Origin of the sequence: Streptomyces violens, assembly GCF_000717745.1 — a bacterium.
In the GTDB taxonomy this organism is placed as follows: Bacteria; Actinomycetota; Actinomycetes; order Streptomycetales; family Streptomycetaceae; genus Streptomyces; species Streptomyces violens.
Genome location: NZ_JOBH01000003.1, coordinates 342,285 through 398,610 on the forward strand (window position 1 = coordinate 342,285; position 56,326 = coordinate 398,610).

The following is a 56,326-nucleotide window of genomic DNA, read 5'->3' on the forward strand; positions in this document are numbered from 1 at the left end:
GCACCTCCGTGATCTGCAAGGGTGGTCGGGGCCCGACGCCGTGCGGGCCCCGACCGCCTGCCGTGGACAGTGGAGGTACGGATGCAGCCGAGCGCCCTGGAGCCGCACCCGGATCCGGATCCGCCCATGGGCCTGCCCATCCTCCCGGAGCTGGCCGCGCACCTGGCCGCTGCGGCCGACCGCACCGACCCCGAACCGCCCGGCGGCGCCCTGACCCTGCGCGCCACCGCCTGCGGCTACTTCGAGCGCCGGGGCCTTGCGACCGCCGCCGAACGCGTGCTGGCCGGACCCGGCGCGCCCGCTCTGCTGCTCGCGCTGCTCGCCGCGACCGGCGGCGACGTCGTACTGCCCCGCCCGTGCGCCGCGTGGTACGCCCCGCAGGCCCGGCTGCTGGGCCGCGCCGTGCACCCGGCGCCGGCACCGGCCGAGTCCGGGGGAGTACCGGACCCCTTCACGCTCCTGGAGGCCGTGCACCGCGCCCGGGACACCGGCGGCGACCCGCGGGTGCTGCTGGTGTCCGTCGCCGACGACCCCACCGGCACCTGCCCGGCGCCCGAGCAGCTGCACGAGGTGTGCGAGGTGGCGGCCGACGAGGGACTGTGGATCATCAGCGACGAGACCCGCCGCGACCTGCTGCACGACCCGCACGACACGGTGGTGCTCAGCCCCGCCGAGATGCTGCCCGGCAGCGTCGTCGTCCTCGCCGACCTGCGGGCCACGCTCGTACCGGCCTCCTGGCCCGCCGCGCTCGCCCGCTTCCCCGCCACCGACCCCGGCGAGGTACTGCGCGCCGCCGCGCTCGACGCGCTGACCGGCCTCGCCACTCCGCTGCCGGGTCCGCTCGCCGCCGCCGTCGGCCATGCGCTGGGCGAGCCCGCCACCGTACGGGAGCGGATCACCGCGGCGGCGCGGCTGCACGGCCGGCTCGCCGCCGGGCTGCACCACACGCTCACCGACGCCGGCGCGGTCTGCCGCCCGCCGCACGCCGGCAGCCACCTCTACGCCGACCTCGAACCGCTCCGCCCCGCCTTCGCCGCCCGCGGCGTCACGGGACCGGCCGCGCTGGAACGGGCACTGGCCCGCTGGGCCGCCCGCGGCGGCCACCGCTTCGGCGACGACCCCAAGGCGCTGCGCGTCCGCCTGAGTACGGAGGCCCTGTTCGACCCGGACGCCGACCGCCGCAGACGCTTGCTGGCCGCTCCTGACCCTCTCGAAATCCCCGCGGTGAAGGAGGAACTCCGGGCGCTGGGCGAGGCGTTGGGAATGGAAAGGAGGACGGCCGACTGACGACACGTCAGGCCGGTCGGGTCGGTCGGGTCGGTCGGGGGCGCGTCAGGCCGAGTGGTCGTGCGGGCGGCGGATCCGGCGCCAGGCCGCCGGGGCCGCGCTGAGCAGGACCGTCAGGCCGACCGCCGCGGCCACGCCCTGCCACGGCTCGCTGAAGAGCGAGCCGCCCAGAATGCCGATGAGCTGGTACGTCGCAGCCCAGGCCAGGCACGCAGGCAGATCACCGCGAGCGAACCACCGCACCGGCAGCTTCGCCAGCAGGCACGCCAGCATGATCGGAATGCGCCCGGCCGGCATCAGCCGGGACAGCACGAGCACCTGCACTCCGTGCTCGTCCAGCCGCGTCCGGGCCTGCGCCAGCCGCTCCGGCGCCGACCGCTCGCGCAGCCGCTCCAGCCACCGCGAGCCGTTCTTGGACCGCACCCCGCGCGCGCCCAGCCAGTACAGCGCCATGTCGCCGAGGAACGCGGCGGCCGACGCCACGAGGAAGACCAGCAGCAGCGAGAACGGCGCGGTGTGGTGGAACGCCACGGCCGCCGCCGAGCTGACCAGCGCCCCGGTCGGCACGACCGGCACCAGCGAGCCGAGCACCACCAGGACGAAGAGCGACGGATAACCGGCCGCCTGCTGCGTGGACTCCGGCGGGACCACGGCAGCCAGCGCGACGACCGGTGTCCAGGAAGCGCTCACCGGCCCGCCGCCAGCCGCACCGAGTCACCGTGCTCCAGCCGGTGCACGGTCACCTCGGGCGCCACCAGCGCCGACTGCCGTACGAACTCCTGCCCCGGCGCGTGGAATTCGTGCGGCCGCACGAATTCCATACCGATCGGCCAGTACGTGCCGTAGTGCACCGGCACGGCATCGCGCGGCGCGAGCCGGGCCGCCGCGACCGCCGCTTGACGCGCGTCCAGGTGCTCGTGCCCGAGGCGCGGGCCCCAGCCGCCGACCGGCAGCAGCGCCACGTCGCACGCTCCGACCTCGTCCGCCATTTCGTCGAACAGCCCGGTGTCACCCGCGAAGTACGTCGTTGCCGCGCCCTGCATCACATAGCCGAGCGCCGGCACGCGGTGCCGCCCGAACGGCAGCCGCCGCCCGTCGTGCGCCGCGCGCACCGCCCGTACGGTGACCGCACCGACCTCGGTCTTGTCGCCGGCCGCGAGCTCCGTCACGGGCAGGCCGTGGGCGGCCGCGGTGCGACGCAGCCCGGGCAGTGCGGCGGGCGCGCCACGCGGCACGATCAGCCGCGTACCGGGCGCGAGACGCGCGAGCGAGGGCAGGTGGAGATGGTCGGCGTGCAGATGCGAGATCAGCACCGCGTCCGCGATGGTGGCGCTGCCACCGGGCAGGGCGCCCCGGCGCCGCCGCAGGTGCGCCAGGCGCCGTACGAACAGCGGGTCGGTCAGCAGCCGCGTCCCGGAGTCCTCGACCGTAGCGGTGGCATGCCCCCACCACGTGACCTCCACCGACACGGTCTGACCTCCGTACGCGCGCCTTACACCCCGCCCCTCGAGCCTACGCCCGAGCCGCGAAGGTTATGAAAGCGGCAAACGTGTCAGGCCGCACGTCGAGGACCGGCCCGTCGGGGTCCTTGGAATCCCGGATGTGGACGAGAGTCAGGCTGGGAGCGACCTCGACGCACTCACCGCCCGTGGAATCGCTGTAGCTGCTCTTGAACCATTTCAGGTCGCTCATAGCTCATCCCTCAACTGCTCGATCAGCTTCACGGAGTCCTCCGGCCGGAGGGCCTGGCGTCCGATCATGGCATAGCGCCGAGTCAGTACTCCGACTTCTTCCGGACGCGATACCAGAGTGCTCTGCCCCTCTACTTCCGTGTAGACCAGGCTCGTCAATTCCGGAGTTTCGATTACCGTCATGGGACCCGGGATCCCCGCGTGTTCGCCCTTGCTCATCGGCATCACCTGGAGCGCGACGTTGGGACGCTGAGCGCACTCGATGAGGTGCTCGTACTGGCGCCGCATGACGTCCAGGCCGCCGAGCCGCCGCCGCAGCGCGGCCTCTTCGTGGATGACGTTGATGCAGCACACCGGTTTGCGGTCGAGGAGCGCCCGGCGCTCCATCCGGGCCTTCGCCAGCCCCTCGATCTCCTCCGCTTCCAGCGGCGGGAAGGCGCAGCCCAGCGTCGCCCGCGTGTACTCCTCGGTCTGCAACAGGCCGTGGATCAGCTGCGTGCAGTACGAGGACACGCTCAGCGCCGCCTGCTCCAACTGCACCACGCCCCGGAAGTGCTCCGGATACCGCTCCAACCTCACATACTTCGCCGCCGCTGCGATCACCCCGCCCGCCTCCAGCGCCCCCTCCGCGCTCTCCAGGAACTCGTCCGTCGCCGGTTTCGCGCAGGTCTCCACCGCGCTCACCGCCGCGCCCGTGTAGTTCATCAGCGAACCCAGCTCGGTCTGCGACAGGCCGCGGGCCGTGCGCAGAAGGCGCAGTACCTCCGCCAAGTACTGCTGGGCCGGGCTCAGGGCCTTCTTCTTCGGCTGCGCCATTGCAGCCCCCCTCAACGTGGTTCAACGGTCGGTCAACGGTCCACCCGCAACCACTACCGAGCGTAGCCACCACCACTGACAGTGGACCCATGAACGCAGAAAGTCACCCCTGGTGCCAGCGGTTCACTTCCGTCCCCCAGTCCGTCGGCCGGGCCCGGCGGGCCGTCCGCGCGGTACTGCTCGCGCACGGCGTCGCGCCGGACACGGTCGACACCGTCGAGCTCGTCGTGTCCGAACTCGCCGCGAACGCGGCCCGGCACGGCCGCGTCCCCGGGCGGCTCTTCGAGGTCCGCATCGACCTGGGAGAGGAGGGCGAGGACAAGGAGATCACCGTGGAGGTGTCGGACGCGGGTGACGCCCGCCCCGCGCTACAACGGCCCACCGCGAACGCGGAAACTGGCCGCGGGCTCGTACTCGTCGCGGCGCTGGCCACCGCCTGGGGCGTGCGGGACCGGCAGATCGGCAAGACCGTGTGGGCGCGGGTCAGCCGCTAGTGCAGCCCGGCGCGTCGATGACGTACACCCGGACCGTGCGGCCGCATGTCGGGTCCACCGTCTCGCGGTCCAGCCGCATCCCCAGCTTGCGCATGATGCGTTCGGAGGCGTCGTTGCCGCGTTGCGCGATGCTGATGATCCGCTCCAGGCCGCGCTCGCGGAATCCGTAGTCCAGCGCGGCCCGTGCTGCCTCCGTGGCGATGCCCCGTCCCCAGTACGGCCGGCCCAGCCGCCAGCCGATCTCCACGGCGGGCAGTACCTCCGGCAGGAAGTGCGGTACGGACAGTCCGACGAACCCGGCCAGCTCCCGCGAGGCGCGCAGCTCCACCGCGAACAGTCCGAAGCCCTCGATGTCCCACTCCTGTTCCCAGGAGGAAATGCCGGAGGCGGTCTGCGTCAGACTGCGCGTCGCGCCGCTCCCGATCCAGCGCATCACTTCGGGATCGGCGTTCACAGCCGCCATCGGCTGAAGGTCTCCGGGGAGCCAGCGGCGCAATGTGAGCCGCTGCGTGTGCAAAGTGATCACGCTTCATCCTGCCAAATCCGGCTACCGGGGCACCGCGCGGGAAGCTGTTTCCCGCCGACCGGTGCCCCTGCCATTGCCATGGCCATTGTCGGGGTTGTCCACAGGGGCCCGACCCGTCCCGGCTCGTGTGGCACGCTGAAGCGCGGACCGGTGACACGTACCGGACATGTCAGTGACATGTCCGAGGAAAGGTGAGTGCGGAGTGCGGCGACCCCGATGGCGGAGCGCGGGCGGTGCCCTGCTGCGAGTGATCGCGGTCTGGGCGGTCTCGACCGTCGCCATGCTCGTGCTGGCCGGTGCGCTGCCCGACTTCCGGCTGCAGTCCGCGGACGGCGACAGCGCCACCCAGATCGCGGTGGCAGCGGCGCTCGGCGCCGGCGCCTTCGGCCTGCTCGGCGCCCTGGTGTGGCCGCTGCTCGTACGGACCCTGCTGCTGGTGCCCGCGCTCGTGCTCGGCCTGCTGGTCTTCGCGCTCAACGGCTCGCTGCTGCTGGTCGCGCTCTGGCTGATCCCCGACGGGCGCGGCGCGGCCTCCCCGGAGACGGCCGTGGTGGTCGCCGCCGTGATGTCCGCGGTGTCCTCCGCCACCGGTGCGGCGCTCGCGGTCGGGGACGACGACGCGTACCGCAGGCGGCTGGCCCGGCTGGCCCTCCGGCGACGCACCTCCGTGGTGCAGGACCCGGCCGGCGCCCCGCCCGGCACGGTCTTCCTCCAGCTCGACGGCGTCGGGCACGACGTGCTCGCGGACGCGCTGGCGGGCCCCGACCCGCTCATGCCCACCGTCGCGGGCTGGGCCGGCGCGACCCACACGCTCACCCCCTGGCGCACCGACTGGTCCAGCCAGACCGGCGCCAGCCAGCTCGGCATCCTGCACGGCACCAACCACGACGTGCCCGCCTTCCGCTGGTACGAGAAGGAGACCGGCGAGGTCATCGTCAGCAACCGCCCGACCAGCGCCGCCGAGCTGCAGCGCCGCGCGATGGTCAGGACCGGCAGCGGCGGCCTGCTCTCCGTGGACGGCGCGAGCCGCGGCAATCTTTTCAGCGGCGGCGCGGCACAGCTCGCGCTGGTGCTCTCGGTGGCCGCCCGGCGCGGCCGCTACAACCGCTCCCGGGCCGGGTACTTCGCGTACTTCTCCGACCCGGCGAACGCCACCCGCACCGCCGCCTCCTTCGTGGTGGAGGTGTGCCGCGAGATCAAGCAGTCGCTGCGGGCGCGCTTCCGGGAGGACGGGCCGCGGGTCAAGCGCGGCGGGCTGTACCCCTTCGTGCGGGCGTTCGCGACGGTCGTCGAGCGGGACGTGGTGGTCGCCGCGGTGATCGGCGACATGCTGGTCGGCCGGACCGCGATCTACGCCGACCTGGTCGCGTACGACGAGGTCGCGCACCACTCGGGGCCGGAGAGCCGGGACGCGCGGCTGGTGCTGCGGCGGCTGGACCGTTCGCTCGCGCTGATCGCCAAGATCGCCCCGCATGCGCCGCGCCCGTACCGCATCGTGCTCCTCTCCGACCACGGGCAGAGCCCGGGGGAGACCTTCGCCGGGCGGTACGGGCTGACGCTGGAGGACCTGGTCCGGGCCGGCTGCGGGCTGCCGGTGTCCCGGCGGGCGCGCCGCAGCCCCACGGGCGCCGAGGCGAGAAACACCGCGCGCGCCGCGCTGCACCGCCCCGAGGAGGAGCCGGAGGAGACCACGCGGCGGGCCCGCCGGGCCGCCGAGCCGATCGTGCTGGCCTCCGGGAACCTCGGCCTGGTGTCGCTGCCCTCGATACCGGGCCGGGCGACGCGCGAGCAGATCGACCGCCGCAATCCGGCACTGCTGAGCACCCTCGCCGAGCATCCGGGCATCGGCTTCGTGCTCGTACGGTCCGAGGAGCACGGCGCGGTCGTCCTCGGCCCGCGCGGGGGCGCGCACCACCTCGACACGGGGCGGATCGTCGGCGAGGACCCGCTGGCGCCGTTCGGGCCGGGCGCGGCGGATGCGGTACGCCGTACTGACGGCTTCCCGCATGCCGCCGACATCATGATCAATTCCTCCTGCGACCCGGAGACGGGCGAGGTACACGCCTTCGAGGAACAGATCGGCTCACACGGCGGCCTCGGCGGCAAGCAGTCCCACCCGTTCCTGCTCTGGCCGGAAGAGCTCACGCCGCCGGTGCCGGAGGGCACGGAGCTCGTCGGCGCCGAACACGTCCACCGGGTGTTCCGCCGCTGGCTGGGGGAGGGCGGGGGACCGGCGGTACCGGTGGGCGGCGAGCCCCGGTCCAGTACGGATACGGCACCGGGCGCGGGCGAGATACGGTCCGGTGTGGACGAAATGCGGTCGCAGGGTGCCACTTCCGAAGCTTTTTCGCCCGCCGATGGCGCCGCACAGGACAAAAAGCGCTGATTTGGAGGCGGCCTCCGGGGTCGCGGACCATGGTGGGGCGCCCGCTGCCACCCGGCCGGGCGCGGCGCGTGCCGGGAGCCTGACACAGGCCCGGTGCGCAGGGCGTCCGGCGACCTCGGACGCAGAGCACAAGAGAGAGCCACCACCCGCCATGCACGACCGGCACACCCGCCGCTTCGGTCTGGGGACCGCCACCGCCCTGGTGATGGGCAACATCATCGGCGGCGGGATCTTCCTGCTCCCCGCCTCGGTCGCCCCCTACGGCACCGTCAGCCTCGTCGCCTTCGGCGTCCTGACCCTCGGCGCGCTCGCGCTCGCCCTGGTCTTCGGCCGCCTCGCGCAGCGCCACCCGGACACCGGAGGCCCGTACGTCTACGCGCGCGAGGCGTTCGGCGACTTCGCCGGCTTCCTCTCCGCCTGGTCGTACTGGACCATGTCCTGGGTCAGCAACGCGGCCCTCGCCGTGGCCGCCGTGGGCTATGTCCACGTGCTCTTCCCCGGCCATGACTCCAAGGGCATGGACCTGGCCGTCGCGCTGATCGCCCTCTGGCTCCCGGCGATCTCGAACTTCGCCGGCACCCGCTACGTCGGTGCCGTGCAGCTCATCGCCACCGTCCTGAAGTTCCTGCCGCTGCTGTTCATCGCGATCGCCGGGCTGTTCTTCTTCGACCCGGACAACCTCGGCTCCTTCCACGAGGGCAGCGGCAGCTCGCTCGGCGGGCTCTCGGCCGCCGCCGCGATCCTGCTGTACAGCTACGTCGGCGTGGAGTCCGCCGCGATGAGCGCGGGCGAGGTGCGCAACCCGCGGCGCAACGTCGGCCGGGCCACCGTCCTCGGAGTCCTCGGCGCCGCCGTCGTCTACCTCCTCGGCACCCTCTCGGTCTTCGGCACCGTCCCGCACGACAAGCTGGTCGACTCCCAGGCCCCGTTCTCCGACGCGATGAACTCGATGTTCGGCGGCACCTGGGGCGGCACGCTGATCGCCGCGGCCGCCGTGATCTCCATCCTCGGCGCGCTGAACGGCTGGACGCTGATGAGCGCCCAGTCCCCGTACGTCGCCGCCGGGGACGGCCTGTTCCCGGCCGCCTTCCGGAGGAAGCGGCGCGGCGTGCCGACCTTCGGCGTCCTGGCCTCCGTCGTACTGGCCTCGGCGCTCACCGTGTGCAATTACGTCTCCGGCGCCGGCGGCGTCTTCGAGATCCTCGTCCTGATCACGACGTTCTCGGCCACCGTGCCCTACCTCCTCGCCGCCGGCGCGCAGGTGTACTTCCTGCTCACCGGGCGCCGCGACGAGGTGCGCCCCGGCCGCTTCGCCCGGGACCTGGTCCTCGCGCTGGTCGCCTTCGGCTTCACCTTCTGGCTGGTGGCGGGCGCCGGATACGCGGCGATCTACCAGGGCGTGCTGTTCCTCTTCGCGGGCATCCTGGTGTACGCCTGGATGCGGGCCCGACGGACCGTACGCGAGCGGGAGACGACCGAGGGGCCCACGGCGGCCGAGGGACCCACGGCGGCCGACGGCCTCACACCGGCCGACGGCCCCGCGACCGCCGAGGCCCCCGCAACGGCAGAGGACTCGCCGAAGGAGATACTGGCGCCCTGACAGCGCGCCTCACCGAACGGAGAGTTGAGAGCCATGCCCCGCACCCTCGCCACCGCCCCGATCCTCGTCCTCAACGGCCCGAACCTGAACCTCCTGGGCCAGCGGCAGCCGGAGATCTACGGCTCCGACACGCTCGCCGACGTCGAGGCGCTGTGTGCCAAGGCCGCGGCCGCGCACGGGGGCACGGTCGACTGCAGGCAGTCGAACCACGAGGGGCAGCTCGTCGACTGGATCCACGAGGCCCGGCTCACCCATGCGGGCATCGTGATCAACCCGGCCGCGTACTCCCACACCTCCGTCGCGATCCTCGACGCGCTCAACGCCTGCGACGGGATGCCGGTCCTGGAGGTACACATCTCCAACATCCACCACCGCGAGGAGTTCCGGCACCACTCCTACGTCTCGCACCGCGCCGACGGCGTCATCGCGGGCTGCGGCGTCCAGGGCTACGCCTTCGCGATCGACCGGGTGGCCGCGCTGGTGGCCGCGGCGCAGGACTGAGCCACCGGCCAGTACCGCGGTACAGGACCGACCCGCGGCACGCCCGTCCGCACATTGGCGCGAAAGCGGGTTCGGCGTGCGAAGGTGGGTGGAAATCTGGAACGCAGATACCCACGCGGCACGCGACGGCTGAGAGGCGGACGGCATGAACGGTCAGGTGGATCCGCTCACCGACAAGGAGATCGAGGACCGGCTGGCGGAGCTGCCCGGCTGGACGGTCGCCGACGACAAGCTGACCCGTACGTACGGCTTCGACAGCCACCTCCCGGCGGCCGCGATGGTCATCCACGTGGCCCAGATCCAGGAGGAGCTGGGCCACCACTCCGACCAGACGCTGAGCTACAACAAGCTGACCATCGCGGTGAACACCCACAGCGCCGGCGGCCGCATCACCGAACGGGACTTCGCCCTCGCACAGCGGATCGAAGCCGTCGCAGCGGGCCACGGGGCCCGCTGACCCGCTCCCGGCCCCGCTCCCGCCCGGCGCGCGGTGCCGCCCGCGTCAGCTCCGCGTTGAACTGCGCGCCGGTCAGCAGGGACAGGTGGGAGAACCACAGCCAGATCAGAAAGACCACAGGGCCCGCGAGCGACCCGTACAGCCGGTTGAAGGTCCCGACGTACGACGCGTACAGCGCGAAGCCCGCCGAGGAGACCAGCCACAGCAGCACCGCGAGGACGCCGCCGGGCACCCCGCGCCGCACCCCGCGCGAGGCCGGCGGCCCCGAGCGGAAGAGGACCAGTACCAGCACGGTCACCAGGCACAGCAGCAGCGGCCACTTGACCACGCTCCAGGTCACCTCGGCGGCCCGGCCCAGCCCCACGGCGCGCCCCATCGCACGCGCCAGCGGCCCGCTGGCCAGCAGGGCCACCGCGCTGCCGATGAGCGAGGCGAGCAGCACCAGCGCCGTACCGAGAATGCGCGGCGCCTTGCGCCACGGCGGCCGGTCGTCCTTGACCCGGTGCATGGCGTGCAGCGCCCGCCGGAACACCGCGAGATAGCTGCACGAGGACCACACCGCGCTGACCGTCGCACCGCCCACCACCAGCCAGGCCGCGGTCCGCTGATGCGACATGGAGATGAGCGCGCGGTGCAGCGTGGCGCCGGACTGGGCCGGGGCGAGCGCGCTGATGTGCTCGATGAGCTGCCCGGTCGCGGGCGGATCGGCCAGCCCGATCAGCGACACCGTCACAATCATCGCGGGCAGCAGCGCCAGCACCGAGTAATACGTCAGGCTGGCCGCCCAGTCCGTCAGATCGTCACGCCACACGGACAGCGGCGTACGGCACAGCGCGGTCCGCCACTGCCGCCAGTCCGGCAGCGAGCGCACGACATCCTGTACCGCTCCGCGCACCGGACCGGCCCGCTCCGGCGTCTGCTGTTCCGGTACCCGGCGCCCATCGCCGACCTCCATCGTGCTGGTCTTCCTTTCCGTACGGACCGTTCCGCTTACCGGCCCGCGCCCCATCCTGCCCCGTGCGACGGCCCTTTCCGTACCGGGCCCGTGCCCAGTGGGCCCGGCGAATGATCGGAAAGCGGGAAAATCACCGTGCTTTGCGCGTGCCGTACCGGGACATCGGGACCGGAGCGTGCCCCAATGGGTACCGGGGCAGTGATGCCTGGCACGCATGTTCCGCGGTGCCGACCGAGAGGAGCGGACGGGTGCCCGAACCCGGCGATGCCCTCCTGGCCGTGCGGGCCGGAGAGGGAGACGAGGGCGCGTTCGAGGTGCTCGTGCGCCGGCACGGCCCGCCGCTGCTGCGCCTGGCGACCCGGCTGCTGGGCAGCAGGACGGACGCGGAGGACGCCGTGCAGGACGCGTTCGTCAACGCCTGGCGCCGGATCCCGGAGTTCCGCGGCGACGCCTCGTTCTCGACGTGGATGTACCGCATCGTCACCAACCGCTGCCTGAACATCCTGCGGACCCGCCGCCCCACCCAGGACCTCGGCTCGGTCCCCGAACCGCCCGCGCCCGAACACGCCTCGTCACCGGTCCGCGCGGCCGAGTCGCAGGCGGCGGTGCGCGCGCTGAGCGACGCCATGCAGGGGCTCACCCCCGAACAGCGCGCCTGCTGGGTCCTGCGCGAACTGCAGGGGCTGCCCTACGAGGAGATCGCCGAGATCGTGGGCAGCACGCACCAGGCGGTGCGCGGCCGGGTCTTCCGGGCACGCCGCTATCTGACGGAGGCGATGAGCTCATGGCGCTAGGCGACGCGTACGAGGGCGAGGACCCGGCACTGCCCTGCGGCCGCACGCTCTCGGAGGTCTGGGAGGCGGCGGAGGAGTCCCCGGACGATCCGCATACAGTCGGCTGTCCGCACTGCCAGGAAGCGCTGGCGCAGCTCGGGATACTGGACGACTACGTACGCGAGGCCCGGGACCGCGACGTGGACGAGGCGGCCGAGGCGGCGGCCGCCGACCGGATCACGGCACGGGTGATGGACCTGGTCAGGACCGATCTGCGGCCCGGCCGCACACTGCCGCTGGGCGAGCCGGCGGACGACGCCTGGATCACCGAGGCGGCGGCCGCGAAGGCGTTCCGCGCGGCGGCCGAGGCGCTGCCCACGGTATTCGCGGGCAGCTGCAAGGTCGTCCTGCAGGCACCCGGCGGACCGGCGACGGTGACCATGGAGGTCGCGGCGGGCCTGGAGTGGCCGCTGCCGGAACTGGCGGAGCGGATCCGGGACCGGGTGCTCGCGGCGGCGGACGAGGCGGTCGGCATGACCGTCTCCGAAGTCGACGTCGCGGTCGTGGACATCGTCGAGGCGGATGCGGATGCGGGTTCGGGGGAGGAGCGGGCATGAGCGGCGCACACCGGGCCGAGGACCTCGGCAGGACGGAACGCGAGCTCCGGACACTGCTGCAACGCACCGCGGCCGAGGCCGCACGAGCCACATCCGGCGTCGCATACCTCCGTCCCGGCCTCGGCGACCTCGTACGCGGCGCGGTCCCGCTGCTCGCACCCGCCGACGGACAGCCACGCGTCACGGGCGTCCGCGCGGAGCCGGGCGACGCACCGGGCCTGTGGCGACTGCGCATCCACCTCGCGGTGCGCCGCGGCCACCGAGCGCTGGACGTGGTCCGCGAGGTACGCACGGAAGTGAAGTCCGCGGTCCAACGGGCGCTGCCACCAGCGGACTTGGAACAGCACGGCGTCGCGACACTCACCGTCACGGTGACGGTGACGGACCTGGCGTGACCGGAGGCCACCCGATGGAGAGGGGCCCCATGGAGATGGACTGGGAAGAACTGGCCCCGGTGCTGGTACGCGAAGCCGAACTCGCCACGCCCCTGTACGAACAGGCCGCCGACTGGCTGCGCACGCTGCTCGGCGGCTCCGAGGAACGGGCCGCGGGACAGGCATCCGTACGCCGCGTCTGGGACGTCGGCTCCGGCCCCGGCGTCGTCACCTGCCTGCTGGCGCGGGCCTTCCCGCACGCGGAGGTGGTGGCGGTGGACCCGACCCCGGAACTGCTGGCCCGCGCCCGGGACCGCGCCGCGCGACTCGGCCTCGCCGACCGGTTCCGCACCCACGAGGCCGAACTGCCCGACGACGACCTCGAAGCGCTCGGCACGGCCGACCTCATCTGGACGAGCAAGGTACTGCACCACGTCGGCGACCAACGGGCCGCGGTGGCACTACTCGCCGCGCGGCTACGGCCCGGCGGTGTACTGGCCGTGGCCGAGGGCGGCCTGCCCGACCGCGTACTGCCACGCGACATCGGCATCGGCCGCCCCGGCCTGCAGGCCAGACTGGACGCGGCCCAGGAGGAGTGGTTCGCACAGATGCGAGCGGAACTCCCGGGCTACCGGGATACCACCGAGGACTGGCCCGCCCTACTGGCGGCCGCGGGCCTCGCCGACACCACCAGCCGCACCTTCCTCCTCGACCTGCCGGCCCCCCTGGACAGCACCGCCCGCGACCACATCGCCGCCCGGCTGTCCCGCGCCGCCGAACAGTACGCCGACCTGCTGGACGAAGCAGACCGCGCAACACTCACCCGCCTCACCGACCCAACCGACGAGGCATCCATCGCCCACCGCCCGGACGCCTTCCTCCTCACGGCGCGCACGGTGCACGCGGGACGCGCGGAGTGACCAACAGTGCTGCGTCATGTCTGCGTCGCGTTTGCGGGAGGGCGGAAATGCGGAGACCCTGGGGACGTCAGGCACCCCATACAGGGAGGCAACCATGTCCATGCTCGACAAGCTGAAGAGCATGATGAAGGGCCACCCCGACCAGACCCGGAAAGGCGTTGAGAAGGCCGGCGACGCCTTCGACGCGCGGACGGGGAACAAGTACCAGAGCCAGGTGGACAAGGCTCAGGACAAGCTGAACGATCAGACCGGCACCGGCCGGCAGCAGCGGCCCGAGGACCGGTAACCCTCAGCACCGCCGCCGCCCACCCCAAGGCGGACGGCGGCGCCGTGCTGGTGAGCCGTTGACTCAGGCCACGTCGAACGTGGCCGGGTCCGGACCCAGGCGCTTGTCCGCGTCCAGGCCGGCGATCGTGCTCAGGTCCTCCGCGTCCAGCTCGAAGCCGAAGACGTCGAAGTTCTCCTTGATCCGGGACGGGGTCGCGGACTTGGGGATGACGACGTTGCCGAGCTGGAGGTGCCAGCGCAGCACGACCTGAGCCGGCGTCTTGCCGTGCTTCTCGGCGAGCTTGCCGACCGTGGCGTTCTCCAGGAGGCCCTTGCCCTGGCCCAGCGGCGACCACGCCTCGGTGGCGATGTCGTGCTCGGCGTGGAAGGCGCGGGTCTCGGCCTGCTGGAGCTCGGGGTGGAGCTCGATCTGGTTGACCGCGGGGACGACCGAGGTCTCGTTCAGCAGCCGCTGGAGGTGCGGCGGCTGGAAGTTGGAGACGCCGATGGCCTTGGCGCGGCCGTCCGCCTGGATCTTCTCGAACGCCTTGTAGGTGTCGACGTAGGTGTCACGGGCCGGCAGCGGCCAGTGGATCAGGTACAGGTCGACGTAGTCCAGCCCCAGCTTGGCGAGCGAAGCGTCGAACGCGCGCAGGGTGGAGTCATAACCCTGTTCCGTATTCCACAGCTTCGTCGTCACGAACAGCTCGTCACGGGCGATGCCGGATGCGGCGAGGGCCTTCCCCGTGCCCTCCTCGTTGCCGTAGATCGCGGCGGTGTCGATGCTGCGGTACCCGGCCTCCAGGGCGTGGCCGACAGCGGTGAACGCCTCGTCGTCCGGGATCTGCCAGACACCGAAGCCGAGCTGCGGCATCGTGACGCCGTTGTTGAGGGTGATGTGGGGAACCTTGCTCACGAGCGAATCGGTCCTTTGGTTCGGCGTACAGGTGCTACGAGACTCAACGATCATCCGGCGGCACACATTCCCATGCACGCCGACGGACTGAGATGGACTGAGCCGTCACCCGTTCCGTCGCTGCCGCGTCCCCGGCCATCCGTACGCCCGTTCGAGTGGCGATGCCGAGCTACCGCTCGTACAGCGCCGCCACCTCCGCCTCGTACGCCGTCTCGATCGCCTTCCGCTTCAGCTTCAGCGACGGCGTCAGCAGCCCGTGCTCCTCGGTGAACTGGTGGGCCAGGATGCGGAACGTACGGATCGACTCGGCCTGCGAGACGAGTGTGTTCGCGGCGACCACGGCCCGCCGGATCTCGGTCTCCAGGTCGGGGTCGCGCACCAGGTCGGTGGCCGGCAGGGACGGCTTGCCGCGCATCTGCAGCCAGTGCGTCACGGCCTCCGAGTCCAGCGTGACCAGCGCGGCGACGTACGGCCGGTCGTTGCCGATCACAATGCACTGGGCGACCAACGGATGCGCCCGCACCCGCTCCTCCAGCGGTACTGGCGATATCGTCTTGCCGCCGGAGGTCACCAGGATCTCCTTCTTGCGGCCGATGATCGTGAGGTATCCGTCCTCGTCGAGCTGTCCGAGGTCGCCGGTGGCCAGCCAGCCGTCGTGCAGTACGGCATCGGTGGCCTTGGTGTCGTTGAGGTAGCCCTGGAAGACCTGGCCGCCGTGCACCCACACCTCGTTGTCGTCCGCGATGTGCACGGTCGTACCGGGGATGGGCAGCCCGACCGTGCCGAACCGGGTCTGCTCGGGCGGGTTGGCGGTGACCGCGGCGGTGGACTCCGTCAGGCCGTATCCCTCGTAGATCGTGACGCCCGCGCCCTCCCAGAAGAGGCCGAGCCGGCGCTCCATGGCCGAGCCGCCCGACATCGCGTGCCGGACCCGGCCGCCCATCGCCGCGCGGACCTTGCTGTAGACGAGCTTGTCGAACAGCTGGTGCTGCATGCGCAGGCCCGGACCGGGCCCGGAGCCGGTACCGAACGCCTTGTGCTCCATCGCCTCGGCATACCGCCGCGCCACGTCGACGGCCTTGTCGAAGGGGCCGACCTTGCCGTCCGCCTCGGCCTTCCGCCGCGCCGCCGCGAACACCTTCTCGAAGATGTAGGGCACCGCGAGAATGAAGCTCGGCTGGAAGGACTGCAGGTCGGGGAGGAGCGCGGTGGCCGAGAGGTTCGGCTGGTGGCCGAGTTTGACCCGGCCGCGGATCGCGGCGACCTGCACCATCCGCCCGAAGACGTGTGCCAGCGGCAGGAAGAGCAGGGTGGACGCCTCGTCGCCGGGCTTGGAGTGGAAGACCTTCTCGTACCGTGCGACGACGTTGTCGGCCTCGGCCATGAAGTTGGCGTGGCTGATCACGCAGCCCTTGGGGCGGCCGGTGGTGCCGGAGGTGTAGATGACGGTCGCGGGCGCGTCCGGGGTGACCGCCATCCGGTGCCGGTGCACGACGTCGTCCTCGATGTGCGCGCCCGCCTCGGTCAGCTCGGCGACCGGGTCGGCGTCCAACTGCCACAGCCGCCGCAGGTGCGGCAGCCGGTCGATGACCGAGCCGACGGTCATGGCATGGTCCTCGTGCTCGACGACGCACGACGAGACGGCCGAGTCGTGCAGCATCCAGAAGACCTGCTCGGCGGAGGAGGTCGGGTACAGCGGTACCGGCTGCGCGCCCACCGACCACAGGGCGAAGTCGAACAGCGTCCACTCGTACCGTGTCCGCGACATGATCCCGACGCGGTCGCCGAACCGGACGCCCTGGGCCAGCAGTCCCTTGGCGAGCGCCATGACCTCGTCGCGGAACCGCGCGGCGCTGACGTCCTCCCAGCGTCCCGCGTCATCCTTACGGCAGAGCGCGACCCTGTCAGGGGCGGACTCGGCATTCTCGAAGACGGCGTCCGCCAGACCGCCGACCCGGGGCGCCGTCGCCAGTGGGGGGACGGAGTACTCGCGCAATGACCCGCTCCTCGTGGTGCTCCATGCAGCGCCGCGACCGTACCCCACAAGAGCGCCCGAACGGCAGCGACTGCCAAACGTCCGAACCGTGGCCATAGGCCCAGGTCATCCGGCGAAAACGGGCTACTCTCGGAGAACCCCGGACATGAACCCGCGAGTAACATGCCGAACGATCACGCCACAGGGACCGTTTCTGCACCAAATCTTTCCGATCGGAATCAGCCAGGGCAAGGGCGGGGGTGGCCGAGTCGCCTCTTGAGTCACCCGCGGCGGGGCGCGTAAAGCACCCGGTGGGCGCCACCCCTGATGAATCGAGCAGAAGCCTGGGAAACCTTGCAGGTCAGAAGGGGATCGGCTGCTGATGCGCGGACGCGGAGGGGAAACGACGATGGCTACGGCGTGGTTCCTGAAGCCGCTGAACGGGGGACAGGAGAGACGCTGCGCGGTGCGCCCGAGGAACCCAACTCAGCACGAACTCAGCACGCCCCCAGCACCAGGTGCCGCCGGATTCGCTGGCTGAACGGGAACGTGCTGAGCGAAGCTCGACGTGATGATCTGGCGACAGCGCTCGCGACCGTCCTGAGTGAGGTGGCCGTAGAGGTCTGCGGTCACGTTGACGGAACGGTGGCCTAGCCACCGGGAGACCTCGTGGAGGGCAGCCCCGTTGCTCAGCGTGATCGTCGCCCACTTGTGTCGGAGGTCGTGCGGCTTATAAGGGGGAAGGCCGAGCCGGGCGATCGCTGCGTCCCAGGATTTACGAACCAAGCCAGGGTGCGTCATCCCGCCACGGGCGCTACGTACGGGCAAGGACCTATGGAAGGGATCCAGAATGGCTGGGGCAGGGATATCACGCCATTCTCCCTCTGAGCGATGCTTGAGAGGTGCGTACTGAGCGACGTATTTTCCGCATGTGTCTTTGACGAGGGTGACTTGGCGACGCAGCCGAAGCGTTCCGTCGCGAATGTCTTCGGGGAATACGCCGAGGGACTCGCCGATCCGAAGGCCGCAGCAGGCCATGAGCCAGACGCACGGCTCGAGTCGCGGCCCAATTTTCTCGGCTAGGGCAGATATCTCTTCGAAGCTGGGCAACGCCCGCTCGTCGACGGAGACGACAGGGGCCTGGGGCGCCTGTGCTTCCCTTACGGGGTTCGTCGCGATCCGTTTGTGGCGTGCGGCATGAGAGAAGAGGCCCGAGAGCGCGATCCGACGGCAGGCGATGGTGTTGGGTTTCGCGCCGTCGTGGCGCCAACGAGCGAAGAGCGCTTCGACGTCAGCTGCGGTCACCTTGGCCATCGGCTTGTTCCCCAAGTGGGGCAATACGTGCAGCCGCATGATCTGTTCGTACCCGACGAGGGTGCCGGGTGCACCCACCTTCGACGCGAGCCAGCTCTCCGCGTACTGGCTGACGGAAACGCGGCCGGCTGTCGGATCGACATACGTGTTCTCACGCTTGTCGTTCTCGACTTTCGTGGCGAAGTCGAGAGCGTCCCGCTTGCGGTCGAAGGACTTCTCACGCTGCCGCGCGGTACGCCCGCCCGGCTCCCGGTAACGAACCACCCACCGCTTTCCAGTCGCGGTGGCGCCCTTGTCTATGAGCTTGGCCAATGTTCATCCCAATCCCCTGAGAGGCTTCATTTTCCCGTCTCAGGACTTCGACTGGGTGATGTTGTAGCTCAGAATTCCGGCCACACCAAATGGAGTGCACTCGCTTGGGGTTTGGTGCCGCTTGGGCATCAGTCGGTCTGCCGCTGGACTTCGGGTGTGTGCCAAATGAATCTAGCTAACACGCTGCTGCGCGCTTTGCGGTCATCGTTAGCGAGGTATGTACCGCCAGCAGGCTCCCGGGCCGTCACCGCCCGGGAGTAGGCGCGGTTCATGGGGCCCGGGGCTGGGTTTCCGGGGCCGCCGAGTTCCCTCCGGCGCAGCTGGATCCGTGACAGTGCCATGGCGGCTTGCCAGGTGTCGTGGAGTGGCGAATGCCGAGCAGGCGGCTGCCGGTAACGGCAGGCAGCTCGGAGGCCCCCCTGCCGGTCAGATGACTTCGGCTTGCCCCTGATGTGGCTGTTCCAACTGTTGTTCCCGCTTGCGCTGCTCCATCCGAAGCGTCTCCACGTTCTCCGCGAACCTCTCCAGGTTCACCGCCGCGTCCGCATCCGCGTACGGCGCAATCCCCAAATCGAAGGCCGTGGCGTGCTGCTCTACCTGGTCCGCGGTCTGCTGAAGGTTGTACGCCCGCTCACGGAATTTGAAATAGCCCGTCACTGCGGTGGCGAACGCAAGGAATGACCCCAGCGCGATCAGGATCGTCTTACCCGGCTGCGGGGTCTCCCAGAAAGCCGTAGTCGCCGTGGTTCCCACGGACGCGAAGAACACCCCCCACTGAAACCAGTTGTGAATACGCCGGTAGAATCGTGTGTCGCGCCGCAAGCGATCTATCACCCGAGGTATGTGCTCCCGGTAGCCGTCCCTCCGCTCCGTCGTCGGGCGCGTCTTTGAGGCGTTGAGGATCCATCGGTCATGGATGATCTCCAGATCCCTGCGTAGCAGGAACACCGACCTGACACCGTGTTCCTCGTCCTTCACCCGCAAGAAGAAGCCGACCAGGAACACCACCACCAGGACCAGCATCACCGCGAAGGCCACACTGTTGAACGTGCGCAGGTCCGGCACGTTGTCCGGCCACAGGTTTCCCCATGCGACCACTGTCAGAACCAGCGGCATCACCACAAGCGGCACCAGCCGGAGCCACCGCGACAGCAGAGCCCTCCGTACGCGGCGTTCCGCCGTCGCGACGTCCCGCCGGTAGGTGATAACGCTGTTCGCGTACTCGTACTGTTTAGTGGGCTCTAGGCGCCACCCGTACTCTTGTTTTGGGTCATTGAGGTATTCAATGACCTCTTCAACGAGGTCGCCCCAGGTGGAACCCGAGCCTGCGGTGAACAAATTCTTAAGTAGTACGTGAGGTTTGTATCGGTCAGGTGACCCATACTCATGGTGGAATACGTATGCGCCGTCACTGGCGTATCTGACCTGTCTAGCTATTCGGACATGTATGGTCCACTTGAGTTCTTCCCTATCGGTCTTCCAGGCGGCGGAGAGGATCGCGTCTACGCCCTCCCAAGTCAACACGAAGCCCTCGGGGAGGGGGGTGAGTATGTCGGCCTCCGACAGCCGCTGGCCTTCGTATGCGAGGTGATGCAGGACATCACCCACCCACGGTTGGTAACTGTCGGCGGTCTCGGGTTCAGGTTCGCGCGGCACGTCGGTAAGGCCAGACATCGCGGAGTGGCTCCCGGTCAAGGGTCGTGGTGTGTGGTCGACGGCACGCTACCGCCGCCCTGCCTTCCACCAGTCGGTAACCCGCCTGCTTGGGGGTGGAGTTGACCACACCCGCTCCTAAGACGTCATTTCATTTCGAGTCGTCGATGGCAGATGAGAGTCGAAGCGATGGCGGTGAAGGCGAGGAAGTGCTCGGGCTTGCGCTCGTAGCGGCGATGGAGGCATCGGCAGCCCAGCAGCCAGGACACCGTGCGCTCAACGACCAGGCGGTGCCGGCCCAGCCGCCGCGAGGACTCGGTGCCCTTGCGGGCCAGGCGATGGCGAATCCCGCGGCCGGCTAACCATCGCCACAGGTGCGGGTAGTCGTAGCCCTTGTCGCCATGGAGCTTGCCGGACCTACGACGCCGCGGTCCACGGCGGGAGCGGATCGGCGGTATGCCCCACACCAGCGGGATCAGTGCCTGACTGTCGTGGAGGCTGGCCGCGGAGATGCCGATCGAGACCGGGAGGCCGTTGCCGTCCACGATGAGGTGGATTTTCGATCCGCTCTTGCCGCGGTCGGTCGGATTCGGTCCCGTCAACTGCCCCCTTTGAGGGCGCGAACGCTGACGGAGTCGATCGCGCACCGCGACTAGTCCAGCTCGCCGCGGGCACGAAGCTCGTCCAGGACCGGGCGGTGCAACTTGGCCCACACCCGGGCCTCGGACCACTCGGTGAAGCGGCGGAACGCGGTCACCCCCGGTAGTCCGAAGCCCGGCGGCAGTTGATTCCACGTGCACCCCGAGGTGGCCACAAAGATGATCGCGGGCAGTACCTCACGGTCCCCGCGCCGACGCCGGCCACCGCCCTGCGGTCGTTCCGGCGCCGGCGGCACCACGCGCGCGAACAGCTCCCACAGGCTGTCCGGCACCATCCGCTCGACAAGAGGGGCAGTCACCACCCCAGACTGCCGCAAGATCACACCAAACGAAATGACGTCTAAGTGGTCAGGGTGAGCGAAGTCCTCTCCCGCGCACTCCATGCCGAGTCGCTCGTCGACAGTTGCGGGGCGGGGAGGCGCACTGACGTCAGGGGGTCCACCTGCGGTCCCGAGTCTGGTGGGAGCGCAGATAGGTAGCGGGGGCAGCCTGAGCGCATACAGCTTCTGGGTTGTCAGTGGTGTGTGTGACGATGGCTGCTGTTGGAGGCGTCCCAACTGAGCGGCTTGGGGGATTGGCATGACGGGGTGGGACATCTCGCCTGCGGGGGTGCGGTCGGTGATCTCTGAGGTGAGGGAGGCCGCCGACGGCATGAACGCGGGCCTCAGGCTGTACGGGAGCAGTGTGCAGGGCGCCATGGAGTCGGCAGGCACGCTGGCCTTCGGTGGTGAGGGGGCCGGTGGCGGCCAGGCGTCGGGGTTGGTGCCGGTGGCGCTGGCCACGTTCGCCAAGGAGTCCGAGAGGGATGTGGCGTTCCTGCCGCTGCGAGCCAGTAATTCGGCCAACGGGGCGGTGGAGGCGACCAACGCCTATGTCACCGGGAGCCTGGAGCAGGCGTGGAATGCCCAGCATCAGGCGACGCTGGCCCCGGATGTGTCCGCGGTGTTGGAGGCCGCCCGTAAGAAGGCGGACGAGAAGTGATCAGTCCGGAGAAGATACCGACCTTCACCGGGGACCTGGCCGAACTGCAGGGCGAGATCATCTCCATGCGGCGGGCAGCGCAGGAGATTCGGGGACACGGCGGAGCCGTGCACTCCCGGTTCCAGCGCTTGGACGCCTTCTACCAGGCGCCCGAGGCTGAGCAGCTGTTCGCGACCACGCAGGCAGTGCGGGAGAAGTCGGGGGACTTTGCCGACCATCTGGAGACGGTGGCCGACGCGTTGGCAGGCTATGCGGACGAGGTCGCCGAGATCGTCCAGCGGCTGGAGGAGTTACGCCACCGGGCGACGGCGTTCGTTGCCTCGATCACGGGTGAGCACGGCGTCTTCTTCGACTGGGAGCGCGACCAGGACAAGGCCGATGAGCACCAGGCACTGTGGAACGGGGTGAATGCAGCCGTCGCGGCCTTCCAGCAGGCCGAGGTAACGGCCGCGGACAAGATCACAGCCACCGTCGGCGGTACACAGTGGCACATCAACGACGGCAGCCCGAAGCAGAAGAACGCCTACGGGTTCAGTACCGATCAGCTCGCCGAGGCCGAGTCCTTGCCCTGGGGAAGCCCCGCGCACTATCACGCCCTGCCGTTCGGGATCGACTACCACCTGCAGGAGTTCGGGGTGGGGCTGTACGACAACGTCGTCGGCTCGGTGGAGGGACTGGTCAACCTCTTCAGCTCCGGCGAGGAGGGCGACGCTACGCGTGAAAGCGCGGGCAAGATGTTCTTGGGCATGGAGTCTTACCTCTTGGACCCATCGGGCGACCGCAAGAACATCGATCCCAACTGGCGTCGGCTCCACGCCCCTTACAGGAAGGACGCCAAGGAGTTCGCAAAGTCATTTGTCGCCTGGGACGACTGGTCCACTAACCCCGCCAAGGCATTCAGTACCGTCATCTACAACGGCCTCACCATGGGCGCGGGGCCGCTGGGGGTGGCCTCCAAGGTGGGCGCGGTGGGCAAGGCCGGCAGCGCCGCACGCGTGGCCGGCGCCCTGTCGAAGGTTGGCGAAGTCCTCGACCCGATCGGCGCGGCATCCAAGGCGGTGGGGACTGCGGCCCGCGCCCTGCCCAAACTCTCGGAAGTGACCGCCGGCGTCCGTGCGGCTACGAGTGCAGCGGCCGCCGCGGACATTCCGCACAGCGTCATCGAGCTGTCCGACGGCGCCAAGGTCCGCATCGAAGACGGCAAGTTCATTCCCAGCGGGAAAGGCGCTCCCGACACCAGCCTGGCTCCGCACGAGCCGTCGGCCGCCCAGCGCACCCCACCGGTCGAGACGCCCCGCGAGCACGAACTGGTCGGCGCTGGCGCCCGCAGCCCCGAAGCCTCAGCCCACCTGGGCGAGAACTTGCCGCCCCAAGCCAGCCACGATCCGCCCGGCGGAGGCGAGCGCAGTGCCTCGGGAGGGGAAGCCGGCACTGCACACCATGCGCACTCCGGTGCGTTCGCTTCTGCCGACGGACCGGACGCTAACGGCGCAGGCCGCGCGGGTGACAGTGGTCACCACGCTCCCGATCGGCACGGAAGTAGCGGGGGCGGCGACGGCGTACCTGACCGAAGTGCGATGTCGGACGAGGAAATCCTCCGAGAGCAGGTCGACCGCGCGAACAACGACCCGGACTGGCGCAAGCAGCACTACTACAAAGACGGCCGACGCCGGTCGGTCGAAGGCGTGGACGAGTACGGGAACGACCTGCCCCAGCTGAGAGCCACGGGCGACCCGGACAGGCCGTTCACCGCGGACAAGACTCCGCCGCTACGGGCCATTCACCACCCCGGGAAAATCATGGGCGACCCGGCAACGGTCGAACCCCAGCATGTCGATACGCTGAAGCGCGACGCGGAAGTACGTCGACATCTGATCGACCACGACATGGCCACCGAGAAGAAGAAACTTGCCGCCATCGCGGAATATAACTCACATAAGACGCCCGAGAACGAACTGGCGGTGAATGACGCCATACGCGAATACAAGGACAGCCACTCGGCTGCGCGTGACGCGAGTGAAGATCTTGGTGAGGACGCGGCGGAACTCCACGCCATTCGGGACCATTATCCACAAGCTCAGAGACTGGACGATGGCGCTCGTGGTAGATACAGATTCGATCAGATTTGGCGTGCGCAAAACGGCCGCTATGTGGTAGTGGAAGCCAAGGGGTCACTCCGGGCCAAACTGGGGGTGCGCAACCTTGGAACGGGAAGAGATGTCCAGCAAGGGACGCCGGAATACTTCGAAGCGACTCTCCTAGCTATGGAGGCTCGCGGAGAGATTGACTTGGCGGACGAGCTGGCCCAAGCTTGGGCGGACGGTAACCTTGATTACATCGAGGTGCGAGCGAACCCTGTCGGGCCTGAGTATCATGGATACGAAATGACGTACTTCAACATCGGTAGAGGGCGTTAAGGATGGCCATTATCGTGCCGCGCCACGCGTTTCCGCTTGAGGGTGCAGAAACCCGTGCTGAAAAACTTGACAATAGCGCCCGCCGTAAGATCGGCTCCCTCGAGCGGTCACCGGCCAACTTCAACATGGCGCTCGGAACCTCGCTGCTCGCCGCCCAGACGCACTGTGCCCATGACCCCAGAGCTGCCATGCTGCCCACCTGGGAAGCATGGGTAACCGCCATGCAAGTGGGCTCCGCCCTGTTCGCCGCGGCCACCACCTCGGACGAGACGGTGCAGTGCCGGATTGCCGACGAGATGCGGACGATCCCGGCCACAGGCCCTCAGCATTACACCGATGCGGGAAACTGGCTGACTTCCTTCTGGCTCGCGGTCATCTGCCGAGAGCAGGAGCGGATGACCCAGCTGGCCAACGTCCCGATCTCTCTCTTGCGCGCTTCCGGCGCGGTATTCGACGAGTATGTCTACTCGTGGGTGGAAGCTTTGCAGGTGACGTGGCGGGAAGGAGGGGACTTGGGAGAATTGCTTACGGCCGCAATGAACGGCACTCATCCCGATTCGCTGCGCGTGGCCGACCCGGACTTGGTACTGAAGACCCTGTACCCGCCCATCAACTTGTTCACCCGGTACATCATGCGCGAGCCCGGGCAGTTCAACGAGGCCCTGTCCGACGCAGTGCGATGGCACAAGGAGTACTGGTCTGAGGACGAAGAGCGGAGCAACAGCAGCGCGGGACTTGTCGCCCTCGCCCCACTCGCCCTCGCGTGCCTTGCCTACGACGCCGGTTTCCCGATCGAGGTCGAATCCGAGTATCTGCCTAAGCACCTGCTGCACCGCACCTGGCTGAACGAGTTCGACACGTGATCATCGCTGAGGATTTGAGCAGCCTCCGCACCGATTGATTACTGCGGCACCGGGTTAGCTTGCCCCGGCCCTATTGACTTGGATTTTTGTGACACAGGACGTCATTGCCCTGACGCCAAAGATGCCCGACGTCCACACGATTCTTGCCGGGCTGTACGCGGGCGGGCCTGGCATGCGCGTGGGAAGTGCTTCCGAGGGAGCCGCCGTCCAGTTGCATGCAAGCGACGGCCGCCCCATCGTGTCCGTCGAGGCTCCTCTGTTCATCCAAACGCCGGGTGAGGCCGCCCGGTTGCTTGGCGAGGACGTACGCGTGAACGCCCCGATGTGGTGGACCGAGGTGCGAGCCAGTACAGCGGTCGAGGAGGCCGGACACCTGGCCGGGGCCGTTGCCGGGCGGCTTACCGCCGTGCTGGGCGGCACCACCTGGCCACCTGACGCCGCACATACCGACATCGTGACCGTCCCCGCCGCAGACGCCGAAGCGCCTTCGATCGTGGCCGGCGAGGATCCGCTGTCCGTCGACGTGGTCACCGATCGGGCAGCTGTGGTCATCCAAAACCGCCCCATAATGGCTGCCACCAGCTGGTTCACCGACGTCTTGCGCGCCGCGGCTGCCTCCGGGCGCGAGCTGCAGGTTGTTACCCCGCCCGACACCCGACTGACCCTGCCTGCCCGGTCGCTGCTGGACGGCCTGCCGGCCCGCTGGGTCGTCCGCGCCCCCGATGGTGGCTATTACGACGGGCGCTCCGGCGCGGTACTCCATTGGCACGAGGGTCACTTCACGCCGCTGCACACCTCCGGCAACGCCGCGGTCGCGGATGCCTACGCCGCTTGCCCAGATCCTAATCCCCAGGGCGAGCGGCAGCTGCTCCTCTCCCTGCGCACCACGCACCGCGCCGACGAGCGCCTCCTTCTCGGCGGAGCTTTGGAGGTCGCCTGGGAGGCCCTCACCGGCGCACCGCCCGCCGGATGGTCCACCGCCGAGCCCGTTAACCTGCCCTGGGCACCCCGACAGCTGACTGAGCTGGCCCGCACCCGAGCCCAGAAGTCCGCCCCCACCTGGCTGGTCACCGTCGGCGCTGCCGACCACCCGGCCATCGCCACCCTCCGAATCACCCGCACCCCCGCGGGAGTCGAAGAGCACGTCACCCTCGCCGTCGGCTACACCGCAGGCCGTGCCCCATCCTTGGACGTCCTACCCGAGCTCGCCGAGACCCTCACGACTCAGCACGGGCTGGCCTCGATGCTCATCCACCTGCACACCGCCCGCGCGGACCTGACCACCCCGCCCCGCCGTGAAGCGCTCCCGATCCCAGTTTCCTTCACACTGGGCTCCCACGCGGTGCGTGCCGTCGGCCGCACGGTCGCCGAGTACGCCCCGGCCGTGCACACCACCTCGCTCGGACCCACCACACATCCCACGCTGCACTACTTCCTGGGCGACGGCACCGACCCGGCCGCATGGAAGCGTCTCGATGAGCTGAACGAGTATTTGAAGGGCAAGGGCACGCCTGTTAGGCAGGCAGACGATGGTGAAGCGATTCAGCGGTCGTGATGCCCGCACAGCACAGCCGTCCCCGACTGGCAGTTTGCAGGGCATCTAAACGGCATCTGCGCTGAGTTGGACCATGTAGGACACGGGCTACTGGGGCAGGCGGGGTGCTGATGAGAAGGGAAACAGGCGGAGCGGGGACACTACAGGTTTGTGCGTCATCCCTGATGGTTCCCGAGGTAGCGGTCGTTCCTCGCAGAAGCCTGTCATGCTGGGGGCTCACAGCGAGGGAGCAGAGCGCATGCAGTGGCAGGTCCATGGCGAGCGACAGGTTTACACGAATCCATGGGTGAACCTGTGTCTTGTTGATGTTCAGCAGCCAGATGGTCAGCGCTTGGAGTATCACGTGGTGCGCCTGCGGCACCTCGCTGTCACGGCGATCGTCGATGATCAAAGACGTGTGCTCATGATGTGGCGCCACCGCTTCATCACGGACACTTGGGGCTGGGAGCTGCCAATGGGACTCATAGAGGAAGGCGAGACCCCAGAGCAGGCGGCAATGCGTGAGGCTGAGGAAGAAACTGGGTGGAGGGTCGAGGAGGTGAAACCGCTCATCTACGCGCAGCCGGCAAATGGCATCACCGACTCCGAGCACCACGTCTTCCGGGCCCGCGCTGGTGAGTACATCGGGCCGCCCACCGAACTCAACGAGTCAGATCGGGTCGAGTGGATCCCGATCTCGAATCTGAAGGCGATGATCGATCGACGAGAGATCGTTAGCAGCGGCTCGTTGATCGGTGTGCTCTACCTCCTGCTCGACGAGGCCTTGACCTGAGCAGGTGCTTCACAGCACGCCGGTGATCTGCCCGCTCTCTGCGCTGAGGTCCACGCCCCACGAGCGCGGAGCGCACCGTGGGCCAAAAGGGACTATTTAGGTAGTGCTGCGAGAGTATGTGCGTGATACATCGGCGGAATCTGACGGAGTCGACGAGACGGGCTTCTCGGATGATGGTCGCTCGTCCGTGAGGCAGGTGGGTGGGAAGAGCGAGCCATTGGCGCTGCTGAGATCGATCAATGGCAGCGAGGCGAGCACGGTGCTGGTAGTCGCGGAGGGGCGAACTGTACGTCGTCCAAGACGATCCAGCAGTTCGCCGGCGAACGGCTTGGCCAGCGTGCTCAGGCGCCACAGTGATTCGGTTGGTGAATGGCTCAGCGCCCGCCCGATGCGGGCAGGTCATGAGGAGAGGAGTCTGCTGGTGAAACCTTCGTTGGTGAGAGACGCGTACGCGGCATGCACGTCCTCCGGGACGTCCTGCTCGATGGCGAATCCGAGCGATGGGTACTCGATTACCCGTTGGAGGTCGCCGACGAGCATGTCAACGACGAGCTTTTCGTCCCCGATGCTCTTGAGATAATCGTCGAATTCCAAGGGTTCCGAAGCGCAGATCACCTCCACCTCGGGCCACACCTTGCGTGCGGTGGCGTATGAGCGTCGTTCCATGTACGGCTTGGACACGAGCAGCACTGACTTCGGCGTGATGCCAGCGGCGGCCAGTACCTCGCGAGAGAGCGCGATGTTCTGGCCGGTGTTGCCGGCGTTGGGCTCCAGCAGGATGGCACTGTCCGGGACACCGAGTTCGAGGGCGTGTTCGCGGTAGTGGACGGCTTCGCCATGTGGGAAGCGGGCCGCTGTGGTGGGGCTGTTGCCGCCGGTGAACACCAGGGTGGTGTAAAGGCCGGCGTGGTACAGCTCAGCGGAGAAGGCGGCCACCCCGAGGTCGTGACTGCCAAGACCGATGGCGGCGTCGGTCGGGCGCACCTCGTGGTACATCTGGTGGTAGTCCCAGATCAGCTTGGCTTCGCGCCACTGTTGTTCGCTGATGGCCTGCTGGTAGTCCGACACTCGCTCGTCTCCCTGGTTACGGTCGCAGGGGACCTGGCGCCCCCGGCTCGTCTTCTGGATGTCCTCTATGTAGGAGGGCGGCGCAACGCTCAGCGGATGCGCCGGATCATCACCGTGAGGCGCATGTGCGGACTGAGCGTGGCGCGGTAGCGATCTGCGTCGTACTCAGCAGTAGACCAGTCACCGAGGGCGAGATAGGCCGTGAGTGCCAGAGACTGCAGCTCGGCCTCGTCGTAAAAGGCCAGCAGCCAGATGAGGCGAGAGGCGCCCGGCTCGGCGCGACTGCTCTGTTTCGTCCCGTGTCCCGGAGCCCCGCGTCGGCTCCGGGACACAAGACCTGTCGCTTAGCTCAGGCTCTTCTCGATGGCCTCGAAAATGTCCGAGTCAGTTTCCTGCTGCCACTGCGGCAGGTCCGGCCAGTCCGCCACGTAGCCCGGCTTAGGGTCTTCAAAGTGCTTGTACATCTGAGCCGTCCAGCACGTCGCCACGAAGCGCCCTTTCTGCTCGCGCGTCAGTCGCGAGGCGTGGCCGCCGCTCAGCTCGAGGAACTGGCGTACCTGCTCGTACACGGCGCCAGCCGCCGCACGTTCCCAGTCAGGGGTGCCTTCCCAAGGCGTCACGTAGCCGGGCTTCGGCTCGCCAGGGAAGTGCTCACGAACGCCTGCGATCCACGCCTCACGGAACAGTCGCGCGCCCTCGGTCTGCGACATGCTGGCCCCTCTCGTCACGTCGTACTCAGTGCGCTGATCTCCGCTCCCAGCTCGGCGATCCTCCGATCCCGGGCCAGCGGGCCGATCACAGCTCGTAGGCCCTGGAGTCTACGGGCGACGTAGCCGGAGGAAGATTCCCGAGCCAGGGTCAGCGCCTCCCGCCCGTACGTGATCACTTGGTCAGCGTCACGCCTCTTCGCCCCGATCGCCGCGAGGTCGGTGAGCACAGCGCCGCGGCGGCGGAAGGACTGCCCCTGGGCGAGAGCGCCCTGCTTCAGCGCGGTCGTCAGCGCTGTTTCCGCGAGGTCCAGCCGGCCGAGTTGCACGTACCGGGCACCACGCTCCTCCGCCAGACGGGAGCCGTCGAACCGCAGCCAGCCTCCGTTGTGCGCAGGTGTGGCGAGGTTCTGCACCTTCTCGGCTTCGTCGAGAGCCCGTTCACAGGCGGTTAGGTCCCCCATGCCGGCGAAAGCTTCTGCCTGAACGGCCGCTACCCAGTGACGTGTGGACAAGGAGCTGTCCCCGCGCTTTGCCACCCTCTCAGCAGCTGCCAGCACGCCTGCGGCCTCTCGATACCGCTCTTCGTACACGTCCACGTATGCCTGGCGGGTCAGAGCGCACGCCCACAGGTCGAAGGCTTGGGCGTCCTTGCTGGCAGACGCAGCCAGCATGTAGGAAGCCGCCGCATCGGTGTAGCGGTTGCTGTCGAAGGACAGCTCCCCTGCAAGCTGGAACAGATCGCCGGCTGCGTTGCACAGTGCTGGCACTTCCGCATCCGAGCGGTTGGCCAGAGCGCCGTTGAGTGACGACATCTGATCGCGCACGATCGGGTACACCGAGCCTTTGGAACGGGCCAGTTGGTAGACCTGCCAAAGATGAGTGTTCATCCGCGTGAAGTCTGACGAGGCTCCGCGACGTGCCCCTTCGGCCAGGGCCTCGGCTTCATCGACCGGCAAGGCGGTCAGAGCGCCGGTTACGGCAATCGCGCGCAGAAATTCGCGTCGGATCATGTCGTCGATGTCCCCAGAGCCGTGGTGATCGCTTGGTGGCGACCCTGCGGCTTCCTCAGGAGGCGGTGGCGAGGCCACCAGAACGTCCAGCTCGTCAAGGTCGATGTTCAGCAGCTCCGCCAGCTTCGGCCGAATGGGCGGCTGTGGCGAAGCCTTGTGCTTCTCCCAGCGCTGAACCGTTGTGCGGTCGACGCCGAGCGCGTGGGCAAGTCCTTCCTGACTGTAACCCAAAGCTTTCCGCCGCTTGGCCAACCCCACTGCGGTTCCCTTCCCCGGCCTACCCGGGCGTCCCCACATTGCGCACCCGTGCATCAGAACTGCCTCAAGAGTGCCGCATTGATGCCGTGGAGCGCTGTGCCTTGGAGCGGTTTCCTGAACGTGTCAGCCAAACCGTGGCTCACAAGAAAGGAGGCCGGCACGTGATGGGAACCCAGGAGAGCGCGGTCGAGCCGCCCACTTCGCAGATCAGGTTGGATGCGCGCCAGGAGATTGACATCGACCTGATCAACGCGACCATCGAACTCGCCCTTGCCCCAGGCGTGTCCATGCCGTCTCGGGACACCATCGACGGCCGGACAGCAGAGCTCCACAAGCACCTCCGGCACCTGATGGAAGCCATGGACTTCCGTGCCAAGGAGCGCCCCGCGGTGCGAGCTCTCTACCGGATCGCCCACGGCCTCCTCGACTTGCAGAAGCGCCCCACCGCGGAGACCACGCACTACCAGGCGTGGGATCACATGCGGAACCTGGCCACCATCACCGCGGCCTTCCGCGACCTGTACCTGAAACGCACCACCGCCCTGTGATCGGCTGATGTACACGATTCCCTCTCGGGACAGCACCAACAGCTCTCTGCGGCAGGCTCAGGGGGGCGCTTCAGCGCTCCTTGGCGTCGCGCCAGTAGTTCTCGAGCATTTCGCTCGGCCAGGACGGCTGCGTGACGGGTCCGCGCGGCAGCATCTCCTGGAAGACGGCCACGAGGTCGATGATCGGGGTGCCGTCGTCAGCGTCAAGGTCAGTGACGTGCAGGTCGCGCCCCTCCACGCTGAGGAGCCTCGGGAACGAGGTGGCGATGCGGGCCGGACGCCTGTGGTTGTGGTGGACGAACGTTCCCGTAGCGGGCCAGTCGGGGTTGTCCCTGGGCGACCGGGCATGGAGGGCGACGTCGTCGGGCGAGCCCTCGCTGAAGAACCAGGTGACCTGGAGGTGGCTGAACTCCTCGATGCCCTGGAGCGTTTCCACCGGGTACTCGGGAGCGAGCCGGATGATCGACTCCACACCGCCCTTGAAGTCATCCAGACGGCCTGTGTGGCCGCCGACCACCGTGGCGATGATGGGAACCTCGATGTGCTCGGACACGCGCATCTCCTCGATCCGATCGCAGGGGGCCCGTACGGCCTCGTCCTGGCGGGCACCCCACTGGGCATGATCCGGTCAGGTTACTCGTCCGAGCAGCTCCCGGGCCCGCTCGTCGATCTCGGCTGCGGCGCTGATCCCCCGGTTCCGGTAGGGCGAGAGCATCCGCCGCATGGTGATCACGCTCTCTCGGGCCCGGCCGGACTGGACGCCCTGCATGACGTCCAGCGCCTGGCCCCAGACCGCGCAGGCTGCCTCGACACCACCCTGTTGTGCCTCCAGTGCACCGAGGTAGCCCAGTGTCACCGCGTGGGTCCGGCTGAACGTATCCGCCTTGCGGGTACGGACGCTGCGCCAGAACTCGGTTTCGGCTCCCTGGAGGTCACCGAGCGCCCACAACGTTCGTGCGGTCTCGTGGGCGAGGGACGCTTCAGAGAAGAACCAGACCCGGCTCGGTTCCTCGTCACCGGGCTTGGCTGCAGCCAGGTCGTCCTCAGCCCGGAGAAGAGCGCTTCGCGCCTCGCGCCGCTGCCCGTCCGTTGCCAGGCTGCGGGCCCGGACCACACCGAGCAGGGCACGCTCGCGCCGCGAGGCAAGGGCGTAGCGTCGGCGGTCGACGGAGGCACCGGCGAGGTCGACGGCCTGCTTCGGGTATCCGAGGTCGGTGGCCTGATGCGCCATGGCGCGGAGGATGTGGCCAGCCAGGGGGCCATCGTCGGCCTCGGCCGCCAGCTTGATCGCGAGCGTGAAGTAGCGACGCGCAGCCTCATGCTGGGAGGCGTCGAAGGACATCCAGCCGGCGAGGTAGACCGCTTCTGCAGCGGCGGCGTGCATGCGGCTTCGTGTCGTGTCGCTGGCGAACGTGCCGCCCAGGTAGGCCGCGACATCGTCGTAGATGTACTGGTGCAAGGCTGTCCGGCCGTCCATGCCGCCCTGTCGCTGATCACGGCGGGAGAAGAACTCGGTCATCTCGCGCACAGCGTGGATTTCCGATGCTCCGACCCGGCGGCCGGTGGTCGCGGGGCGGGACTGAGCGTGGCGCGGGGCATCGTCCCACCACTGCTGAGGGGGCAGAGCCAGCCCGCCTATCGAGTAGGCGGCCCCGGCCAACAGCCGGCGTCGGTCCACGTTGGTACTCCCGAGATCTACGAGGGCGGTCAGCGTATCGACGTGCCATTCGGAGGCACCTGGGTCATCCGGTGCGTCCAGCCCGATCTCGGCCGGGGTGATGGGGCGTTGGAGACGGCGGGACAGCGTCTCGCACAAGATACGCGGCGCCCGGCCCGAAGGCCGCGTGCCCGCGATCCACATGGCGATGTGGGAACGGGTGACGGCGAGCAGTTCCTCCGCGCCGGCCTCGGCAGCCACCCGGACTATCGCCGCCGCCATTTTGGGCTGCGACCAGCCGGTTTCCGCGATGGCAGCGGCCAACTTCTCGTTCCGTTCACGCGCCATGGTGCGTTCCTGCTCCGAAGATGATCTTTGACGGGTTTGACGGCATCGGAAGCCGTTCGGGGATGCCTACTCGCCCTTCCTAACGGTTCGCTAGGTGACAACGAAACCACCAAGTGCCGCCGTTGCATGAGGAGTCCGGCCAAAAACTGCCCCTGTGTCTACTGCTGCCGCCACGCCCGCTCCATGCCCTGCTAACGCCTCTCTGGAGAACGCCGATGACTCCCCTCACCGCCATCGTCGCCCCGGCCGCCACAGCCGCAGGCCAGGGCCTCCTGGGCGGCTTCGACGTGGCCTTGCCCCCGGAGGTCCGCCGTGTGGCACACATGCGCCGGGTCACCGCGGCCCACCTGCGTTACTGGGACTTGGATGCCCTCGTGGACAGCGCCACCGTCATCGTCTCCGAACTGGTTACCAACGCGATCCAGCACGGGTTGGGACAGCAGCCCATTGGGCTCCGGGTGACGCGCTCTGCGCACGAATTGCGCATCGAGGTCACTGACGGGACGCCGCAGCCAGCCCGGGTTCGGCGCGCGAATGACGACGACGAGCACGGCCGCGGGCTCCCACTCGTCGCTGGCCTTGCCGACGGCTGGGGCGTCAGCCGCGACGGTGCAATGACGTGGGCCACCTTCGTGCTTCCCGCAGGGAGAACCTGATGGTTGGGATCAATCGTGAAGCCACTCCTTCAGCAAGTGGTGTCGGCCAGCGCTCCTCGCGAGGCGAGATTATGACCTTCACACGCTCCACGGCCCGTCCGACCGCTGTCCCGCACGTCGTAGCGTGGAGCAGCGAGCGCCCGGGATACGAGTCCGACCTGGCCGTCCAGCTCACGCCCGGTCCACGTCTTGCCTACCGAGGCATCCCCCGCCCTACGGACCGTGATCGCGCCGGGGTGCTCAGAGCGAGGATGACCCACTCTCCCGGAGTCGGCCGGCCCATCTACAACAGCATGCACCCCGCACGGCAGCACCTCTGTATGACCTACATGAAATGCCAACACTGTGGCCTGCCGGCCAGTAGGAACCAGGACGGTTGGCTGTTCCTCGACTGGCGTAAGCCGTGGGATCCGCCGACATGGCCGGAGGGCTCCCTGACGGAGATGCCGCCCCTCTGTGAGCGTCACGCTCGCATGGCCATCGAGCGTTGCCCCCATCTCAGCAGGGAGGACTTCGTGGTGCTGAGGGCCAGGACGCCGAAGCTGTGGGGAGTCTTTGGCACTGCCTATGAGCTCACGGTCGACGGGTGGCGGACACAGGCTGTCGATGTGATGCGGCCTTATGGAGACGAGGGCCTGAAGGCCGTGCTCGCCTCCCGGACGGTCCGCGAACTTCGAGCAGTTGCTGTCGTCGATCTGCGGGAGGTCCTCTGATGGCATCGCTCAGCACTCGCATCAGGCGTTCCTCGAAGCGTCCGCTCCCGATCGAGGAGATCAACCGGCAGCGGATACTCAACCCGTCGCGGCCCACGCTCGCAGAGCGAGCGCGTTCAGTCCTCTGGGCGGTGGAAGAGTGGTGGCGTCGGCATGTCACTCATCGCGAGCTGTACCGCCGCCTCGACACAGCGGGCCGAGTTTTCCAAGCGATGCTCCCACCTGAGTGGGACTGCCCCGAGCACGCCAAGGAACGGTTGCGGCGCCTCAGGGAAAGGGCGGCCCACGAGCGCATCTGCGGAGCCGTGCCTTTCGCGGTCCCGCCGGAGGACTACCTGCTCGACCATCCGCCCGAGTAGACGGCCCGACCGGCCATAGACCGCCCGCCCCAGTTGCGTTGGAAGGACAGCAGCAGCTCGGGCGGGCCTCCAACCCCGTCCCGGTCGCTCATCTCACCCCGTGGTGTCACCCCGATGAGCGCCCGGGGCGGGTCAACAGACGCCGCGTTCCACAGCAGACCCACCGAACAGGAGGCACGGACCGATGCCCGGCTCTGCCGCTTCCGACCACATGCACGGAGTTCTTGATGATCCTCGGCCGCTACCCGTGGCTGCTCCGATTCGGCGTCACCCCGCGCCCGGAGACATTGCAGGGACGTCCCATCGACATCGTCGAGGCCAGTCTGCGGCTGGCAGTGGACGCCGCCGAGAGCCTGCTCGATACGAGCACGCCGGTGGGGCCGATGCTGTGCTGCCTGCAGCATGCGAAAGCGCTCATTCCGGTGCCAGCCGGCACCGTGGACTGGTGGTACGCAGCGCACTCGCAATGCCATGCCTCGCAGCACGCGTGCTCGGCCGGTCTTGGCGAACCTCTGCAGCCGCAGTGCTGGGGCTCTGGCTCATTCCGCCCGGCGCTCCGTGCCTGACCTCCCCACGGGCGCTGCACGACCAGCTAGGACGGTGCCGTGGCAGACGTTCTTCCGCCGCAATGTGCGCGGCGTGACCCACGGACGTCGTCATCGTGGTGAATCTCCCGCTCGTCGGCGTGCTGGCATTGATCGTTTGCCTGCTCGTGAAGCGATCCGGGCTGAAGGCCGGCCACACAGTTACGTGCCTGCTGCTCGGCTTCTACCTGGCTTCGTCCTCCGTTGCGCCCACCATCAACGACGCGGTGGTGGCCGTTCTCGATGAGCTCGGCTGCGTCCGGTTCTAGACCGGCTGTCGAGGCGCGGTCGCGTTGTGGTCCGTACGCATTCCCCCTTGCGCGGCGGCCCGCACCGCGCCTCGGCAGCCCTCCCCCCTTCCTCCCACTTCGTCCGACCACTCTGAGGCCCCATGACGACGAACAAACATCGCCCCCCACACCGCGCCCCGAGAGCCTGGCACCGGCTGCTGACCGTACGGGCCCGGCTCACGCTGGTCGCGACCGTGGCGATCACGGCTCTGCTCGGCTTCGTGCTGGTCGACGCGTGGGGGGACTGGCAGCAGCAGACCCAGTTGCGCAACGACAGTGCCACCGGAGAGCTCGGCGGGGAGGCAAGCCTGCCGTTGTTCGTTGGCGCTCAGCAGGAACGTCGGCTCACCGCCGCGTACCTGGCCCGGCGCACGGCTGCCGCGAAGGCGCGGTTGGATAAGCAACGTGCCGCCACGGACAAGGGGGTCAGCTCCTTCCGCCACCTTTCCGGGACGAAGCTGGAGACGGAGCGGCGCCACAAGTGGGCGTACGTGGAGCGGGTCTACGAGAAGATCGACGGGCTGCAGGCGACCCGCCGCGCCGTCGATGCCCGCACCGGTGATCCGGATGAGGCGACCGGGTACTACACCGAGCTGCTCTCCACGATGGTGCAGTTCTACCAGGCGCTGAGCGCGATGGACGATGCGCAGCTTACCCAGGAAACCCGTCCGTTGGTCGGTTTGTTCTGGGCGAGCGAGGGCGCGAGCCAGGAGGATGCGCTGCTGGGCCAGGCCCAGGCCGCGGGCGGGATGAGCGCCGAGCATCGTCGGGCGTTCGCCGAGGCGTACGGATCCCAGCGTGTGATGTACCGGCGGTGGATTGCCCCCTATCTGCCGGAGGAGGACAAGCGGACCTACGACCGCATCGTCTCTTCCCGCTCCTGGCGCACGGTCGAGCAGATTGAGGGCGACCTGATCAGCGCCCCCACCACCAACGGCGCCATCGAGACCCTGCCGTCCTCCGTCCAGCAGTGGGACCGCGCGTATGGGGAGGTGGCCCAGCAGGTTGCCGGCCTCAATCTGAACCGCACGCAGGGACTGCTGGCCCACGGCTACGAGCGCGCGGACGCAATCCGCAGCGCGGTCTTCATCAAGCTCGGCATCAGCCTGGCCATCGTCGTCGCGCTGGCCCTGCTGATCTTCGGCGTCACCCGCACCGTCATCCGCCGCGCCGATCAGGTCCGCGTCGGCGCCCTGACCGTCGCTCAGGACCTGCTCCCCACGATCGTGCGGGATCTGCAGCACGGCCGCGCAGCCGACCGTTCGACGCTTCCCCAGGCGCACCCGCACCCGCGGGATGAGTTCGACCAGGTCGGCAACGCCCTGGCGCTGCTTGCCCAGCAGGCCGCCGATGCGGCGGAGACCGTTTACGACGAGCGCAGGGGCTTCGCCGCGTTCGCCGAAGGGGTCAGCACGCGGGCCGTGGTCATCATCGGCCGCAGGCTCCTCACGCTTCTGGACCAGCTGCAGAGCGACTACGGCGACGATCCCCAGCTTCTGGGGCGGCTGTACGAGCTGGACCACCAGCTCGTCCGCGTGCGGCGGCTTCTGGAGAACCTCCAGGTGCTCTCCGGCGGCCAGCTCGACCATCCGCACGACCGCCCCGTCCATGTCGCCAATCTCCTCATGGACGCGGCGGGCGAGTCGGCCGGGTTCAAGCGTGTGATCAAGGATTTCCGGGCCGAGGCGTGGGTCTCTCCGGAGGCCGCTGGGGAGCTGACGCATCTGCTGGCCGAGCTGATCGACAATGCCACCACCTTCTCGCCCGAGCAGTACCAGATCACCATCCGGTCCGTGGAGGCGTCCGCCGGCGTGGCCATCGAGGTCGAAGACCGCGGCCAGCCCCTCCACGCCGGGCAGATCAGCGAGCTCAATACCCGACTGGAACAGACGCCGCTGTACGGGGACCTCGCCCGTACCTCCCATCAGCTGGGGCTGTTCGTGGTCGGTCAGCTCGCTCAGCGGCTCGGCGTGAAGGTCACCCTGAGCCAATCCCGGTACCTGGGCGCGCTGGCAACCGTGCTCGTGCCGTACGCCCTGCTTACCCAGGCACCCGAACCGCTGGTCCAAAACCCCTCCGGCCCCAGCCGGCAGGAGCCTCGCGAGGGGCATGAGCAGAACGCGACCACTGCCAGCGGCCTGGTCAAACGAATGTCGCAGCGCCGCGCCGACCAACAGCATTCTCTGTCGGCTGCAGGCGAGGCCCGGCACGCCGCCGGGCCCGGTCCCCAGCCCGTGCCCGGCCTGCCGCAGCGCAAGCCCGGAACGCACCTGGTGAAGCAGCTACAGCACGAAGCCCCGGTGCCCGCGGCACGCCGGCAGGCGGTCGATCCGCGCCCGCTGGAGGAGATCGAAAACGCCTTCAGCGCCCTCGACGACATCAAGATCACCCCCCATGGAGAAGACCTGTGAGTCTCAAGCAGCTGAGCAACGTCATTTCCCCCGCGACCCCGGGGGACGCCGCCCGCTACGACAACCTCCGCGATCACTTCGCCGACGTCCCCGACGTGTTCGCGATCGTGCTGCTGTCCAACGACGGTCTCGCCAAGTGCGGCTACGGCCTCGCCCAGGATGAGGTGCAAATGATCGCCGCCGCCTGCTCCGGACTCGCCAGCCTCGGCAAGGGACTCTCCGGCCCGGTGAACGGGGGTCAGGTCACCCACACCAACGTGACGTTGGAGCACGCGCACGTCATCGTCACCGCCTGCGGTGAAGGCAGCAGCCTGGTCGCCTACGTCAAGTCCGACGGCGCGATCGGCGCGAGCATCCGCGAGACCGTTCGCGTCGCTCGCGCCTTCGGCCGGCAGATGGGCACCGACAACCGCCCGGACACCCGGACGCCCTGATGAGCACCCCACAGCCGCGCCGCACGCGGACCTTCGCCCTGACTGCCGCCCAGGCGGCAGTCCAAGGCGAGACGGATCCCGCACACCGGATCACCATGCACTCCCTGATCCGGACGGCCATCCCCGTTGAAGCCGCCGGGGTCATCCCCGAGGAATGGCAGGCGGTCCTGCGGTGGTGCGTCGGTACCGGGATCGCTGTGGCGGAGATCGCCGCCCGCCTGCACATGAGGCTCACCCCGACCGCGGTGATGCTCAACGAGCTCCGGGCGCACGGCCTGGTCACCCACCAGGCGTCCATGACCACTGACCAGGCGGCCGACGTCGCCTTCCTATGGAGAGTCAGGAATCGTCTTGCGGAAATCTGAGCCCGGCGTGGACGGCGCCGCACCGCCTACGCTCAAGATCCTTATCGCCGGGGGCTTCGGCGTCGGGAAGACGACCCTCGTCGGTGCCGTCAGCGAGATCCCTCCGCTGCGCACCGAGGAGCGGCTGACCTCGGCCGGTGTCGGCGTCGATGACCTGGCGGGCACTCCGGAGAAGACCGCCACGACGGTCGCCATGGACTTCGGACGCATCACCATGGACGAGGCTCAGCTGCTGCTGTTCGGCACCCCCGGACAGGAGCGCTTCTGGTTCATGTGGCGCGACCTGCTCCAGGGCGCCGTCGGCGCGGTTGTCTTGGTCGACACCCGGCGCCTGGACCGCAGCTTCGCGGCCGTCGACTTCTTCGACAAGTACGACCTGCCCTATATCGTCGCGGCCAACTGCTTCCACGGCCGGCAGGAATACACCGCCGAGCAGATCGCCTCCGCCCTCGCGCTGGGCCCCCACATCCCTGTGCGGATGTTCGATGCCCGCAGCCGCGACAGCGTGCGCGAGGTGCTCCTGGCCCTCCTGGACCACCTCATCACCCGCGCCCAGCCCGCCTCCGCGTAGAAAGGACGACTTCCGTGACCGCACCCCCCTCCTCCAGCATCGACCTGTTCGCCGACGCGGTGCTCCATGACCCTTACCCCGTCTACGCGGAGCTTCGTAAGGCCGGGCCGGCCGTCCACCTGACCCAGCACGGGGTCTGGGCGATTCCGCGCCACCCCGACATCAAAGCGATCTTGCATACCCCGGGCGCCTTTGGCTCCGCAGGAGGTGTCGCCCTCACCGAGCTGGCGAACACTCAGGTCCTCGTCGGCACCGTCCTGGCCGCGGATGCCGAGGCGCACGTGCGCCTGCGCCGAGTGCTGTCCGCGCAGCTCGCCCCGCGGGCCATACGGCGCCTGGTCGGTACCGTCACCGAGCGCGCCGACCGCCTGGTGAGCGAGCACGTCGCCCACGGCAACTTCGACGCCGCAGTGCTGGCCCGGGCCATGGTGTGCGACACCGTGATGGAACTGATGGGCCTGCCGGAGGAGACCCGCCAGTTCCTGCTGACCGGTGCCGCTGCCACCTTCGACGTCTTCGGCCCCGATAACACGCGCTACCAGCGGGCACTGCCGGTGGCCAGCAGGATGGTCGAGTTCCTCCACGAAACGGTCACCCGCGAGACCGTCACCCCGGACTCCTGGATGGGGGCGATCTTCCAGGCCGTCGACGAGGGAAAGATCAAGGAGGCGGACGCGATCCCGCTCGCCTCCGCCTACACCGCGGCGTCCATGGACACCACCATCCTCGGCATCACCGCAGCGATCGCCCAGCTCGCCCGCCATCCCTTGCAGTGGGAAGACCTGCGCCGCAACCCCGTCTGCGCGACGCCCGCCTTCCACGAAGCCCTCCGGCTGGAAGCACCGATACAAGGCTTCGGACGGATAGTAAGCAAGACCGTCGAAATCGGCGACGTGCGGCTGGATCCGGGTGAGCAAGTATGGCTGCTGTACGGCTCGGCCGGCCGCGACCGCGTCGAATGGGGATCGGAAGCCGATGCCTTCAACATCCGTCGCCACCGTGTCGACCGCCACCTCGCCTTCGGCGCCGGGCCACACCTGTGCGCCGGCATCCCCCTGGCCGAACTCCAGGCCCGTGCCGTCCTGCGGGCACTGGCGGCCCACTGCACTCGCCTGACCATCACAGGCGAGCCGGTGCGGGTGCTGAACAACCTGCTGCGCGGCTGGGGACTCATGCCGATTGTTGCCGAGCTTTCTTCCCGCACCGCAGTTTCGGTCACCGTCGGACGCCCCGGAGCGCACCCCGGGTCATCCCCTGCCGCGCCGGGAGCTGCCTCGTGATCGCCCGCAACGAAGGGGCCGTTGTACGGGCACCGATTCCTGGCCGTCCGTCGCTGCCGACACCTCCCTCCACAGGCTCTCTATGCAGCACACGCCCGCAGCTCAGCGGCCAGAAGGTCCGCCTTCCTCCGTACGCCGAGGAGGCCGAACAGCTCCAACGTCGCCACGTCTCGCCGTCTGCGTTATCGCCCCTGTCGGCACGGCCCCCAGCAGTTCAGCGGCCATCCGCTCGCGGTGGTTGCCCCGATCGCCGCCTCGACTGGGACGCCGAAGGCCAATGCGCCCAAGACCAGGCCCCGCATGCGGAGCCCCTTCCGTACCTCGACCCGCGTCCAAGTGACCCCGCTGTGTTCCGGCACAGTGCGGTTCGCTCGACGCGCCTAATGGATGGTGATGTGATGGCGCGCTCCGCGGAGGCGAGCGATGGCGGGAACGACGTGTTACTCAGACACCTGGATCAACTGGGTTGGTCCATGCGCGGCTTCGCCTTTCGGGTGCGCACCCGATGTGAGGCGGTGGGGCTGTCGTACACCGTCAGCCCCAGCACCGTTTCCCGGTGGTGCAAGCACGGTGCGATTCCAAGCGTCGAACTCGCGGCTGCGGCCTGCCACGTGCTCTCCTCAGCGCGGCGCCAACACGTGACACCGGAAAGCCTCGGCTGGCCGGCGGACACTGCGGACATCGCCGCGGAATCCCTTGAGTACAAGGACCTTTCCCACGCCGTGCGCATGCTGTCCAAGCTCTGGGAGCTCGATGCCATGCGGCGCCGCAGCGTCGTCAAGAGCACCTTCTTCCCCGGCGTCTTCGGCCCCGCTTCGCGCGAAGCTCTCGTCATGCCGCCCGACACGAACATCGCCGGTCTCGGCAGGTACAAGATCACGACCGCCGACATAGAGCTGCTGGAGGACCACACCGTTCTCTACGGGAAGCTGGACGCGCAGCACGGCGGGGGGAAGTTCCGCAGCGTCTTCGCGGACTTCCTCAGTACTCATGCCGTCCAGCTTCTGAATGGTGGCTTCTCCGCGCGAGCGGGGCGGCGACTGTATGGCGGTGTGGCGGACGCGGTGCTTGCGATGGCGAGCATGGCGTACGACGACCAGCTCCCGGGACTCGCCCAGCGGTATGACCTGCAGGCGATGAGGCTGGCCCAGGCGATCGGTGATCGCGCTCGCATCGCGCGCGTGCACATCCACCAAGCCCGCCTGGCTGCCTCTCTGGGAGATCGAAAAGACGTGCTCACGCACTCCCGCAGCGCCGTCCTCTCTTCCGACGGCGCACCGCCGCTGGTGAAGGCGTATGCCGCGATCACCGAGGCCCGAGCGTGGGCGTTCAACGGCAGTCCAGGTCAGGTGCTGCATGCGGTGGCCCGGGCCCGGGAGGCTTTCGACCGGGCCGGGGCCGCGTCCAACCCCCGCTGGCTCGCATGGTTCGACCAGCACGAGCTGGAAGCCCAGGCGGCGTGGGCTCTCACGATGGCCGACTTGGTCGAACCGGGGACGCAGGCGCTGAAGACGGCCCTGGGCATGCCCGGCGAGCGCGCACGCGACAACGTAGAGCTGCTGATCACGGCCGCGGAACTGGCGCGCCTTCGAGGAGACCTTTCGGAGCAAGCAGAGCTGACGAAGCGCGCTGTGGAATCGTCGCGCCATCTGATGAGCAGGCGGCTGACAGCCCGCATCTCGCGGCTCACCGCAGACAAGCCGCTCGACGACTTCTAGCCGCGCCGCCCGTCCGGCGCCGCCCGGCGCCGTCACTGGCCGGTACCGCTCGTGGTGGCAGACGGACAGAGCCGCTGCTCGCGCAGCTTCTCTTCCTCTGTGTAGGCGAGCCGTCTCACCGTGGCCTTCAGGATGGGTGGCGCCATCAGGGGGGGGGTGACGATGGCGATCAGGACGATGATGCTGTACGTCGCGGTGTTGAGCAGTCCGAGGCGGACTCCGACCACGGCGATGACGACTTGGATGACGCCGCGCGCGTTGATGCCGGCGCCAACCGCGAGGGCCTCCCACCGGCTGAGCCCGGCGACCGCGCTTCCGACGAAGGCGCCCAGGAACTTGCTGATCACGGCGACGGCCAGTGCAGCGGGCGCCCACACAGCGGCCGTGGGGTGGGCGAGTGAGGTGAGGTCGATCCGCAGCCCGGCGAGCGCGAAGAACAGCGGGGAGAGGAACGCCAGCACGGTGGTGTTGAGCGGTTCGAGCTTCGTCTTGTGCTGTTCGGTCACGTTGGTTCCGATGAGAACGCCGCACAAGAAGGCGCCCAGCAGCGCCTCGAACCCCAGGGCCTGGGCGCCCGCGCCCGCCAGAACGAGGAGTACGACCACTGCTGTGCTGGTGGGCGCGGCGGAGTAGGTGCGGGCGGCCCAGCGCATGGTCCGGCTTACCACCCAGCGGCCGGCCGTGAGGGTGAGGAGCAGCAGGACCGCCATGTGCCACAGCGGGGTGACGATCTCGTGGCCACCGAGGCCGGTCGTGGCCATGGCGGTCACGACCGAGATGAGCAGCCAGCCCACGGCATCGTCGATGGTGGCGACAACCAGGATCAGCTGGCCGACCGTGCGGTGGATGAGACCCATGTCTACGAGGACGCGGCCGATGATCGGGATGGAGCTGACGCACATGGCGACGCCGAGGAAGCTCGCGAAGACCACGGGATCGATACCGGCGGGCTTGAGCTTAGCGGGGAAAGAGAGGCCGAGGCCGAAGCCGAGCCCCAAGGGGAGGAGGAGAGCGGCAGCGCTCACCGACGCTGCGGTTCTTCCGTGCCGTCGGGCCAGTTTCAGGTCGACGTGCATGCCGGTGAAGCCCACCAGGAGCAGAACGCCGAGCTGCCCCACGCCATCGAGCAGGTGCATCCGCTCGACATCCTGCGGGAAGAGCCACGCGGAGAACGCGGGCGCGACGTGGGCGAGGACGGAGGGCCCGAGAAGAACCCCGGCCGCCAGCTCGCCCAAGATCGTCGGCAGTCCGAGTCGCTGCGCCAGGCGGCCCAGTCCCAGTGCCAGGGCGAGCAGGGCGCCAATCTGGAGCAGGAGCAGCAACAGAAACTCGCCGGGCAGGGGCTCGACGGTATCGGTGGCGGTCAGCATGAACGGTTCCTTCGCAGAAGGGCACGCCGGAGGACCAACTGCGGCGGCGGGTACGGGAACAGGCCGCGGCGAGGGCCGGGCTGAGAGCGCGGCAGGGCGGAGGTTCAGGCCCGCAGAAGCGGCAGGGTGCTGCAGCGCAGCGATCCGGGCACCTTTGTCACCTCGGAGTAATCCACGATGAGGACCTCGATCCCTCGCGCGGTCAGGGCTCGGGCGATGCGGTCGCTGCCCCGAGCGATGACAACGGTCTCCGGCGCGGTCGCCAGGACGTTGGCCTGAACCGCCAGGGCCTCGTCGTCGGTGACGTCGATCAGGTCAAAGCGCTGCTCGAACCATCGGACCTGGGCCTGGGGAAAGACCGCTCGGTGGATGAGCGCGGTGCGCGGAGCGACGATGTTGAAGTGGTCGTCCAGGTGGACGATGCCTGGGACCGAGAACCGTACGGGGACGACCTCGCGGTCGATGCCGAGCGCTCCCAAGGAGGCCCGCAGGGCTTCGATGCCGGCGGCTGAGGTCTCCTCGCTCAGGCCGACGAGGACCGCGCCGTCGTGGAGCATGACGTCACCGCCCTCGATGGTCCCGTCCGGCAAGTGCACGACCTTCGGCATCGCGGCGGTGAGCCGGGCGAGCGCGTTTGTCTCCGGGAGACGGTGCGCGGAGTTCAGCCGGGCCATGACGAGGACGTCATCGATGACGAAGGCCAGATCGCGGGGGTAGTGCTGCGCTGAGCATCCGGGGGCGGGGTCGAGCAGGACCACTTCCGTGCCGCGGCTGCGGAGCAGGTCGATGAAGGCATCCTGTTGCGCGCGGACGCGGGCTGTGTCGTACGGCGCCCACGTGCTTGTGGTCTTCTGCCGGGCGAGGACCGGGTGCATCCCCGGGCCCTCCAGGTCGCGGGTGAAGTCGCCGGCGTAGCGCATGGCGACCTGCCGCAGGGAGCCGTATTCGCTGACGGCGTGTGGGGCAAGCACAGGTGGCCTCCGTCGGTGTGCCGGGCGTGAAGGACTGGCTCACGGGGAGCTGGTCGTGGTGGATGACACGGCACGGCTGCGGCGGCGCTGTCTGCCCGGCCGTGCTCGGGTGGTGAGCTGGTGAGGGCGTCTCACCACCCGAGCGGCCGGTCGGCTCAGCCGACGACGGTGCTGTGCTGGGTGTCCGGCACCGGGGGGAGCCAGTGCACCGCGTTGTCCCGGAAGGACTGGTTGACCGGGACGAGGTCGGCGCCGGAGGTGTCATCCAGCGCCGTGACGTTGATGCCGATGTCCGGGATGTCACTGTCGATCGCCGCGAGGCGGCTGCCGCAGTCGGGGCAGAAGGCGCGCTTGGCCTCGCTCTCGAACGTCTCGAACCACGTCGGTTCGCCACCCTCGCCGGTCCACTTGAAACCGTCCATGGAGAAGCCGGCCCACCACATCAGCGGTGCCCCGCCCAGTTTCTGGCAGTGCGGGCAACTGCAGGTGTGGGGGTAGATCGCCTTGCCCTTGACGGTGAAACGGACCCGGCCGCACAGGCAGCCGCCGGTGCGCTCGTCGGTCTCCTCGGCGTGGGTGGCGTTCATCAGTTCATCTCCTGTGCACGATGGGCGAGTTGAGTCCACCAGTGTGTCATCGCCTCCATGATCTGCAGGAAGCCGTCGAGGGCCTGCGGCAGGTCGATGTGGAACAGATCAGCCTTTCGGATGAACTGGGCCAGGCCCTCGATGTGTGCGGCCTCGACGCTGAGCCCGTCGACCTGGGCGGCGTCGTGATCGTCGTCCAGGTGGAGCCGGTAGTAGTAGTCCAGCTTCTTCAGGGCGCTGCCGCTCGCCTGAATGGTCAGCTCGCCGTAGCGGTCGGTGATCTCCCTCAGGAGTTCGGTCTCGGCGATGGCCACCGCCTCGGTGGCGTAGTAGCTGCCGGCGATCAGGCTGGGCATGTGCGAGCCGACCATCCACTGATGCATCTCGACCAGCAGCGCCGTCTCGGGGGCGGGGACGTGCCCGTTGACGAGCAGGCCGAGGTCGCTGAGGAGGGCGTTGGAGTACAGCACGTAGTGCGCGGGGACCTTGCCGCGCTCGCCGCCCTCCTCCAGGTGGTTGCGGCGCAGCTCGTGGGCGAGCTCGGGGCAGAAGCCCTCGACGTTGGTGGCCGCCGCCTTGAGAAACTGGGCGTTGTAGCGGGCGAAGACCGAGAGCTCTTCGATGTACATCCGCGCCTGCGTCTCGGCCAGCTCGCTCGGGGAGACCTGGTCGGCGATCTTCCCGTACACCCACGCGATCATCGGCGCGAGGTGCTTGTCGACGAGGTCATCGCCGGAGGTGAAGTTGCCCAGCAGGGTGCCGTTGACCGCGCTGCGGGTTTCGGGATGGGTCTTGAGGTAGGCGTGGACGAGCGAGTTTTCGGGGGTCATGACGTGCTGCCCTCCGGGGCGGTGGAGCGGGGGTTGACGTGGAGGCCGCCGGTGGCACCGAGGGCGCGGACGGCGGCGAGAGTGGCCTCGTCATCGGGCAGACGAATGGAGGTGCCGGCATTGAGGGTCGAGACCAGCTCCGGCTCCAGCGCGCTGGCGTCGACGTCGACCTCGAAGCCGCGCAGGAAGACCTCATCGCCGCTGACGCGCAGCCGGTAGGGCGCGATGAGCGACACGGTGGCGCCGGGCTTCACCTCCCGCGCGTCGAAGGCCGCGGCCGCCACGGAACGGGAGAGGTCTCCCTCCGCGAGCTCCCAGCCACCGTTGCTGAGCACCGTGTCCCACCGCCGCTGCACGTGCCGCTCGACCGCCTCCTCGGCCCGCTCGGCGGCGACGTGGAGCGTGGTGCGGGCGAGCTGGAACAAGCGCTGGGCCACCGGGCCGCCGCCTGCAACCTCGGGCGCCATCGGCGAGGGCTGGCTGAGCTCGTCGTCGGGACCACGGTCGGCCAGGAGCGAGTCGAGCAGCTCGGGGAGTACGGCCTGGCGCAGGATGCCCGCGTCCGGATACGTGTACAGCGGCACGGCCACGGAGACGGAGAACTGGTCCTGGGTGCCGACGTGGAAGACGCGGCGAGGCAGGAACAGGGCGTCGCCCGGCTCCAGGACGAAGTGCTCGCCGTGTTCCAGCAACCAGCGGTAGTCGCCGTAGAGCGGGGCCTTGCCGCCGGTGAGCTTCTCGTACTCGTCGCCGGGCCAGGTGTAGAAGTTCTTCGCGTTCGGCCCGAGGTGGATGAGGAATGCGTCCTCGTACCCCTCGTGGACGCCGAACGCGGTGCCGGCGTAGTTGCCGGCGAACGCGACCTGCTCGGCGCCGCCGAGCGGGACGCCCCAGCCGTCCAGGAGGGATGCGAGGAAGGTGCCCAGGCCCGCGGCCAGCGGCGGGCTGACGGTCTCCAGGTTGTTGATCACCAGGCTGAAGCGGTCGGCGCCCGCGAGGGACTGCATCCACGGTACGAAGCCGTCGTCGGGCCAGGCTGCCGCGCTCAGTACCTCCGGGAGGAGGTCGTCGCGTCGCTCCTCGCCGACGTAGACGCGGGCCTTGGCCTTGATCTCGGTGCCCGAGGCGTGTGCGTTGCGGATGGCCGCGAACCCCTCAAGGACGCCGTCGGGGCTCGCCGCGGTGGACGGGACGATGCCCTTGAACAGGTGCGGCGCGGTCCTGCCGGTGGTCTTGGCGGGGAACTCCTCGGTCCAGAAGTCGCGGTCGGGCGGCCAGGCGTAGGTACTCATCGGGGTTCTCCTGATGTTCGGGCGGACTGTCGTGATCGGAGCCCGGCTGATCGGGACGCCGGAGTCAGGTGAGGTATTCGTCGGGGCCGCCGCGTCGGACGGTGTCCAAGGTGAAGCAGTGGAAGCCGCCGCCGAACAGCCTCCGATGCCGGTGGCGGACCGGGATGACGGTGAAGCCGCGGCGTTCCAGGACGGTGATCAGCTCCGGGTACAGGGAGTTGACGATTACGGTGTCCTCGTCGACGGACAGGACGTTGATGTCCATGTACCGGCTGCCGATGGGGATGACGAAGCCGAGGTCGCTGTAGTCCGGGAAGTTGCTGTCGTCGGTCTCCGGTGCGTAGATCACCTCCCAGGACTGCATGGCCTCGGGCAGATACTTCAGGTACTTCGGGGACCGCAGCAGCATCAGCCCAGGACGCAGCGGCACGATGACGCTGTCGATGTGGTTGTCGGCGATGCCGTCGAGGCGGTGGAAGCGCAGGTGCGGGAGGTTGTCCCGCAGCCAGCGCAGTGCCAGCTCGTGGTTGTAGTTGGCGACGTTGACCAGGACGTCGCGGCCCAGCCGCATGCACTGCGCGCCGTCGAAGACCATCTCCAGACCGAGCCCGTCGATGCTCAGGGCCGTTTCAGAATCGGTGGCGCGGGAGGCGTCGATGCCCTGGCTGCGGAAGTAGGCGTCGTCCAGGGAGCCGCGGGCCAGCGCGGGCCGCGGCATGCTCACCCAGTTCGACCCGGCTCCGTAGTAGCGGTAGAAGATCGGCTTGAGCAGGTCGTTCTCGAAGACGCGGGCGCGCACATGGGGCGCGGTCTCGACAATGGTGTCCCCGAGGATGATCGTCTGGTCGCGAACGTTGAGAGGAGGCGTCGCTCGGGCCTCCCAGTGCGGGGAGTTGATGTCGATGTCCTTGCCGGGGGTTGCGGGCCGGTGCACGCGCACCCCGGAGCCGGCCAGGGCATCGACCAGGCCGGCGATGTCCTCGTTCAGCTCGTCGACGAGCTGGTCACGGATCGGCAGAAGACCCTGCGCGGCGGCTTCGCCGTCGAGGGCCGGGGCCACGTTGTCGAAGAAGAACAGGCGCCACGAGGCGTCGACGTGGTGCGCGGTGTAGTGCTCGGCGCGGCCCACGACGACCTCGCGGAGCTGTGTCCATTCGTCGAAGCTGTTCACGGCGAGGGCGGGATCGGTCATGGCGTGCCGCCTCCTCGGCGGCCGTTGCCGACGCTGCGCAGGGTGCACCGCGCCGCTCACGCGACGGGCGCTGGGCACAGCGGTGTCGGCTGGTTGATGGACGGTGTGGCGAGACGGGGTGGTGTTAGGCGGCTGCGCTGCAGGCACGGGCCGGGCGGGCTGGACCGGGGCCGGTGCTGAGGCGGGCGAGGATGTCCTCGATCACGCACGGCTGGCCGGGCGTGGAGCGCCGGCGGAAGAAATAGCCGCTGCACCAGGGAACTTCGTCCCAGCGCTCCAGGTGCTTGGCGGCCAGGGCCCTGGCTTCGGGCAGACGCCGCCAGGGGATCTGCGGGCACCAATGGTGCACTGGGTGGTACATGTCGTCGAGGTGGCCGCCGAGCAGGTGCCGGGTGAGCCAGTGGGAGGACCAGCCGCGGGTCTGCAGAAGGACGTCCTCGTTCTCGATGAGGCCCGCGTGGTTGCCGAGGTCGGTGATCCAGGTGACGACCGGCCGTACGAAGACCAGCGGCACCAGCCAGTAGAGCAGGAAGGGCGCCACCGCATCGAGGGGCCAGCACGCGGCGATGACGGCTGCCCACAGCATGGCCCGGGCGGCGAGCGCCCGCCACGTCTCCTCGGGAGCCTTGGTGACCAGGGTGCGGACCGCGGTCTTCGGCAGGCGCCACAGGCCGCCGTACACGATGAAACGCAGCACGAAGGCGCGGCGACTCGGAACCGTACCGGCCGCCCAGATGTTGCCGGCCTTGTAGGACTGGAACATCGGGTCGTCATCCGAACCGAGCTTGGCGTGGTGCACATAGTGAGTGCTGCGGTAGGGCAGGAAGCCCTCCCCCAACAGCGCGGTCAGTGCGTACCCAACAAGCCGGTTTCCCCAGCGCGTTGCCATCAGCTTGGAGTGCACGCACTCGTGCGCCAGGTTCGACAGGTGCCGCTGCCTCACGCCGATGTAGCAGATGGCCAGCAGGGGGCCGACGACGTGGCCGACGAGCTGTCCGACACCCGCCGCGAAAGCCACGGCCGCGAGGTCCTTGAAGACATCGAACAGCCCGACGGTCGGGCGACCGCACAGCTTCTCCAAATCAGCGATGAGCCTCGGCCCGAGGGCCTTGCGAACGGGCCCCGAGGCACCAGTACCGTTGCGCGTTCTGCCTCGTGGCGCCGGCTGCTGCACCGAGTGCACGGCGGGGCTGCCCATCAGTTCCTCCAGGCGTAGCGAGTCTCGGGGCGTACTTCACGAAGGTGCGGGTGAGCTGCACCCCCGCTCCGGTGCGGCCCACCAGGGACCGCACCGGAACAGGGACAGCAGGCACAGCGGCGCGTCAGGCCGCGGTCGTGGCGTCCGGACGCATGCCGAGCTTCAGCCCCGCGTCGGGACGCATCCCGCTCTTGAGCGCGACGGCGTCGGGGCGCATGCCGAGCTTGAGCCCTGCGTCGGGACGCATCCCTGCCTTCAGCACGGTGGCGTCCGGGCGCATGCCGAGCTTGAGGCCCGCGTCGGGGCGCATGCCGTCCTTGAGGGCCGTGGCGTCGGGACGCATGCCGAGCTTGAGGCCGCCGTCGGGACGCATCCCGTTCTTCAGAGCAGTCATGGTGGGCTCTCCCTTCGGTCGCGGAGGATCCGCGACTCCTTGGTGATCGGGCGGTGGGTGTACTGCCGGGTCGCGGCAGAGGTGAGGTGCTGGGCCGTCGGCCCGAAGCTTCCCGGGGATCATGCGGCACGCCGCACGGGGTCACGCCTGGAGCACGCGCCGGTTACGAGAGGCGATGGGGTGACGCAAGCGCGCCGGGTGCTTGAGCCATCACGCTATGGCGGCAGTGAGAGCTGCGGCAACGCTCTGCGGCGTTGCGCCGAGTGCACCCGGCTGTTGCGCGACCGTTGCGCGGGCACACCCTCTGACCTGCGCGAACATGCCGCACTGGGGCTCATGGAGACCGCTTTCTGCTCTTCCGAGGAGTCCCGGATCTAGCGGCGGGGTTCTGCTGCGCGCACGGTCACGGCTAGCTTGTGGCTCGCCGACGAGCCGGATGCCGAAAGCGGCCCACGGCTCCTTCAACCGGCCCCCAAAGACCTGGACTTGAGGAGAGCTGCATGCTCGACCCGATCGCTATGAAGTCCGACACGCTCTTCACCCTGCGGGACACCTTGTGCGCGGAAGCCTTCGTTGAGGTGGTGACGCCCGTTGCCCGGCGCGCCGACCTCGGGCCGGGGCGCCGGGCCCCGGTCGACCTGGACGGCGGCCGGTTCCTGCGCGCGATGATCGGGCCGGCACTGCGCGTGAACCTCGAGTACCACCCGCGGATCTTCGAGATCGGTCCCTGCTTCCGCCCCGAAAAGCCGGACCACCTCCACGCGTCCGAGTTCACGATGCTCGATCTGTACGTTGCGGGCGAGGACTTCGAGTTCCTCTTCGCCCTGGCGGAGCGGCTGGTCGCCCCGCACATCGCCCACGCCCCTGCCCGGATCTCCGTTGCGGACCATATCCGCGACCAGTTCGGCCTCGACCTGCGGCGCGAGCCCCTCGGTGACCTCCCGGAGCGAATGGCCGACCGAATGAACCTCGCCCCCAGGACGCCGTTCAGGGACGTGCTCGGGCAGTACGTGGAACGTGAGCTGGAGACGCAGAGCGCGGGCACCGCGGTGTTCCTGACCGACTACCCGCTCGGCGGGGACGAGCCGTGCGCCCGCCTCACTCCGGGCACCACCGCGACGATCAACCGGTTCGAACTCATCGTGGACGGCATCGAGGTCGTCCATGGCTACGAGGACGAGGTCGACGGCGCAGCCTTCGCCCAGCGCGCCCGTGACGTGGACCTCTACGACGAAGAACAGCGCCTGGCGTGGGAGGCGATCGACGAGGGCCGAGTGCCGGCCACCAGCGTCGGCCTGGGCATCGGCATCGAGCGACTGTGCATGGCCGCCTCCGGCATCAAGGACATCAACCGGTTCCTGCAGTCTCCCCAGTTCTGAGCAGCCCGCCCGCTTCACCCCGCCAGGAGGATCCGCGATGCCCCTTGCTCTCCGCCCACTGTCGGGCGGGCTCGGCGTCGAGGTCAACTGTGACCTCAGCGCGCCCCGACAGCAACCGCTCGTCTCGGACCTGGGCGAGGCTCTGGCTCGCCACCGGGTGCTCGTCTTCCCCCGTCAGCATCTCAACCACGCCGATCTCCTCAGGGTCAGCGCCTATTTCGGCACCGTGGACACCGACGTCGACCGCCGCTACGCGGTCGGCGGGTTCCCTGGGATCACCACCGTCAGCAACATCGTCGAGGACGGCTCGTACGTCGGCATCTACGACGGCGATGACGAGGAGGAGTGGCACGTCGACAATTCCTTCAAGCCCGAGCTGACCCGGGCGACGCTGCTGTACTCGGTCATCACGCCCGAGCACGGCGGGCAGACCCGGTTCGCCGACGCCACCCGCGCCTACGCCGAACTCCCGCAGGATCTGAAGGAGCGGATCGAGGGCCTGCGCGCCATCCACTCCATCCAGCAGCTCAGCACGCTGCAGAGCCAGGCCAGCGGCGGCACCTCGTCGGCCGCGGCCGGCAGCTTCGCCGACCAGCCCGAAGTCGAACACCCGCTCGTCCAGACCCATCCCGTCACCGGTGCCCGCTCCCTCCTGCTCGGCCCCATGGTCATCCGCGGGATCGTCGGCATGGCCGCGGAGGAGAGCCGCAGCCTCCTGGCCAAGCTGCTGGAGCACGCAACCAGTCCCCGGTACGTCTACAGCCACCGCTGGCGCCAGGGCGACCTCATCGTCTGGGACAACCTCGCCACTCTTCACACCGCCTCGTCCTGCGACAGCTCCCGCCACCACCGGCTGCTGTACCGCACCGCCGTCCGCTGACTCCGCCCCGCCGCCCTGCTCACACCACCGGATGACCTGCGGCGTGATCGCGAGGGCCGTCCCTGTAGCCGACCCTAAGGTTTGCCCATGACCGTGAAGGTGCCCCTCAAAGAGACCGCGCTCAACGCCGAACGCATCGCCCGCATCGCTCGTGAACTGCAGGGATCATGCTCCGAGTTCGACGCCGACAGGTTCGTGCGGGACGTCATGGCCGACTTGCCCCGGCTGGAACTGAAGGACCGGATCGCCCGCACCAGCGCGGCCCTGCACGCCCACCTCCCGGTCACCGGCGTCGAGGCGCTGGAGATCCTGCTGCGCTCGCTGCCGCCGACTCCCGAGGCGGCCGGCGTGACGAACGACTTCGGGCTGCACATCTACTCGCCCCACTCCGACTACGTCGCCCGATACTTTCGCACCGCCGAGCATCTGGACCAGGCCCTCGACGCCCTCGCACGCCTCACCTGCTACTTCTCAGCCGAGCTCGCGGCTCGGGACTTCCTCACCGACTTCCCTGACGAGACGATGAAGATTGTCCACGCCTGGGCCCGAGACGAGGATCACCGGGTCCGCCGTCTGGCCAGCGAGGCAACCCGCCCTCGCCTGCCCTGGGTCCCTCGGGTCAGGCTGCCCGCGGACGCGGCGCTGCCCATCCTCGATCAGCTGTACGCCGACGCCAGCCCCTACGTGCGCACCTCGGTTGCCAACCACCTCCACGATCTCTCGATCGAGCAACCCCAGCTGGTGCTGTCCACCCTTCAGCGCTGGCAGAACTCCGCTCGCGCCACCGACAAGGACTTCACATCCCTCGCCCGGCAGGCGCTGCGCAGCAGGCTGAAGGAGGGTTGGCCGGCCGCCTACGCCTTCCTCGGATACGCGCACGGCGCCCCGATCGAGCTCACCCCAGTGGCCCTGAAGCACACCGAGCTACGTGACGGCGGCACGCTCAGCTTCTCCGCCGATCTCACCACCACGACGACCGCGCCGGTACACGTGATGTACGTGATCTCCTCAACGACGAAGACCGGCAAGCCACGGGAGAAGGCGTACTTCCTCCTGCGCGGCACCGCCCAACCGGGGCGGGAGCTGCGGCTCTCCAAGGACCACGTACTGCGCTCGACCGCCACCGTGAAGCTCGTCCCCGGTGAGTACTCGATCGCTCTCCAGATCAACGGACGCCGCTTCCCCCCCGGCGGCTTTCCACGTCCGGGAGGCATGACGAACTGCCCATGTCCCTGACCTGAACCCGCCCATCCGCAGGCCGTGTCGGCGAGGCCACCACGGCCCAGCCAGCCGTGCCCGCAACCACTTGCCTTGCCGGGTCGCAATCCCCCGAAGGAGTGCCCCCATCCGATCGAACGAGTTTGAGGCGCGACCGTTCGGAGCCCGCACAACCAACCCCTGTGATGAGAACTCACGTTCACAAAGTGCCCCGCGATCGGACCGTAACGGGACCAGATCCGGTGCGTTCTTAGAGCACCAGTGCCACTTCGCCGCCCAGATGGAGGACGCCATGCACCCCACCCCTACCCCCGCGCTTCAGCCCCCTGGAATCGAACGGCGACTCCACCCGGACGCGCACACCGTTGACGGCACCACCAGCTCAGCACGACCGGATACGGGGTGGGCGGCATGAGCGAGCCCACCGATGCATCAACCGACAGCGTCCCCGGGCCGCGCACCACCCTGCCGCCTCCCTCCGCGACGGCCCCTGCCGGATCCCAGGGTGAACCGGGCGCCTCCCCAGAAGCTGAACCAGCCGCCGCGACCGGCTCGGCTTCACAGATGCGGTTCGTGGATGTGACCGGCCGCCGTGAAGCGGCCGGCAGGTCGATCCGGCTGCTCGACATGGCCCGGCGCCTGCCCCAGCTCGTCCGCCGGTCCCTGGCGCTCGCCTGGCGGGTGGACCGGCCGGCAACCGTGGGCCTCCTGGTCTGCCAGGCCCTCTCGGGCGTGATGCAAGCGATGGGGCTACTCGCCATCAGTGGCACCCTGACTGCGCTGCTGTCCAGCGGGGACGTCTTCCACCGACTCATGCAGGCATGGCCGTCCCTGGCGCTTCTCGCCGGCACCGCCGGTGCGCGAGCGGTGATGGGGATCACCGTGAACTGGCTCTCCTCGCGGTTGGGCCCGCTGATGACACGCGAGGCCGAGCAGATGCTCCTCGATGGCTGCACCGAGGTAGAGCTGTGCGCGTACGACGAGCCGGACTTCAACCGCGACCGGGAAGCCGCCGACCGCGGCGCGCAGGTCACCGGGGACCTGATCAACGAAGGACAGGACCTGATCGCGTCGAGTGCCTCGTTCCTCGCCGGAGCATTCGTGCTGGCCGGGGTCCATCCCGTGCTACTGCCGCTGTTGGTGGCCGCCAGCCTGCCCCAGGCCGTCTCCCAGGTCAGCGCCGCGCGGGTGCGCTACCTGGCCAACCTCCGCTCCAACGGTGATTACCGGATGCTGTCGGTGCTGCGTTGGCACATCTACACCAAGGACGCCGCCGACCAGATCCGCGCCGGCACCATGGCCCCGTTTCTCTCCGGGCGGTACCGGCAGACAGTCGCCCGGATCAACCGGGAGGACCGGGCCGCGGCTAACAAGGGGGCCCGCATGTCCCTGATCGGCGCGGCGTGCGGGGGCCTGGGATCAGCGATTGTGTGGGCTGCCGTGGTGGGCCTGCTGGCGACCGGCCGGATCAGCGTCGGCCACGCGGGTACAGCGGTCTTCGCCCTCCAGACAGTGGGCCAGTCCGTCCGCGGCCTCGTCTCCGTTGGCTCCCGGGCCATGCGCACGGGGCTGTACATGGATGACTGGAACAACTTCCTGGAGAAGGCCGGCGGGTTCCGCATGCGCCGGGGCACCTACCGACCCGAGCCGCCGAAGAAGATCGAGATCAAGTCGGTCTTCCACCGCTATGCAGGCAAGGACCGGGATGCGCTCTCGGACGTCTCGCTCACCCTGCGCCAAGGCCAGGTGACCGCCCTGGTGGGCTTCAACGGCTCGGGGAAGTCGACGTTGTCAAAGTTGGTCAGCGGGTTGTACTTGCCCACGGACGGACAGGTGCTGTGGGACGGCACCCCCACCAGCGATGCCGACCCGCAGGCGCTGTGGCAGCAAGTGGCCCTGGTGCCACAGGACTACGCGCACTGGCCGCTCACGGTGCGGGAGAACATCACCCTCGGGCAGCCCTCACCGCGAGGCGACGAGGCGGTCCGTGAAGCGTGCGAGGCCGCCGACGCTGACGAAGTCGTCGACAAACTCGGCGCCGGGCTGGACACCCTCCTCGCCCGTGAGTGGCTCAACGGGGAAGAGCTGAGCGGCGGCCAGTGGCAGCGAATCGCTCTCGGGAGGGCGTTTTTCCGCGAGGCCGGGCTCCTGGTTCTCGACGAGCCGACCGCGAACCTGGACCCCCGCGCCGAGTACCGGATCTTCCAGCGACTTCGGGACCTGGCCCGTGACCGGGCGGTGCTGCTGGTAACCCACCGCATCACCAACGTTGCCGTGGCCGACCGGATCGTGGTCCTCGACGAGGGACGGATCGTGCAGGAAGGCACCTATCAGGAGCTCTCCAGCCAGCCGGGCCTCTTTCAGCAACTGCTGTCTTACCAGGTCTCCTCCGACGCCTCCCTGAGCGAAGGAGGGCAGCACCAGGCACACACCTGAGCCGCCCACCCCGAGCGGTCACACGCTGCTCAGCCGTGCTCGACATCCGTGTTCCCCTCCTGTCCCCATGGCCCCGAGGTGATGACATGCCGCCCAGCCGCTCCCTCATCCGCGACACCGTCGAGGCGTACCTCGTACGCCACCCGAACGAGCGCACCGCTCTGACCCCGCTGCTGAAGGCCCTCGCCCATCCCGCCGACCCCACTAGCCGCACCGCCTTCCCCGGCCACGTGACCTGCAGCGCCCTCGTGATCGATGAGGCCGGCCGGGTGCTGCACATCCATCACCGGGCCAGCGGCAAGGCCCTCGCCCCCGGCGGCCACACCGAGCCCGGCGACGAGACGCTCGCCGCAGCGGCCCTGCGCGAGCTGCACGAAGAGGCCGGCATCCCTCCGCACGCAGTGGCCGCCTGGCCCGGCTACGACGGTGCACCCTTGGACATCGACGTCCACGACATCGACGCCAGCCCGGCCAAGAAAGAACCGGCCCACCAGCACTACGACCTGCGCTTTGTCTTC

The 56,326-nt window shown here is 69.0% G+C and carries 55 protein-coding genes and 1 pseudogene (1 of these 56 running past the window's edge); 32 read left to right on the plus strand and 24 right to left on the minus strand.

Going from position 1 to position 56,326, the window contains the following annotated elements:
- The first annotated feature begins 81 nt into the window (after positions 1–81).
- Positions 82–1,287, plus strand: a complete 1,206-nt coding sequence (locus IF04_RS0108070; RefSeq protein ID WP_030252922.1) for an aminotransferase class I/II-fold pyridoxal phosphate-dependent enzyme — start codon at positions 82–84, stop codon at positions 1,285–1,287.
- Between the two features lie 45 nt (positions 1,288–1,332).
- Here the strand turns inward: IF04_RS0108070 and IF04_RS0108075 are convergent, their stop codons facing one another.
- The 4 genes from IF04_RS0108075 to IF04_RS0108090 are packed head-to-tail and all read right to left on the minus strand — an operon-like array spanning position 1,333 to position 3,794.
- Positions 1,333–1,977, minus strand: coding sequence for a DedA family protein (locus tag IF04_RS0108075; protein ID WP_245654317.1), 645 nt, complete (start codon positions 1,975–1,977; stop codon positions 1,333–1,335).
- Positions 1,974–2,756: an MBL fold metallo-hydrolase gene (locus tag IF04_RS0108080; protein ID WP_030252926.1), complete on the minus strand. Its 783-nt coding sequence runs from the start codon at positions 2,754–2,756 to the stop codon at positions 1,974–1,976. Before IF04_RS0108080 ends, IF04_RS0108075 begins: the two co-directional genes overlap by 4 nt.
- A 43-nt stretch (positions 2,757–2,799) precedes the next feature.
- Positions 2,800–2,979, minus strand: a complete 180-nt coding sequence (locus IF04_RS0108085) for a DUF397 domain-containing protein (protein ID WP_030252927.1) — start codon at positions 2,977–2,979, stop codon at positions 2,800–2,802.
- On the minus strand, positions 2,976–3,794 hold the full coding sequence (locus IF04_RS0108090; RefSeq protein WP_030252929.1) for a helix-turn-helix domain-containing protein: 819 nt from the start codon (positions 3,792–3,794) through the stop codon (positions 2,976–2,978). Before IF04_RS0108090 ends, IF04_RS0108085 begins: the two co-directional genes overlap by 4 nt.
- Positions 3,795–3,883: 89 nt before the next feature.
- Here IF04_RS0108090 and IF04_RS0108095 point away from each other — a divergent pair, with 89 nt between their 5' ends.
- Positions 3,884–4,288 carry an ATP-binding protein gene (locus tag IF04_RS0108095; protein WP_030252930.1) on the plus strand — a complete coding sequence of 135 codons (405 nt, stop codon included), beginning with the start codon at positions 3,884–3,886 and terminating at the stop codon, positions 4,286–4,288.
- Here the strand turns inward: IF04_RS0108095 and IF04_RS0108100 are convergent.
- Positions 4,278–4,814 carry a GNAT family N-acetyltransferase gene (locus IF04_RS0108100; RefSeq protein ID WP_030252931.1) on the minus strand — a complete coding sequence of 179 codons (537 nt, stop codon included), beginning with the start codon at positions 4,812–4,814 and terminating at the stop codon, positions 4,278–4,280. The two genes, IF04_RS0108095 and IF04_RS0108100, sit on opposite strands and share 11 nt — an antisense overlap.
- Positions 4,815–4,980: 166 nt before the next feature.
- Between IF04_RS0108100 and IF04_RS0108105 the strand changes: the two genes are divergently transcribed.
- The 4 genes from IF04_RS0108105 to IF04_RS0108120 all read left to right on the plus strand — a co-directional run bounded on the left by IF04_RS0108105 (position 4,981) and on the right by IF04_RS0108120 (position 9,758).
- Entirely contained in the window at positions 4,981–7,200 is a 2,220-nt protein-coding gene (locus tag IF04_RS0108105) for a phage holin family protein (RefSeq protein WP_078599977.1), read from the plus strand.
- Positions 7,201–7,351: 151 nt separating this feature from the next.
- Complete coding sequence (locus IF04_RS0108110; protein WP_078599979.1) at positions 7,352–8,800, plus strand: amino acid permease; 1,449 nt, start codon at positions 7,352–7,354, stop codon at positions 8,798–8,800.
- Between the two features lie 33 nt (positions 8,801–8,833).
- Complete coding sequence (gene aroQ, locus IF04_RS0108115; protein ID WP_030252936.1) at positions 8,834–9,301, plus strand: type II 3-dehydroquinate dehydratase; 468 nt, start codon at positions 8,834–8,836, stop codon at positions 9,299–9,301.
- 145 nt (positions 9,302–9,446) lie between these two features.
- Positions 9,447–9,758 (plus strand): 4a-hydroxytetrahydrobiopterin dehydratase, encoded by a 312-nt coding sequence (locus IF04_RS0108120; protein WP_030252938.1) that lies wholly within the window; start codon positions 9,447–9,449, stop codon positions 9,756–9,758.
- Here the strand turns inward: IF04_RS0108120 and IF04_RS0108125 are convergent.
- Positions 9,691–10,713, minus strand: coding sequence for a YihY/virulence factor BrkB family protein (locus IF04_RS0108125; RefSeq protein WP_078599981.1), 1,023 nt, complete (start codon positions 10,711–10,713; stop codon positions 9,691–9,693). The genes IF04_RS0108120 and IF04_RS0108125 overlap by 68 nt on opposite strands.
- A gap of 248 nt (positions 10,714–10,961) precedes the next feature.
- Here IF04_RS0108125 and IF04_RS0108130 point away from each other — a divergent pair, with 248 nt between their 5' ends.
- From IF04_RS0108130 to IF04_RS0108150, 5 genes are all read left to right on the plus strand, one after another.
- Entirely contained in the window at positions 10,962–11,507 is a 546-nt protein-coding gene (locus tag IF04_RS0108130) for an RNA polymerase sigma factor (RefSeq protein WP_030252943.1), read from the plus strand.
- Complete coding sequence (locus IF04_RS0108135) at positions 11,498–12,103, plus strand: Asp23/Gls24 family envelope stress response protein (RefSeq protein WP_030252945.1); 606 nt, start codon at positions 11,498–11,500, stop codon at positions 12,101–12,103. Before IF04_RS0108130 ends, IF04_RS0108135 begins: the two co-directional genes overlap by 10 nt.
- Positions 12,100–12,498 carry a hypothetical protein gene (locus tag IF04_RS39250; protein ID WP_051830854.1) on the plus strand — a complete coding sequence of 133 codons (399 nt, stop codon included), beginning with the start codon at positions 12,100–12,102 and terminating at the stop codon, positions 12,496–12,498. The genes IF04_RS0108135 and IF04_RS39250 overlap by 4 nt, the downstream gene beginning before the upstream one ends.
- Before the next feature lie 29 nt (positions 12,499–12,527).
- Complete coding sequence (locus tag IF04_RS0108145) at positions 12,528–13,397, plus strand: class I SAM-dependent methyltransferase (protein WP_245654318.1); 870 nt, start codon at positions 12,528–12,530, stop codon at positions 13,395–13,397.
- Positions 13,398–13,491: 94 nt separating this feature from the next.
- Positions 13,492–13,683: an antitoxin gene (locus IF04_RS0108150; protein ID WP_030252951.1), complete on the plus strand. Its 192-nt coding sequence runs from the start codon at positions 13,492–13,494 to the stop codon at positions 13,681–13,683.
- 63 nt (positions 13,684–13,746) lie between these two features.
- Here IF04_RS0108150 and IF04_RS0108155 read toward each other — a convergent pair whose 3' ends face one another.
- From IF04_RS0108155 to IF04_RS0108175, 5 genes and pseudogenes are all read right to left on the minus strand, one after another.
- Positions 13,747–14,580 carry an aldo/keto reductase gene (locus IF04_RS0108155; RefSeq protein ID WP_030252953.1) on the minus strand — a complete coding sequence of 278 codons (834 nt, stop codon included), beginning with the start codon at positions 14,578–14,580 and terminating at the stop codon, positions 13,747–13,749.
- A gap of 169 nt (positions 14,581–14,749) precedes the next feature.
- On the minus strand, positions 14,750–16,576 hold the full coding sequence (locus IF04_RS0108160) for an AMP-dependent synthetase/ligase (RefSeq protein WP_030252954.1): 1,827 nt from the start codon (positions 16,574–16,576) through the stop codon (positions 14,750–14,752).
- Positions 16,577–17,041: 465 nt separating this feature from the next.
- Positions 17,042–18,181 (minus strand): tyrosine-type recombinase/integrase, encoded by a 1,140-nt coding sequence (locus IF04_RS0108165; protein ID WP_030252955.1) that lies wholly within the window; start codon positions 18,179–18,181, stop codon positions 17,042–17,044.
- Positions 18,182–18,607: 426 nt separating this feature from the next.
- Positions 18,608–19,789 carry an SLATT domain-containing protein gene (locus IF04_RS37185; protein WP_157847613.1) on the minus strand — a complete coding sequence of 394 codons (1,182 nt, stop codon included), beginning with the start codon at positions 19,787–19,789 and terminating at the stop codon, positions 18,608–18,610.
- A 191-nt stretch (positions 19,790–19,980) separates the two neighbouring features.
- Positions 19,981–20,768: pseudogene (locus IF04_RS0108175) on the minus strand (IS5 family transposase).
- A 304-nt stretch (positions 20,769–21,072) separates the two neighbouring features.
- Between IF04_RS0108175 and IF04_RS0108185 the strand changes: the two are divergent.
- From IF04_RS0108185 to IF04_RS0108205, 5 genes are all read left to right on the plus strand, one after another.
- Positions 21,073–21,474: a DUF6507 family protein gene (locus IF04_RS0108185; RefSeq protein WP_030252959.1), complete on the plus strand. Its 402-nt coding sequence runs from the start codon at positions 21,073–21,075 to the stop codon at positions 21,472–21,474.
- The gene (locus IF04_RS36505) at positions 21,471–23,891 is read left to right on the plus strand and encodes a hypothetical protein (protein ID WP_051830859.1); all 2,421 of its coding nucleotides are present in this window, start codon (positions 21,471–21,473) and stop codon (positions 23,889–23,891) included. The genes IF04_RS0108185 and IF04_RS36505 overlap by 4 nt, the downstream gene beginning before the upstream one ends.
- A gap of 2 nt (positions 23,892–23,893) precedes the next feature.
- Positions 23,894–24,754 carry an immunity 49 family protein gene (locus IF04_RS0108195; protein ID WP_030252964.1) on the plus strand — a complete coding sequence of 287 codons (861 nt, stop codon included), beginning with the start codon at positions 23,894–23,896 and terminating at the stop codon, positions 24,752–24,754.
- A gap of 310 nt (positions 24,755–25,064) precedes the next feature.
- The gene (locus IF04_RS0108200; RefSeq protein ID WP_342668120.1) at positions 25,065–26,309 is read left to right on the plus strand and encodes a DUF6177 family protein; all 1,245 of its coding nucleotides are present in this window, start codon (positions 25,065–25,067) and stop codon (positions 26,307–26,309) included.
- A 238-nt stretch (positions 26,310–26,547) separates the two neighbouring features.
- Positions 26,548–27,081 carry an NUDIX hydrolase gene (locus IF04_RS0108205; protein ID WP_030252969.1) on the plus strand — a complete coding sequence of 178 codons (534 nt, stop codon included), beginning with the start codon at positions 26,548–26,550 and terminating at the stop codon, positions 27,079–27,081.
- 399 nt (positions 27,082–27,480) lie between these two features.
- Here IF04_RS0108205 and IF04_RS0108210 read toward each other — a convergent pair whose 3' ends face one another.
- The 3 genes from IF04_RS0108210 to IF04_RS0108225 all read right to left on the minus strand — a co-directional run bounded on the left by IF04_RS0108210 (position 27,481) and on the right by IF04_RS0108225 (position 30,127).
- Entirely contained in the window at positions 27,481–28,149 is a 669-nt protein-coding gene (locus IF04_RS0108210; RefSeq protein WP_030252971.1) for a YdcF family protein, read from the minus strand.
- A 344-nt stretch (positions 28,150–28,493) separates the two neighbouring features.
- Positions 28,494–28,859: a hypothetical protein gene (locus IF04_RS0108220; protein ID WP_030252975.1), complete on the minus strand. Its 366-nt coding sequence runs from the start codon at positions 28,857–28,859 to the stop codon at positions 28,494–28,496.
- A 14-nt stretch (positions 28,860–28,873) separates the two neighbouring features.
- Positions 28,874–30,127 (minus strand): helix-turn-helix transcriptional regulator, encoded by a 1,254-nt coding sequence (locus IF04_RS0108225; protein ID WP_030252978.1) that lies wholly within the window; start codon positions 30,125–30,127, stop codon positions 28,874–28,876.
- A 164-nt stretch (positions 30,128–30,291) separates the two neighbouring features.
- Here IF04_RS0108225 and IF04_RS0108230 point away from each other — a divergent pair, with 164 nt between their 5' ends.
- On the plus strand, positions 30,292–30,675 hold the full coding sequence (locus IF04_RS0108230; RefSeq protein ID WP_157847614.1) for a DUF6415 family natural product biosynthesis protein: 384 nt from the start codon (positions 30,292–30,294) through the stop codon (positions 30,673–30,675).
- Positions 30,676–30,745: 70 nt separating this feature from the next.
- Here the strand turns inward: IF04_RS0108230 and IF04_RS0108235 are convergent, their stop codons facing one another.
- The gene (locus IF04_RS0108235) at positions 30,746–31,234 is read right to left on the minus strand and encodes a TrmO family methyltransferase domain-containing protein (protein WP_030252982.1); all 489 of its coding nucleotides are present in this window, start codon (positions 31,232–31,234) and stop codon (positions 30,746–30,748) included.
- A gap of 69 nt (positions 31,235–31,303) precedes the next feature.
- Positions 31,304–32,680: an NsdA family TPR-like regulatory protein gene (locus tag IF04_RS0108240; RefSeq protein WP_030252983.1), complete on the minus strand. Its 1,377-nt coding sequence runs from the start codon at positions 32,678–32,680 to the stop codon at positions 31,304–31,306.
- A 215-nt stretch (positions 32,681–32,895) separates the two neighbouring features.
- Here IF04_RS0108240 and IF04_RS0108245 point away from each other — a divergent pair, with 215 nt between their 5' ends.
- The 10 genes from IF04_RS0108245 to IF04_RS0108295 all read left to right on the plus strand — a co-directional run bounded on the left by IF04_RS0108245 (position 32,896) and on the right by IF04_RS0108295 (position 42,061).
- Positions 32,896–33,336 carry an ATP-binding protein gene (locus tag IF04_RS0108245; protein WP_030252984.1) on the plus strand — a complete coding sequence of 147 codons (441 nt, stop codon included), beginning with the start codon at positions 32,896–32,898 and terminating at the stop codon, positions 33,334–33,336.
- A gap of 473 nt (positions 33,337–33,809) precedes the next feature.
- Positions 33,810–34,049, plus strand: coding sequence for a hypothetical protein (locus tag IF04_RS0108250; RefSeq protein ID WP_030252985.1), 240 nt, complete (start codon positions 33,810–33,812; stop codon positions 34,047–34,049).
- A 586-nt stretch (positions 34,050–34,635) separates the two neighbouring features.
- Entirely contained in the window at positions 34,636–34,974 is a 339-nt protein-coding gene (locus IF04_RS0108260; protein WP_051830863.1) for a hypothetical protein, read from the plus strand.
- 92 nt (positions 34,975–35,066) lie between these two features.
- The gene (locus tag IF04_RS0108265; RefSeq protein ID WP_030252990.1) at positions 35,067–35,261 is read left to right on the plus strand and encodes a hypothetical protein; all 195 of its coding nucleotides are present in this window, start codon (positions 35,067–35,069) and stop codon (positions 35,259–35,261) included.
- 122 nt (positions 35,262–35,383) lie between these two features.
- Positions 35,384–37,693, plus strand: a complete 2,310-nt coding sequence (locus tag IF04_RS0108270; RefSeq protein WP_051830866.1) for a sensor histidine kinase — start codon at positions 35,384–35,386, stop codon at positions 37,691–37,693.
- Positions 37,690–38,127 carry a roadblock/LC7 domain-containing protein gene (locus IF04_RS0108275; RefSeq protein WP_030252995.1) on the plus strand — a complete coding sequence of 146 codons (438 nt, stop codon included), beginning with the start codon at positions 37,690–37,692 and terminating at the stop codon, positions 38,125–38,127. The genes IF04_RS0108270 and IF04_RS0108275 overlap by 4 nt, the downstream gene beginning before the upstream one ends.
- The gene (locus IF04_RS35580) at positions 38,127–38,492 is read left to right on the plus strand and encodes a DUF742 domain-containing protein (protein ID WP_037958633.1); all 366 of its coding nucleotides are present in this window, start codon (positions 38,127–38,129) and stop codon (positions 38,490–38,492) included. Before IF04_RS0108275 ends, IF04_RS35580 begins: the two co-directional genes overlap by 1 nt.
- Complete coding sequence (locus IF04_RS0108285) at positions 38,479–39,063, plus strand: GTP-binding protein (RefSeq protein WP_051830869.1); 585 nt, start codon at positions 38,479–38,481, stop codon at positions 39,061–39,063. The genes IF04_RS35580 and IF04_RS0108285 overlap by 14 nt, the downstream gene beginning before the upstream one ends.
- A 14-nt stretch (positions 39,064–39,077) precedes the next feature.
- Positions 39,078–40,343 carry a cytochrome P450 gene (locus tag IF04_RS0108290; RefSeq protein WP_078599991.1) on the plus strand — a complete coding sequence of 422 codons (1,266 nt, stop codon included), beginning with the start codon at positions 39,078–39,080 and terminating at the stop codon, positions 40,341–40,343.
- Between the two features lie 398 nt (positions 40,344–40,741).
- The gene (locus IF04_RS0108295) at positions 40,742–42,061 is read left to right on the plus strand and encodes an NsdA family TPR-like regulatory protein (protein ID WP_245654321.1); all 1,320 of its coding nucleotides are present in this window, start codon (positions 40,742–40,744) and stop codon (positions 42,059–42,061) included.
- A 32-nt stretch (positions 42,062–42,093) separates the two neighbouring features.
- Here IF04_RS0108295 and IF04_RS0108300 read toward each other — a convergent pair whose 3' ends face one another.
- The 8 genes from IF04_RS0108300 to IF04_RS0108335 all read right to left on the minus strand — a co-directional run bounded on the left by IF04_RS0108300 (position 42,094) and on the right by IF04_RS0108335 (position 49,895).
- Positions 42,094–43,431, minus strand: coding sequence for a cation:proton antiporter (locus IF04_RS0108300; protein WP_051830870.1), 1,338 nt, complete (start codon positions 43,429–43,431; stop codon positions 42,094–42,096).
- Between the two features lie 104 nt (positions 43,432–43,535).
- Positions 43,536–44,402: a dimethylarginine dimethylaminohydrolase family protein gene (locus tag IF04_RS0108305; protein WP_030253007.1), complete on the minus strand. Its 867-nt coding sequence runs from the start codon at positions 44,400–44,402 to the stop codon at positions 43,536–43,538.
- Between the two features lie 155 nt (positions 44,403–44,557).
- Positions 44,558–44,989 (minus strand): GFA family protein, encoded by a 432-nt coding sequence (locus tag IF04_RS0108310; RefSeq protein WP_030253009.1) that lies wholly within the window; start codon positions 44,987–44,989, stop codon positions 44,558–44,560.
- A complete protein-coding gene (locus tag IF04_RS0108315; RefSeq protein ID WP_030253011.1) occupies positions 44,989–45,819 on the minus strand; it encodes a DUF3865 domain-containing protein in 831 nt (276 codons plus the stop codon). Before IF04_RS0108315 ends, IF04_RS0108310 begins: the two co-directional genes overlap by 1 nt.
- Complete coding sequence (locus IF04_RS0108320; protein WP_030253014.1) at positions 45,816–47,111, minus strand: JmjC domain-containing protein; 1,296 nt, start codon at positions 47,109–47,111, stop codon at positions 45,816–45,818. The genes IF04_RS0108315 and IF04_RS0108320 overlap by 4 nt, the downstream gene beginning before the upstream one ends.
- A gap of 64 nt (positions 47,112–47,175) precedes the next feature.
- Positions 47,176–48,303, minus strand: coding sequence for an inosamine-phosphate amidinotransferase (locus tag IF04_RS0108325; protein WP_030253016.1), 1,128 nt, complete (start codon positions 48,301–48,303; stop codon positions 47,176–47,178).
- A gap of 124 nt (positions 48,304–48,427) precedes the next feature.
- Positions 48,428–49,384: a fatty acid desaturase family protein gene (locus IF04_RS0108330; RefSeq protein WP_245654322.1), complete on the minus strand. Its 957-nt coding sequence runs from the start codon at positions 49,382–49,384 to the stop codon at positions 48,428–48,430.
- Positions 49,385–49,625: 241 nt separating this feature from the next.
- Complete coding sequence (locus IF04_RS0108335; protein WP_030253020.1) at positions 49,626–49,895, minus strand: hypothetical protein; 270 nt, start codon at positions 49,893–49,895, stop codon at positions 49,626–49,628.
- A 500-nt stretch (positions 49,896–50,395) separates the two neighbouring features.
- Here IF04_RS0108335 and IF04_RS0108340 point away from each other — a divergent pair, with 500 nt between their 5' ends.
- From IF04_RS0108340 to IF04_RS0108360, 5 genes are all read left to right on the plus strand, one after another.
- Positions 50,396–51,274 carry an amino acid--tRNA ligase-related protein gene (locus tag IF04_RS0108340; RefSeq protein ID WP_030253022.1) on the plus strand — a complete coding sequence of 293 codons (879 nt, stop codon included), beginning with the start codon at positions 50,396–50,398 and terminating at the stop codon, positions 51,272–51,274.
- A gap of 37 nt (positions 51,275–51,311) precedes the next feature.
- Positions 51,312–52,154: a TauD/TfdA dioxygenase family protein gene (locus IF04_RS0108345; protein ID WP_030253024.1), complete on the plus strand. Its 843-nt coding sequence runs from the start codon at positions 51,312–51,314 to the stop codon at positions 52,152–52,154.
- An 87-nt stretch (positions 52,155–52,241) separates the two neighbouring features.
- Positions 52,242–53,390: a hypothetical protein gene (locus IF04_RS0108350; protein ID WP_051830874.1), complete on the plus strand. Its 1,149-nt coding sequence runs from the start codon at positions 52,242–52,244 to the stop codon at positions 53,388–53,390.
- Between the two features lie 546 nt (positions 53,391–53,936).
- Positions 53,937–55,808: an ABC transporter ATP-binding protein gene (locus tag IF04_RS0108355; RefSeq protein ID WP_030253026.1), complete on the plus strand. Its 1,872-nt coding sequence runs from the start codon at positions 53,937–53,939 to the stop codon at positions 55,806–55,808.
- 86 nt (positions 55,809–55,894) lie between these two features.
- A protein-coding gene (locus IF04_RS0108360) for an NUDIX domain-containing protein (RefSeq protein WP_030253027.1) crosses the window boundary here: on the plus strand, positions 55,895–56,326 show its 5' portion. 666 nt of this gene lie beyond the right edge of the window; 432 of the gene's 1,098 nt are visible here — the first part of the coding sequence; the start codon lies at positions 55,895–55,897; its stop codon lies off the right edge, out of view.

Excerpts from the sequence above, each read along its gene's own strand:
- IF04_RS0108125 (WP_078599981.1), bottom strand. The coding sequence starts at position 10,713 with ATGGAGGTCGGCGATGGGCGCCGGGTACCGGAACAGCAGACGCCGGAG.
- IF04_RS0108095 (WP_030252930.1), top strand. The coding sequence starts at position 3,884 with ATGAACGCAGAAAGTCACCCCTGGTGCCAGCGGTTCACTTCCGTCCCC.
- IF04_RS0108325 (WP_030253016.1), bottom strand. The coding sequence starts at position 48,303 with ATGACCGATCCCGCCCTCGCCGTGAACAGCTTCGACGAATGGACACAG.
- IF04_RS0108335 (WP_030253020.1), bottom strand. The coding sequence starts at position 49,895 with ATGACTGCTCTGAAGAACGGGATGCGTCCCGACGGCGGCCTCAAGCTC.
- IF04_RS0108250 (WP_030252985.1), top strand. The coding sequence starts at position 33,810 with ATGGCCATCGAGCGTTGCCCCCATCTCAGCAGGGAGGACTTCGTGGTG.
- IF04_RS0108120 (WP_030252938.1), top strand. The coding sequence starts at position 9,447 with ATGAACGGTCAGGTGGATCCGCTCACCGACAAGGAGATCGAGGACCGG.
- IF04_RS0108230 (WP_157847614.1), top strand. The coding sequence starts at position 30,292 with ATGGGAACCCAGGAGAGCGCGGTCGAGCCGCCCACTTCGCAGATCAGG.
- IF04_RS0108135 (WP_030252945.1), top strand. The coding sequence starts at position 11,498 with ATGGCGCTAGGCGACGCGTACGAGGGCGAGGACCCGGCACTGCCCTGC.
- IF04_RS0108355 (WP_030253026.1), top strand. The coding sequence starts at position 53,937 with ATGCGGTTCGTGGATGTGACCGGCCGCCGTGAAGCGGCCGGCAGGTCG.
- IF04_RS0108110 (WP_078599979.1), top strand. The coding sequence starts at position 7,352 with ATGCACGACCGGCACACCCGCCGCTTCGGTCTGGGGACCGCCACCGCC.
- IF04_RS0108320 (WP_030253014.1), bottom strand. The coding sequence starts at position 47,111 with ATGAGTACCTACGCCTGGCCGCCCGACCGCGACTTCTGGACCGAGGAG.
- IF04_RS0108315 (WP_030253011.1), bottom strand. The coding sequence starts at position 45,819 with ATGACCCCCGAAAACTCGCTCGTCCACGCCTACCTCAAGACCCATCCC.
- IF04_RS39250 (WP_051830854.1), top strand. The coding sequence starts at position 12,100 with ATGAGCGGCGCACACCGGGCCGAGGACCTCGGCAGGACGGAACGCGAG.
- IF04_RS0108070 (WP_030252922.1), top strand. The coding sequence starts at position 82 with ATGCAGCCGAGCGCCCTGGAGCCGCACCCGGATCCGGATCCGCCCATG.
- IF04_RS0108105 (WP_078599977.1), top strand. The coding sequence starts at position 4,981 with ATGTCAGTGACATGTCCGAGGAAAGGTGAGTGCGGAGTGCGGCGACCC.
- IF04_RS0108090 (WP_030252929.1), bottom strand. The coding sequence starts at position 3,794 with ATGGCGCAGCCGAAGAAGAAGGCCCTGAGCCCGGCCCAGCAGTACTTG.
- IF04_RS0108270 (WP_051830866.1), top strand. The coding sequence starts at position 35,384 with ATGACGACGAACAAACATCGCCCCCCACACCGCGCCCCGAGAGCCTGG.
- IF04_RS0108195 (WP_030252964.1), top strand. The coding sequence starts at position 23,894 with ATGGCCATTATCGTGCCGCGCCACGCGTTTCCGCTTGAGGGTGCAGAA.
- IF04_RS0108085 (WP_030252927.1), bottom strand. The coding sequence starts at position 2,979 with ATGAGCGACCTGAAATGGTTCAAGAGCAGCTACAGCGATTCCACGGGC.
- IF04_RS0108295 (WP_245654321.1), top strand. The coding sequence starts at position 40,742 with ATGGCGCGCTCCGCGGAGGCGAGCGATGGCGGGAACGACGTGTTACTC.
- IF04_RS0108260 (WP_051830863.1), top strand. The coding sequence starts at position 34,636 with ATGATCCTCGGCCGCTACCCGTGGCTGCTCCGATTCGGCGTCACCCCG.
- IF04_RS0108310 (WP_030253009.1), bottom strand. The coding sequence starts at position 44,989 with ATGAACGCCACCCACGCCGAGGAGACCGACGAGCGCACCGGCGGCTGC.
- IF04_RS0108145 (WP_245654318.1), top strand. The coding sequence starts at position 12,528 with ATGGAGATGGACTGGGAAGAACTGGCCCCGGTGCTGGTACGCGAAGCC.
- IF04_RS0108340 (WP_030253022.1), top strand. The coding sequence starts at position 50,396 with ATGCTCGACCCGATCGCTATGAAGTCCGACACGCTCTTCACCCTGCGG.
- IF04_RS0108300 (WP_051830870.1), bottom strand. The coding sequence starts at position 43,431 with ATGCTGACCGCCACCGATACCGTCGAGCCCCTGCCCGGCGAGTTTCTG.
- IF04_RS0108350 (WP_051830874.1), top strand. The coding sequence starts at position 52,242 with ATGACCGTGAAGGTGCCCCTCAAAGAGACCGCGCTCAACGCCGAACGC.
- IF04_RS0108345 (WP_030253024.1), top strand. The coding sequence starts at position 51,312 with ATGCCCCTTGCTCTCCGCCCACTGTCGGGCGGGCTCGGCGTCGAGGTC.
- IF04_RS0108205 (WP_030252969.1), top strand. The coding sequence starts at position 26,548 with ATGCAGTGGCAGGTCCATGGCGAGCGACAGGTTTACACGAATCCATGG.
- IF04_RS0108150 (WP_030252951.1), top strand. The coding sequence starts at position 13,492 with ATGTCCATGCTCGACAAGCTGAAGAGCATGATGAAGGGCCACCCCGAC.
- IF04_RS0108240 (WP_030252983.1), bottom strand. The coding sequence starts at position 32,680 with ATGGCGCGTGAACGGAACGAGAAGTTGGCCGCTGCCATCGCGGAAACC.
- IF04_RS35580 (WP_037958633.1), top strand. The coding sequence starts at position 38,127 with ATGAGCACCCCACAGCCGCGCCGCACGCGGACCTTCGCCCTGACTGCC.
- IF04_RS0108220 (WP_030252975.1), bottom strand. The coding sequence starts at position 28,859 with ATGTCGCAGACCGAGGGCGCGCGACTGTTCCGTGAGGCGTGGATCGCA.
- IF04_RS0108185 (WP_030252959.1), top strand. The coding sequence starts at position 21,073 with ATGACGGGGTGGGACATCTCGCCTGCGGGGGTGCGGTCGGTGATCTCT.
- aroQ (WP_030252936.1), top strand. The coding sequence starts at position 8,834 with ATGCCCCGCACCCTCGCCACCGCCCCGATCCTCGTCCTCAACGGCCCG.
- IF04_RS0108245 (WP_030252984.1), top strand. The coding sequence starts at position 32,896 with ATGACTCCCCTCACCGCCATCGTCGCCCCGGCCGCCACAGCCGCAGGC.
- IF04_RS0108235 (WP_030252982.1), bottom strand. The coding sequence starts at position 31,234 with ATGCGCGTGTCCGAGCACATCGAGGTTCCCATCATCGCCACGGTGGTC.